Origin of the sequence: Cupriavidus sp. NPDC089707 (assembly GCF_044748965.1) — a bacterium.
Taxonomy (GTDB): domain Bacteria; phylum Pseudomonadota; class Gammaproteobacteria; order Burkholderiales; family Burkholderiaceae; genus Cupriavidus.
Map to the genome: position 1 here is coordinate 258410 of NZ_JBIVHB010000005.1, position 54048 is coordinate 312457.

Genomic DNA, 54048 nt, shown 5'->3' on the forward strand with positions numbered 1-54048 from the left:
TCGGCGGCGCGTAGCGGCGGTTCAGCTCGGTCTCGAAGATGTGTTGCCAGGTGCGCTCGGTATTGCCCAGCACCTTGCGCGTGAAGACCGTCATCTGGTCGGTGGCGGGCGGACGGCTGGCCTGCTGTTGCTGCTGCTGCTGGCCCGAGCCTTGCAGCACCGATGCGCCCTGCATGATCAGCATCGGGTCGATGCCGAAGAAATAAGACGCGGCCAATGCGACGATGACCGTGCCAATGCCGATGGACTTGCCGCCCAGCCCGCCGAATCCGCCACGGCGGTCTTCTACGTGCTGGCTTTCGGCTTCGTCATCGAGGCGCATGTTGCAGGCTCCTGGGGCAATGTGAGGGGGGATCCGGGACTGGCCGGGGTGGAAGTCAGTATAGCAATGGGCGCGGCGGTGGTTTTCTCCCCTCTCCCGCGCGCGGGAGAGGGGTCGGGGGAGAGGGCGGGAAGGTCAAAAGCTGACGCCCCCGTGGATTAAAACCGAAGGCCTTGCTTGATGTGGTGCCTTGCTAGCCCACCCCTCACCCCAACCCTCTCCCCATGAGGGGAGAGGGAGAACACCTTGCTTAGGCTAGTTCGGGCGGCTTGGGTGTGCCCAAAACCGCCCGCCCTTTTTGGTCCCCCTCAAAAAAACACCACCCGATCACCCTGGAGTCGGGCAACGCGGGCGGTGTGCGGCAAACATAAGAAACCGGGCTTGCGCCCGGTCCGGTCACTACCTGAACGTCCCGGGGACGGAACGCTGATGCTGGGGCTAGGCCAATGCGGCTTCCCGCGTGGACGAAGCCGTGGCCACCGCACTGGCGCCGACTTCCGCCACGCGCAGCAGGTTGGTCGTCCCGCCCTGGCCGAACGGCATGCCGGCCGCGATGGTGATCTGGTCGCCAGGCGCGGCGTAGCCTTCCGCCAGTGCCGCGCGCGTCGCGGCTTCGACCATCTCGTCGACGCTCTGCACGTCCGGGCTCACGGTGGAGTGGATGCCCCACGCGATCGCCAGCCGGCGCGCGATCTCCAGGTTCGGCGTGATGCTGACGATCGGCGCGCACGGCCGTTCGCGCGCTGCGCGCAACGCGGTGGCGCCCGACGACGTATAGGTCACCGTCGCCGCCGCGCCGATGATCTGCGTGACTTCGCGCAGCGCGGCGCAGATCGCATCCTGGCGCGTGTTCAGCGGGGTCTCGTGCTGCGCGTCGAGCAGGTTGCGGTACAGCGGGTCGCGCTCGACCTCGGTGACGATGCGGTTCATCATCGACACCGCCTGCACCGGGTAGCGGCCGTTGGCCGACTCGGCCGACAGCATCACCGCATCGGCGCCTTCATAGATCGCGCTGGCCACGTCCGACGCTTCGGCACGCGTCGGCACCGGTGAATCGATCATCGATTCGAGCATCTGCGTGGCGATCACCACCGGCTTGCCCAGCTGGCGGCACACGCGCAGGATGCGCTTCTGCACGCCGGGCACGCGCTCGGGCGGCAATTCCACGCCCAGGTCGCCGCGCGCCACCATCACCGAATCAGACACGCGCACGATCTCTTCCAGCTGCTGCAGCGCGGCCGGCTTCTCGATCTTCGACAGAATGCCGGCACGGGTGCCGACGATCTCGCGCGCTTCGACGATGTCGGACGGACGCTGCACGAACGACAGCCCGATCCAGTCGGCGCCCAGCGACAGCGCGAAGTCCAGGTCCTTGCGGTCCTTCGCCGTCAGCGCGGGAATAGGGATGACGGCGTCGGGCACGTTCACGCCCTTGCGGTCTGACAGCGTGCCGTTGTTGGCCACGCGCGTGGTGATGGTGCCGGTGGTCACCGACTCGATCGCCAGGCGCACCTTGCCGTCGTCGATCAGCAGCGACTGGCCCGGCTGCGCGGCTTCGAACAGCTCGGGGTGCGGCAGGTAGACGCGGGTGCCGTCGCCGGGCGTGGGATCGCTGTCAAGCACGAACACGTCACCCGTGCGTACCGCGACCTTGCCCGCGGCGAAGGTGCCGATGCGCAGCTTGGGGCCTTGCAGGTCAGCCAGCACCGCGATGGGGCGGCCGGTCTCGGCCTCGATCTGGCGCACCGCGTCGTAGCGCGCGCGGTGGTCGTCGTGCGTGCCGTGACTGAAGTTCAGGCGGAACACGTCCGCGCCGGCCTCGAACAGCGCGCGGATCACCGCGATGTCGGTGCTGGCGGGGCCGAGCGTGGCCACGATCTTCGCTTTGCGCTGGCGTCTCATGATGTCTCCTCTTCCATTCTCGGTAGCGGCGCGTCGGCGCCGCGAGTCAATCGGTACTACGTTGCTGGACCACTCCGTCATTCCCGCGCATACCCGGAGGGCACGTGGGCGGGAACGACGAAAAATCACGCAATCAAAATCGCGCGGAAGTCGTTCACGTTGGTGCGGGTCGGGCCAGTGACGATCAGGTCGTCCACGCCGGCAAAGAAGCCGTAGCCGTCGTTGTTCTCAAGGTGCGCGCGCGCATTCAGCCCACGCGCGGCGGCGCGGGTCAGCGTGTCGGGCGACAGCAGCGCGCCGGCGTTGTCTTCGGAGCCGTCGATGCCGTCGGTATCGCCGGCGATCGCATGCACGCCGGGCAGGCCGTCGAGCGCCACCGCCAGCGACAGCAGGAACTCCGCGTTGCGGCCGCCGCGGCCCTTGCCGCGCACGGTTACGGTGGTTTCGCCGCCGGACAGCAGCACGCACGGCCTGCTGAAGGGCTGGCCGCGCTGCGCAACCTGGCGCGCGATGGCGGCGTGGACTTCGGCCACTTCGCGCGCTTCGCCTTCGATGCAGTCGGACAGGATGTGCGCCTCGAAGCCCAGTTCGCGCGCACGCGCCGCGGCGGCTTCCAGCGATTGCTGCGCGGTGGCCAGCGTCACATTACGATGGCCTTCAAAGCGCGCGTCGCCCGGCTTGGGCGTTTCGCCGGCACCGCTCTCCAGGTGCGCGCGCACGTTGGCGGGTACGTCGATGCCGTACTTGGCGATCACGGCGAGCGCATCGGCGCAGGTGGTCGCATCGGGCAGCGTCGGGCCGCTGGCAATGAGGGTCGGGTCATCGCCGGGTATATCGGAAATCAGCAGCGTCTCCACGCGCGCCGGCGCGCAGTGCAGCGCCAGGCGTCCGCCCTTGAGCGCGGACAGGTGCTTGCGCACGCAGTTCATCTCGCCGATGCTTGCGCCGCTCTTGAGCAGCGCCTTGTTCACGGCTTGCTTGTCGGCCAGCGTCAGGCCCGGCGCAGGTGCGGCCAGCAGCGCGGAACCGCCGCCGGAAATCAGGCACAGCACCAGGTCGTCGGCGGTCAGGCCCTGCACCAGTTCCACCATGCGCTGCGCGGCGCGCGCGCCGGCTTCATCGGGAACGGGGTGCGCGGCTTCCACCACTTCAATGCGCTTGCAATCGGCGCCATGGCCGTAGCGCGTCACCACCAGGCCCGACAGCTCGCCTTGCCAGTTCGCTTCCACCGCCTGCGCCATCGCGGCGGCGGCCTTGCCGGCGCCGATTACCACGGTGCGGCCCTTGGGCGGCGCGGGCAGGTGCGGCGGCAGGCAGTGGCTGGCGCTGACGGAAGCGACCGCGGTATCGAACAGGTCGCGCAGCAGCGCGCGAGGATTGATCTGTCCGGAATGGGCTGCCGTGCGCTGGGGCGACAGCAGGGCGGCTTGGGGTTCGGTGGCGAGCATGAAGAATCCTGGTGCTGACGGGAAAAGCTAGTCGTCCCCGCTGGGCGGGGACGACTGGGGCACTGCTTACTTGGCGATCTGGTGGTTAGACATGATCTCGATCGCGCGGCACAGGGCCGAGTGATCTTGCTTGCCCAGGCCGTTGGCGGAGCAGGTGTTGAACAGCTCCTGCGCGGTGGCGGTGTTGGGCAGCGCCACGCCCAGCGCCTTGGCGCCCTGCAGCGCCAGGTTCAGGTCCTTCTGGTGCAGTTCGATGCGGAAGCCCGGATCGAAGGTGCGCTTGACCATGCGATCGCCATGCACCTCCAGGATGCGCGAGGCCGCAAAGCCGCCCATCAGCGCCTCGCGCACCTTGGCCGGATCGGCGCCGGCCTTCGAGGCAAACAGCAGGGCTTCGGACACGGCCTGGATGTTCAGCGCCACGATGATCTGGTTGGCCACCTTGGTGGTCTGGCCGTCGCCGTTGCCGCCCACCAGCGTGACGTTCTTGCCCATCAGCTCGAACAGCGGCTTGACCTGGTCAAAGGCTTCTTGCGGGCCGCCGACCATGATCGTCAGCGATGCGGCCTTGGCGCCGACTTCGCCACCCGACACCGGCGCGTCCAGGTACGAAGCGCCCAGCTTGTTGATGCGCGCGGCAAAGTCCTTGGTGGCGATCGGCGAGATCGAGCTCATGTCGACCACGATCTTGCTGTAGCTGGCTTCCTTGCCGGCGGCCTTCAGCGCGGCGGCAACGCCCTTGTCGGCAAACAGCACGGCCTCAACGTGCGGCGTGTCCGGCACCATGATGACGATGATGTCGGCGCGCTTGGCGACTTCCTCGGCGCTGGTGCAGACGGTCACGCCTGCATCGACCAGCGCTTGCGGGGCCGGGTTGACGTCATGCACGAACAGCGTGTGGCCGGCGGCGCGCAGGTGGCCCGCCATCGGTGCGCCCATGATGCCCAGGCCGATGAAGCCGACGTTGCGTTGGTTTGCCATATTGATGTCTCCTTGCTTGAGAGTAAGTCTGTCTTGGTTCGCGTAGGTGGTAACGGGTTACTGCGGGGTTACCGCGGGGCTTACTGCACGCCGTGCGCGGCGCGCCAGCCCAGGCCGGCTTCCGTCGTGGTCTTCGGCTTGTATTCGCAGCCGATCCAGCCGGTGTAGCCGATCTCGTCCAGGAACTTGAACAGGTACTGGTAGTTCAGCTCGCCCGTGCCCGGCTCGTTGCGGCCGGGGTTGTCGGCCAGCTGCACGTGCTTGATCTTCGGCAGGTTGGCCTTGATGGTGTTGGCGATCTCGCCTTCCATCCGCTGCATGTGATAGATGTCGTACTGCACGTACAGGTTGGGCGCGTTGACCTGGTTGATCAGGTCGACAGCCTGCTGCGTGCGCGACAGGAAGAAGCCGGGGATGTCGAAGGTGTTGATCGGCTCGACGAGCAGGTCGATATGCTCGGCGGCCAGCGCGCTGGCGGCGAAGCGCAGGTTTTCCACCAGCGTTTCCTGGGCCTGCTCGCGCTTGACGTTCTGCGGCAGGATGCCGACCAGGCAGTTCAGCTGGCGCACGCCCAGCACCTTGGCGTACTTGATGGCCTCGCCCACGCCGTCCTGGAACTCGCCGACGCGGTCCGGGTGGCAGGCAATGCCGCGCTCGCCCGCGTCCCACTTGCCGGCGGGCAGGTTGTGCAGCACCAGGTCCAGCTGGAAGCGGTTCAGTCGGTCAGCGATCTGGTCCGCGTGGAACGCATACGGGAAGAGGAATTCCACGCCGCGGAAACCCGCGCGCGCGGCGGCTTCGAAGCGGTCGAGAAAGCCCGCTTCGTTGAACAGCATGGTGAGGTTGGCCGCAAGTTTGGTCATTTGTCATCTCCTGTGACTTGGTTTTTCTTGTCGTTCCCGCACATACCCGGAGGGCACGTGGGCGGGAACCCAGTGACTTTTGAAAAGACGCTGGATCCCCGCTTTCGCGGGGATGACGGATGGTCCTGCAGGGGGCGGGAAGCGTCTTACGCCGTTTCCACTTCTTCGGTCAGGATGGCTTCGTCGGCATCCTCGATGTCCTCGATCGGCTCGAACTCGTTGATGTTGTCGATCTCGGTGCCCATCGCGATGTTGGTCACGCGCTCCAGGATCACCTCGACCACCACTGGCACCGAGAATTCGGCCATCAGGTCGCGCGCTTCGGCGAAGGCCGGGGCGATGTCTTCCGGCTTGAACACGCGGATCGCCTTGCAGCCCAGGCCTTCCACCACCTTGACGTGGTCGACGCCATAACCGTTCAGCTCGGGCGCGTTGACGTTGTCGAAGGCCAGCTGCACGCAGTAGTCCATCTCGAAGTTGCGCTGCGCCTGGCGGATCAGGCCCAGGTAGGAGTTGTTCACCACCACGTGGATGTACGGCACCTTGAACTGCGCGGCCACGGCCAGTTCTTCGATCATGAACTGGAAGTCGTAGTCGCCCGAGATTGCCACCACATCCGAATCCGGCGAGGCAGTCTTCACGCCGATCGCAGCCGGGATGGTCCAGCCCAGCGGGCCGGCCTGGCCGCAGTTGATCCAGTGACGCGGCTCATTGACCGACAGGAACTGCGCGGCGGCGATCTGCGACAGGCCGATGGTGCTGACATAACGCACGTCGCGCGGGAAGTACTGGTTCATCTCGCGGTACACCCGCTGCGGCTTGACCGGCACGTTGTCGAAGTCGCTCTTGCGCTGCATGGTGCGGCGGCGCTTCTGCACGTCTGCGACCCACGACTTGCGGCACGGCAGGCGGCCGGCCATCTTCATTTCGCGGGCGACTTCAACGAACAGCTCCAGCGCGGCCTTGGCGTCCGAGACGATGCCCAGGTCCGGGCCGAACACGCGGCCGATCTGGGTGGGCTCGATATCGACGTGCACGAACTTGCGGCCCTTGGTGTAGACATCGACGCTGCCGGTGTGGCGGTTGGCCCAGCGGTTGCCGATGCCCATCACGAAGTCCGAGGCCAGCAGCGTTGCGTTGCCATAGCGGTGCGAGGTCTGCAGGCCGACCATGCCGGCTTGCAGCGGATGGTCGTCGGCCAGCACGCCCCAGCCCATCAGGGTCGGCACCACCGGCACGTTGACCAGTTCGGCGAACTCGACCAGCAGTTCCGACGCGTCAGCGTTGATCACGCCGCCGCCGCACACGATCAGCGGGCGCTCGGCCGCGTTCAGCATCGAGATGGCCTTCTCGATCTGGGCGCGCGAGGCAGCCGGCTTGTACGGCTGCAGCGACTGGTAGGTGTCGATATCGAATTCGATTTCGGCCACCTGCACGTCGAACGGCAGGTCGACCAGCACCGGACCCGGGCGGCCCGAACGCATGATGTGGAAGGCTTGCTGGAACACCTGCGGCACCAGCGCCGGCTCGCGCACGGTCACGGCCCACTTGGTCACGGGCTTGGCGATCGATTCGATATCGACGGCCTGGAAGTCTTCCTTGTACAGGCGCGCGCGCGGGGCCTGGCCGGTAATGCAGAGAATGGGGATCGAATCCGCCCAGGCCGAGTACAGGCCGGTGATCATGTCGGTGCCGGCGGGGCCCGAGGTACCGACGCAGACGCCGATGTTGCCGGGCTCGGCACGGGTGTAGCCTTCGGCCATGTGCGAGGCGCCCTCGACGTGGCGGGCCAGCACGTGGTTGATGTTGCCCGACTTGCGCATTGCCGAGTAGAACGGGTTGATGGCCGCGCCCGGCACGCCGAACGCCGTGGTCACGCCTTCCTTCTCCAGCACGGCGATTGCCGCGTCGATTGCTCTCATCTTTGCCATGATCTTGTCTCCAATGGTGGTGGGATTCGCATTGGAGTCGATCCTATTCCCCGAACCGGGCTGGATAAACAGAAGGACGATCAGTTGATTCGATACTTTGGGTATGGAATGTGGCCTTGGAAGCCTGATGAGACGGTCCCCGCTGGCACGCCAGCGTATGCAATTGGATATATGGTGTGATGAAGCGGCCACGCTGCGCAGCGGTAGGTACGCCCCGGCACCGCTCGTCGTGCTGACTATCCGGCACGTGCCTGAGCGGCGAAAATGGCGCCATCCTGTTGCCCATGCCGACTATGTATTCCAGGCTCCCGCCCACCTACGAACTGCTTGAAGCGCTCGAAGCCCCCAGCGCGCCCGCGCCGCCATCGGAAAGCCCGCCGGCCGGTGGGCTGGCCCGCTTGCTGTGGATCGGCTTTGTCGTCGCGCTGGTGGCGACCCTGCTTGGCGGCGGGGCGCTTGCCGTGTGGCGGCTATGGCTGAAGCACCCGGTGCCGCCGTGGTCGCTGCGCGCGTTTGAGGCGTTCCTGGCCACGGCGGCCGCCTGCTATGTGGGTGCCGGGCTGGCGCGCACGCGCTCGGTGCTGGCCAGGCTGCGCAACCCGCTGCGCTGGCAAGCCCGAAAAATGGACCGCCAGCGCGCGGCCGAAGACGCGCTGCTGCGACAGTTGGCGCGCATTCCGCCGGCGCAACTGGAGGCGCGCCAGCGGCGCGTGGCCTTGCAGCTGCGGTTATGGGAAGGCGCCGCGCGTACCGTGGGCTTGCTGCTGGCGCTGGCGCCCGCCGCGGTGGTGCTGGCCAGCATGTGGCGTACCTTGCCGCGTCCGGAGCAGACGGTGCCGCTGCTGCTGTGGGGCTATGGCGCGATGCTGGTCGCCGGTGGCGCCGGCTACTTGTACCTGCACGTGCAGTGCAGCCGGCCGCTGCGGCGGCTGGCCTACGTGCTGGGCGAGGCCGCGCGGATGAATGCCGAACTGGAGGCGCGGCGCGCCCAACGCGCCGTCGCCCGGCAGGAGGCGTGAATCAAACTGGCGTACTCAAGCAAGCGTACTTAATCAGACGTGATCAGGCTGCGGCGAGATAGGCCTGCACCAGCCGCACCCAGGCCGCCGCGCCCAGCGGCAGCACGGCGTCGTTGAAGTCGTAGCCGGGATTGTGCACCATGCAGCCGCCGAACTCGCCTTCGCCATTGCCAAGGATCAGGTAACACCCCGGCACTGCGTCAAGCATCCACGCGAAGTCCTCGCTGCCGTTGAGTCCCTTCGGCGCCTGCGTGACGACGTTGTCCGCGCCGACCAGCTCGGTGCAGATGCGCTGCGCCAGCAGCGTTTCGGCTTCGGCGTTGACCATCGGCGGCGTCAGCTGGCGGTAGTCGATCTCCGCTTCCACGCCATGCGCCTGCGCCGTCAGCGCGACGATCTCGTGGATGCGCTGCTCGACCAGCGCGCGCGTCTCGGGCCGCGCGGCACGCACGTTGAGCCCCAGCGTCACGGCTTCCGGAATCACGTTGTGCGTGGCGCCGCCGCGTATAAAGCCGACCGACACCACTGCGGTATCGTCCGGCGCGACATTGCGCGCCACGACCGTCTGCAGCGCGGTGACGATGGCCGCCGCTGCCGCGATCGGGTCGCGCGCACGGTGCGGCATCGCGCCGTGGCCGCCCACGCCGCGCACGGTCACGTCCGCCACGTCCGATGACAGGCTCACCGGCCCCGGCAGCACGCGGAACGAACCCGCCGGCACGCCCGGCATGTTGTGCAGCGCGAAGATCGCATCGCACGGGAAGCGCTCGAAGAGCCCGTCCTCGATCATCGCGCGCGCGCCGCACAGGTTCTCCTCGTCGGGCTGGAAGATCAGGTTGAGCGTGCCATCGAAATCGGACTGGTCGGCAATCGCCCTGGCCGCCGCCAGCAGGATCGCGGTATGGCCGTCGTGGCCGCACGCGTGCATCTTGCCGGGCACGCGGCTGGCATAGGGCAGGCCGGTGGACTCGGTGATCGGCAGCGCGTCCATGTCGGCGCGGATGCCGAGCCGGCGCGTGCCGCTGCCGCGCTTGAGCCGGCCCACCACGCCGCTCTTGCCGATGCCGGTGTGGACCTCGTAGCCCCATTCGGCCAGCAGCGTCGCCACCAGCCTGCTGGTCGCGCCGACCTCGAAACCCAGTTCGGGCTGCGCGTGGATCTGGCGGCGGATGCCGACGAAGGTTTCGGCGTCGATGCCTATCGCCGGCAGCAGGTGCGGCAGGTACTGGAATGGCTGAAGCGTCGGTGCTCGGGTCATGGGATTGGTCTCCGAAAAATGCATAGGGTTCAGTGGGCGCGGGTTTCGCGGATGCGCAGCACGGCGAGCAGCGTGATCACGCTGCAGACCAGCATGTAGAAGGCCGGCGACATCGGGTTGCCGGTGCGGGCCAGCATCCACGTCACGATGAATTGCGACGAGCCGCCAAACACGGTCACGCCCACGCTGTAGATCACCGACAGGCCGCTGGCGCGCACGCCGGCCGGCAGCATCTCCAGCATCATCAGGAACATCGGCGTGGTGCCCAGGTTGACCAGCGCGGTCAGCAGCGCCGACACGCACAGCACCAGCGGCACGCTCGGGTAGGCATTGATCAGCCAGAACGCCGGGTATACCGCCAGCATGCTGAGCACCAGCGAGGCCACCACCAGCGGCTTGCGCGCGACCAGGCGGTCAGCGAGGCGGCCGGCGAACAGCGACACCACCGTCAGCGTCAACCCGGTGACACAGCCCGACAGGAACGACAGTGACGCCGGCATATGCAGCACACGGATCATGTAGGTCGGCATGAAGAACACCACCAGGTACATCGTCGCGGTGCCGGCCGTGGTCGCCAGGATGCCCTTGAGCACGGTGGTCCAGTGGTTGCGAAACAGCTCGCCGAGCGGGCTCGGCGCATGGGCGTCGGCCTGGTGGGTTTCGTCGAGATGCGCACGGATATACAGCCCCACCGGCGCGATCAGCAGGCCGACCAGGAACGGTATGCGCCATCCCCAGCTTTCCAGCGACGCGGTCGGCAGCACGGCGTACAGCGTGGCGCCGGTGAGCGCGCCCAGCAGCGCCGAGATGCCCTGGCTGCCGAGCTGCCAGCTGACGCGCCAGCCACGGCCCTTGACCCCGCCGGCTTCCATCAGCATCGCGGTCGAGGCACCGATCTCGCCGCCGAGCGAAAAGCCCTGGAGCAAGCGCCCCGCCACGATCATCAGCGAGCCGGCAATGCCGGCCGACACATACGGCGGCGCCAGCGCGATACATAGCGTACCCAGCACCATCAGGCCAATGGTCAGCGTCATCGCCGCCTTGCGGCCGCGCCGGTCGGCGTAGCTGCCGATCACCACGCCGCCCAGCGGGCGCATCACGAAGCCGATGCCGAAGGTGGCCACCGCCAGCAGCAACGAGCCGTAGGGACTGTCGGAGGGAAAGAACAGCTTGCCGATCAGCAGCGAGAAGAAGCTGTAGACGGTGAAATCGAACATCTCCAGCGCATTACCCAGCGAGCACGCCGCGATCAGGCGGAACTGGCTCTGGTTGCGGGGCCTGCTGGCGGTGGCGGTGGCGATGGCGGTGGCGGTGGCGGTGGCGGTGGCCGCGACGCTGGCAGGCGTTGCGAGGGTGGCGTCGTTCATGCAAGGTCTCCACGAACTGGTGGGGGGCTGCACGCACGGCGGACCGGTGTTGTAGGGGCCCGGTGCCCAGGATCGGCTCGCGCGGCAGTCAGGTTGGCAACCTGTGGCGCTGAGTATTCAGGCAAACGGACCGGGACGAAGAATCATATATTTTCATCCTGATAACCAGATCGAATCACCGTCATAACCGGTGGCTTGCGGGTATAAGGTTAACTACTGAAGCCGGCTGCAAAGGCCCTGGTGGTGAGCCTGCTGATTGAGTCCAAGCTGCGCATGTTCTCTCCCCTTGCTCTCCCATTCATGGGAGAGGGGAGCAAACCGGCGGCATGGTCGACTTGTCAGCGCGGTAAGTGAGCCTTTGGTACTAACCAAGCACAAACGATGAAGCTGCACCAACTGCGGGTCCTGCTGGCCGTGGCCGAGCACGGCAGCATCCATGAAGCGGCGCGCGCGCTGCATATCTCGCAGCCAGCGCTGTCCAAGGCGATTGCCGAGCTGGAGCGTGAGCTGGGCGTGACGCTGCTGTCGCGCTCGGTGCGCGGCGTCAGCCTGACCGCCTACGGTCTGGCGCTGGTCAAGCGCGCCAGCGTGGTCGAGCAAGAACTGCGGCACGCGCTGGAAGACATCGAGTCGATCCGCGGCCATGCAGAGGCCGAGCTCAATATCGGCTTTACCGCGGTGGCGTCTAGCGGCCCGCTTCCCGCGGCGATCGCGGCGTTCCGGCAGCGCTTTCCCAACGTGGCGCTGCGGGGCTTCGAGCTGCGCCCGCAGCAGATCCAGGAAGGGTTGCGCGAGGGGCGGCTCGACCTGGGGCTGATCTCCACCAACAGCGGCCCGGGCTCGGCGTCGCTGCAGTGGGAGCCGCTGTTCTCGGTCGGCATGAAGCTGGCGGTGCGCGCCGGCCATCCGCTGCGACGCACGCGCCGGCTGCGGCCACTGCTCGACGCCGACTGGCTGGTGCTCGATCCGGTCGACGATGCCGGCAGCCCGCTCGCCAGCCTGATGCGGCTGCACCGGATGGAGATGCCGCGCCGGGTGGTGCAGAGCGCATCGAACCTGCTCGGCCTGCAACTGGCCACCCGCACCGACCTGATCAGCATGTGGTCGGATTTCGTCTTCCACGGCACCGGCGGCCCGTTGCAGCTGGCCAGCGACCAGCTGGTGCCGCTGCCGATCCAGGATGAGCTGCCGGATTTCCGCGTGTTTCTCGTCTATCGCTCGGTCGACCTGATGACGCACGCGTGCGCCGAATTCAGCCGCGAAGTGCGGCATTGTGCCCGCCAGCGCCGCGACGCGCCGCCCGCCATGCGCCGGGCCCGATCTGCTTCATAAGCGCCGCCGGGATGCCACGGCGGCGCCGATGCCGCACAATGGCGCCCGGGAGACTGATATCTGATGGACAAACTCAAGCAAATCGAAGCCTTTATCGCCGTGGTGGAGCATGGCAGCATGGCCGCCGCGGCGCTGACGCAGAACGTCACGCCGGTGATGATCGGCCGCCGCATCAACGCATTGGAAGCGCGTATCGGCGTCAAGCTGTTGCACCGCTCCACGCGCCGCATCGCCGTGACCGAGCAGGGCGCAGTGTTCATGGAGCAATGCAAGAAGGCGCTCGCCGACCTGGACCGCGCCGAGATGCTGATCGCCGAAGGCAAGCACAAGGCCACCGGCCACCTGATCGTGTCGGCGCCGGCCGCGTTCGGCCGCAAGCATGTGGCACCGCACGCGCCGGCCTTCCTGGCCGCCAACCCGGAAGTGCAGATCTCGTTCAACCTGACCGACCGCGTGGTCGACCTGGTGCGCGAGGGCTATGACGTGGGCATCCGCATCGGCGGCGCGATCGACCCCAACTTTGTCGCGATCAAGCTGGCGTCGAACAAGCGCGTGGTGTGCGGCACGCCCGCTTACTTCGCCAAACACGGCGTGCCGCAGACGCTGGACGACCTCGAGCACCACAACTGCCTGGCGTTCAACCTGCAGGGCGGCCAGCAGCGCGGCTGGTACTTCAGCCAGAACGGCAAGACCGTGACGGTGCGCGTCAACGGCAACCTCGACTGCAACGACGGCGAACTGCTGCACCGCTGGACCGGCGAGGGACTGGGGCTGGGCTGGCGCTCAACCTGGGAGATCCTGCCGCAACTGGAGAGCGGCGAGCTGATTACCGTACTCGATGAATACGCGCTGCCCGACTACGACATCCTCGCGGTGTATCCGCAGCAGCGCCCGGTGCCGGCGAAGATCCGCTTCTTTATCGAGCACCTGAAAGCGCAGTTCGCGCGCCCCGGCTACTGGATGGCCGGCGGCAACGGCGACTGAGCGCAACGGGGCGAGATGGCGATGGCAGCCTGGCTGGCCGATCTGGTCGTCGTCGTACACGGACTGTTTATCGTGTTCGTGGTGGCCGGCGGCCTGCTGGTGCTGCGCTGGCCGCGGCTGGCCTGGGTGCACGTGCCGGCCGCCGTGTGGGGCGTTCTGATCGAGTGGGTCGGGGGGACCTGCCCGCTGACGCCGCTGGAAAACGCACTGCGCCGTGCCGCGGGGGAGGCGGGCTACAGCGGCGGATTCATCGAACGTTATTTATTGCCGCTGATCTATCCGGCGGGCCTGACGCCTGCCGTGCAGTTCTGGCTCGGCCTGGTAGTGCTGGTGGTCAACGTGGCGGTCTATGTGGTGTGGTGGCGCCGCAGGCGCCACCACCGCCACCACCGCCACCGTTGAGCGGCAGACATCAACGCGCCGGGTCAAAACGCGGCGCGCGTTTCTCCATGTTGGCCAGCACCGCCTCACGCTGGTTGGAGGAGCCGACCAGGCGGTCCTGCTCGTCCGACTCAGCCTGCAGGATGGCGGCATTGTCGCCGCGCTCGACCAGCGCCATCAGCCGCTTGGCAGCGCGGATCGCATCCGGGTTCTTCTGCGCGACCTGGCGCGCCGCTGCCAGTGCCGCTGCGCGCGGGTCGTCGGCAACGTAAGTGGCGAGCCCCAGCTCGCACGCTTCGGTGCCGCTGAGCACGCGCGCGCTGTAGATCAGCTCGCGCAGCACGTCGGGACGTACCAGACCGCGCGTCAGCACCATGCCGGCCATATCGGGCACGAGGCCCCATTTCATTTCCATCACCGACAGCTTGGTATCGGGCGCGACGTAGCGCACGTCGGCGCCCAGCGCCACCTGCAAGCCGCCGCCGAAGGCCACGCCGTGCACCGCCGCGAACACCGGCACCGGCAGTTCGCGCCACACCATGCAGGCATATTGCGGGCGGTTGGAAATGCCATTGGTGCGGTTGCCGAGCCGTCCGCCGCCAATGCTGTCGCTCTCGCTGCTGCCGCCATCGCCGGACAGCATGCCGGCCATGCGGCCCATGTCCAGGCCCGCGCAGAAGGCGCGGCCTTCGCCCGACAGCACCACGGCGCGCAGGTCCTGCGTGCGCGCCAGTTGCTCGCCGGTCTCGATCAGTGCGTCGAACATCGCCTGGTCGAGCGCATTCATCTTGTCCGGTCGGTTCAGGCGGACGTCGGCGACGCCGCCTTCGATGGTGACGATGATCCGTTCATTGCTGGCGCTCATGCGCGGGCTCCTTGGGTTGGTGTTGTCGGTGTTGTCGGTTCAGGCACTGCGGGCCGTGTCGACGGTCGGAAGCACATGGTCGCGATAGGTGTCGCGCAGTTTTACCTTGAGCAGCTTGCCGGTGGCGGTGTGCGGCAGCGCGTCGACGAAGACCACGTCGTCGGGCACCCACCAGCGCACCATCTTGCCTGCCAGGTAGTCGAGCAGCTCGGCCGCGCTGACGTCATGGCCCGGCCGTTTCACCGCGACCAGCAGCGGGCGCTCCTGCCACTTGGGATGGGGCACGCCGATCACCGCGGCCTCGGCCACGGCGGGGTGGCCCATGGTGGCATTCTCCACGTCGATCGATGAGATCCACTCGCCGCCGGACTTGATAACGTCCTTGGCGCGGTCCACCAGCTGCACGTAGCCGTCGGCGTCGATGGTGGCGACATCACCGGTATCGAACCAGCCGCCGGTATCGAGCGCGTCATGCTCCGCCTTGAAGTAGCCGGAGGCGATCCACGGCTCGCGCACCTTGAGCCGGCCAAACGCAATGCCGTCGTGCGGCAGCGCGTTGCCGGCATCGTCCTCGATGCGCAGGTCCACACCCCACAGCGCTCGGCCCTGCTTGAGCTGCACTGCGCACGGTGTCGCCCACTACCGTGCGCGAGACGATCTCCTGTCTCGGGTGGTACGCCGCGGCATATTCGATCAGCGAAGAAATCAACAACGGACGGTCTAGCATGAGGCCAAGCATGATGCGTCTCCAGGTGCTGTTTTCCTTGCCCCGGCAACGGCCGTCGCCGGGGGTGCTGCAAACGGCGAGGCAGCTGCTCAGCGGCCCTTGAATTGCGGCTTGCGCTTCTCGACAAAGGCGGCCACGCCTTCCTTGCAGTCTTCGCTGCGGCTGGCGCGCGACTGCAGCGTGGCTTCCACTTCCAGTTGCGCGGCGAGGTCGTTGCCGAAGCTTTGGTTCAGGGCTTCCTTGATCATGCCGTAGGCCAGCGTCGGCATGGTGGCGAGGTGGTGCGCGAGCTTGCCGGCTTCGTCCTGCAGCGTGGCATCGTCATGGACCTTCCACACCAGGCCGATGCGGTGCGCTTCTTCGGCGTCAATCTTCTCGGCCAGGATGGCCAGCGCGCGGGCGCGCATCTCGCCGGCGTAGCGCGGCAGGAAGTAGGTGCTGCCGGCATCGGGGATCAGGCCGATCTTGGAGAACGCCTGCAGGAAGCTGGCCGAGCGGCCCGCCAGCACCACGTCGCCGGCCAGCGCCAGGCTCATGCCCGCACCGGCCGCAACGCCGTTGACCGCGGTGATGACCGGCTTGGGCATCTGGCGCAGCGCAAGGATGATCGGGTGATAGCGCTCGCGCAGCATCTGGCCGGAATCCTGCAGGCCGTTGCCACCGGACTGGCGCGCGGCCAGGTCGGCGCCGGCGCAGAAGCCGCGGCCAGCGCCGGTGATCAGCACGGCACGCACGTCGGCGTCGGCCGCGGCGCGGTCCACGCCTTCGCGCAGATCGCGCATCAGGTCAGCGTTCATCGCGTTGAGCACGTCCGGGCGGTTCAGGGTCAGCGTCGCCACGCCTGCGCTGGCTTGGTAGAGCACGGATGCTGTCATCGTTGGATCTCCATGTATCGTTGTGGTTGCTCTGGTGAATTTGTTGGGTCGCGTATCAGCGCATGGGCTTGAGCGCATCGGCCGATGCGTCACCCAGCTTGCTGCCGCCGTCGCAATCAAGGATGGTGCCAGTGACAAAGTGCGCGTTGTCGCTGCTCAGGTACATGGCGGCGTCCGCGATATCGTCCTTGGTGCCGTAGTCGCGCAGCGCCAGGCGGGCCTTGTAGCGCGCCTCCACCTCCGGCGTCGGCGCCAGCCGCGCCATGCCTTCGGTATCGGCGATCGGTCCGGGCGAGATACCGTTGACGCGCACGCCGGCCGGGCCCCATTCCATTGCCAGGCACTTGATCAGCATATTGATGCCGGCCTTGGCTGCGCAGGCGTGGGCCTGGAACATCATGGCGTTGACGCCCTGCGGCGCGGTGATGGCAATCAGCGACGCCCCCGGCTTGCTCAGATAGTCAAAGCTGGCGCGGAACACATTGAAGGTGCCGAGCAGGTCGATGTCGACCACGGTCTTGAACGCATTGGCCGACATGCCGACCACCGGCGCGAGGAAGTTGCCGGCGGCGCCGGAGATCACCACGTCGATCGGCCCGAGTTCCTGGTGCGTGCGCGCCAGTGCAGCCTCCACCGCTGCATAGTCGCGCACGTCGGCCGCCATGCCGATCGCCGTGCCGCCCGCGGCAGCGATGCCGTCGGCGGCGGCCTGGATGCGGTCCTCGGTACGGCTGATCAGCGCCAGCTTCGCGCCAGCGCGGGCGAAGCCGTGCGCGATGCCGAGGTTGATGCCGGAAGAAGCGCCGGCGATGAATACGGTCTTGCCGGCAAAGGCGTCTGCGCGGAAGGCACTGGGCATGGTTGGTCCTCTTGATCGATGGTCAGGCAATGCGAGGGGCGGCAGCGCTCGCCAGGGGCGGGGCGCTCAGGAAACGAAAATCGGGAGCGGGTGCGAACACAGGCTGAACGGCCGCGCGGGCGCGGTGCGATCACGCATGATGGGTCTCCATGACGGTTGTTCTGGTGCGCGTCCGCGGCGATGCCGCGGCGCAGGCCTCTGTGTTGGGCCCTCGCGATCCTAACCCGAAGCTCGCGTTCGGTTATGGCCGCTTTATTCAGCGCTGGGAGCTGGGCGGCGCGGCAATGTGCGCGACCCCGCACGGCCTTGCTGCTGCCGGCGCTTGCACAAGTGATTGGCCGGAAAGGGGAAATGCCGCGCTGCGGCATCGTTCGGCAGGAGCCGCGGGCCAATGATGCTCAGCGCTGCGAAAGCCAGCCCTCAGAAAAAAGAAAGCCCGCACACCGTTGCAGCGTGCGGGCGGCCTTCCGGCGATATGCGCGGAAGGCGGAGTGCTCATGAAGTGCGCCCCCGCGTCTTCATGGCGAGGACAAGTGTGCCCGGGCGCGGCCCAGGCCGCTTTGACTCACGTCAAGCGCTGGTCAACGGCCAGCCCTGGTCCTACGCCAGCAGCGCCGCGACCAGGTCCTTGCCTCGTGCCGCCGGCGCGGTTTCCTCGAAATGCAGCGCGCTTTCGACATGGCTGAGGTGGTCCACCATCAGCGTGACGGCGCGCTCGACATCGCCCGCGCGCGCAGCCTCGATGAACTCGCGATGCTCGTCCGACGAGCACGCCGCATCGCGCCGAGACTGGTACAGCATGGTGATGACCGCGCTGCGCGTCGACAGTTCGCGCATCATCTCGGTCAGCACGCCGTTGCCGACCACCTCGGCCAGCACGATATGGAAATCGCCCAGCAGCCGGGTGCGTACCTGCGCGTCGTTGCCGCCCAGCGACTTGCGCTCGGCGGCGAGGTGTTTGTCAATGCGCTTGTAGTCGGCCGCGGTCGCCTTGGCGACGAACTCGCGCGCCAGCGCCGCTTCCAGGATGCGGCGCACGGCGAAGACTTCGCGCGCCTCTTCCGCGCTGGGCTTGGCGACGAACGCGCCCTTGTCCGGCACGATCTGGATGACCTTGTCCTTGGACAGCATCAGCAGCGCCGCGCGCACCTTGGTGCGGCTGACGCGGTAGACGCTGGCCAGCGCCTCCTCGCGCAGCTTGGTGCCGGGCGGCAGGCGGTGCGAGACGATCGCCGCGACGATGTCGTCGGCGATCGCTTCAGCGGTCATGTCGGGATCGATATGCTCGGGCATGGCAGCGCACTTGCGCAGGGGCTGCGCGTTGGGGAAATGCCGTGATTCTAGCGCCCCGCGACAGTCCCCGGCACGGCGGCGGGCGAACCGGCCACGGCGTTGTCATCCGCCATGGCGGCAAGGCCGGCATCCAGGTCGGTCGCCTCGATCGTGCCGTTGAGCACGCCACGCGCCCGTTCGCGGTCGATATCCTTCTCCCACGCCGCCACCACAACGGTCGCCACGCAGTTGCCGATCAGGTTGCCGAGCGCGCGCGCGATGCCGATGAACCAGTCCACCGACAGCACCAGCACCAGGCCGATCGCCGGGATTGCCGGGTGCGCCGACAGCGTCGCCGCCAGGATCACGATAGCCGAGCCCGGGATGCCGTGCGCGCCCTTGGAGGTGACCAGCGCCACCGCCAGGATGCCGAGCAGGTCTGCCATCGCCAGCGGCGTGTTGGTGGCCTGGGCGATGAACACCGCCGCCAGGGTCAGGTAGATCGAGAACGCATCCAGGTTGAACGAGTAGCCGGTCGGGATCACCAGTCCCACCACCGACTTCTTGATACCCATGAACTCCAGCTTCTTCATCACCTGCGGCAGCACGCTGTCAGACGAGGCCGTGCCCAGCACCACCAGCAGCTCGGCGCGCAGGTAGCGGATCAGCTTGATCACCGAGAAACCGCACACGCGCATGATGGTGCCCAGCACCACCAGCACGAACACGATCACCGCGCCGTAGAACAGGAACACCAGGAAGCCCAGCTGCTTGAGCGAGCCGATGCCGTACTTGCCAACGGTAAAGGCCACCGCGCCCAGCACGCCCAGCGGCGCCAGCTTGATGATGAAGCCCATCATCTTGAACAGCGTGTGCGAGAACGTGTCGATCAGCTTGACCAGCGGCCGGCCCGGCTCACCCACCAGCGACAGCGCGCAGCCGAACAGGATCGACACCAGCAGCACCTGCAGCACGTCGCCATTGGCAAAGGCGCCGAACACGGTATTGGGGATCAGCTTGAGCAGGAAGTCGACCGTGCCCTGGTCTTTCACCTTGGTGGCGTTGTCGATAAAGCCGGCGATGGCCGAGGCATCCAGCGAGCGCGGATCCACGTTCATGCCGACGCCAGGCTGGAACACATATGCCAGGACGATGCCCAGCGCCAGCGCGATGGTGGTGACGATCTCGAAATACACCACCGCCTTGATGCCGACACGGCCGACCTTCTTCAGCTCGCCGGCGCCGCAGATGCCGGCCACCACCACGCAGAACACGATCGGGCCGATCAGCATCTTGATCAGCTTGATAAAGGCATCGCCGAGCGGCTTGAGCTTGGCGGCAAATTCGGGGAAGGCGAGGCCGAGTGCCGTGCCAATCACCAGGGCGATCAGCACCTGGCCGAATAGTGAGCGGGTAAAGCGGGTGTGCAGGCGTGGTGTGCCCGGGCGGGGCTGCGAGGGAACTGCATGCTGCATGGTTGTCTCCGTGCCGGGCCGGTCCTGTGCATGTGCGCTGGCTGGCCCATTCGATCCAGGAATCACCGGCGGCCCCGTACTGCTCTGATGGCTGGGTGGGCTGCCGGCCTTACGTTCTCGGGCAGCACTCCGGGTCGGGAGCGCGCCACCGCGTGGACAGCCCCCCTGTTGGGGCGGAATCCACGCAATCCATTGTTCGGACCCGATTGTCCGCAGAGGATTGTCTGAACGTGGAAGCGAATATAGTGCATATCATTTTTGTATGCAAATTTTGAATTCACTGTGCTACCATGAATCGCACAGAATAGAGCTTCGGCCATGGGCGTCCCCGCCCGCACTGGCACCCGCCAGCCACGCCGCCGCGGCTTTCACGCACTTCCAGCAGGAGACACGCATGGCAGCAAATCCGTCGTCGGCCAGCATGCCGGCAGCCGCAGAGGTAGGCACACGCATCATGGCCTGGGCCGACGCCCTGGCCGTCCACACCGAGCAGCCCGGCATGCTCACCCGTACCTACCTGACCGAGGCCCACCACGGCGCCGCGGCCCAGCTGACCGAATGGATGCAGCAGGCCGGCATGACGGTGCGGCGCGATGCCGCTGGCAACGTGATCGGCCGCTACGAGGGCACCACGCCCGACGCGCCGGCGCTGCTGACGGGCTCGCATTTCGACACCGTGCGCGATGCCGGCCGCTATGACGGCAACCTCGGCGTGATCCTGCCGATCGCCTGCGTGGCCGAGTGGAACCGCCAGGGCAAGCGCTTCCCGTTCGCACTCGAGGTGGTGGGCTTTGCCGAGGAAGAGGGCGTACGGTTCAAGGCCACGCTGCTTGGCAGCCGTGCCATCGCCGGCACGTTCGACAACAAGGTGCTGGACAACGTCGACGACAGCGGCAAGACCATGCGCGAAGTGATGCGCGAAGCTGGCTTCGACGCCGCCGCCCTGCCTGCCGCCAAGCATGACCGCAGCAAGGTCGCCGCCTTCATCGAGGTGCATATCGAGCAGGGTCCGGTGCTGCTGAACGAGGGCCTGCCGGTAGGCGTGGTCACGGCGATCTCCGGCGCCACGCGCTTTATCGTCGAGCTGGAAGGCCTGGCCGGCCACGCCGGCACGGTGCCGATGGACATGCGCCGCGATGCCGCCATGGCCGGCGCCGAAATCGGCCTGTACATCGAGAAACGCTGCGGCGGCAAGCCGGGCCTGGTCGGCACCGTCGGCCAGTTCAACGTGCCCAATGGCGCCACCAATGTGGTGCCGGGCCACGCGGTGTTTTCCATCGACATTCGCTCGGGCATCGACGCCGAACGCGAAGCCGCCGTCAACGACGTGCTGGCCGAGATCGAACGCGTGTGCGCGCGCCGCAACGTGCGCGTGCAGGTGCGCAAGACCCACGAGGCGAACAGCGTGCCGTGCGCCCCGTGGCTGCAAGAGCAATGGGCCGCCGCCATCGCCCGCCAGGGCGTGCCGGTGCGCCATCTGCCGTCAGGTGCAGGCCATGACTCCATGGCCATCGCCGCCATCGCCGATGTCGCCATGCTGTTTGTGCGCTGCGGCAACGGCGGCATCAGCCACCATCCCACCGAAACCATGACCGCCGAGGACGCAGCACTGTCCGCGCGCGTGTTCAGCGATTTCGTCGAACACTTCCGGCTGCAGCAGTAAGCCAGCGCCCGGAAGCCCACCCGAACCCTCCTGAGAAGTTACGAGAACAAGTCATGACCGCACGAGACAATATGAACCCCACGGAAACCACGCTGACGCAATTCATCGACCAGCACCGCCCGCAGCAGGAAGCCTTCCTGGCCGAGCTGGTCAAGGTGCCCTCGGACAACCCGGCCGGCGATTGCGATGCCCACGGCAAGCGCGCCAAGGAACTGCTGGAGGGCCTGGGCTTTACGGTTGAGGCGCACAAGGTGCCCGACGCGCAGGTGAAGGCCGCCGGCATGATCAGCGCCACCAACCTGATCGTGCGCAAGCAGTTCGGCACGGGCGGCCCGACCATCGCCATGAACGCCCACGGCGACGTGGTGCCCCCGGGCCTGGGCTGGACCAAGGACCCGTACGGCGGCGAGATTGCCGACAGCGAGCACGGCCCGGTCATGTACGGCCGCGGCGTCGCGGTGTCGAAGTCGGACTTCGCCACCTACACTTACGCCGTGCTGGCGCTGATGGAAGCCGAGAAGCAAGGCGCCAAGATCAACGGCGCGGTCGAGCTGCAGTTCACCTATGACGAGGAAACCGGCGGCGATATCGGTCCCAAGTTCCTGCTCGACAACAACCTGAGCAAGGCCGACTACGCCATCTCGGCCGGCTTCTCGTATGGCATCACCTCGTCGCACAACGGCTGCCTGCACGTGGAAGTGACGGTCAAGGGCAAGCAGGGCCATGCCGCCATGCCGCACACCGGCGTCGACGCAATCGAGGCCGCCACCCATATCCTGCAGGCCATCTACGGCCTGCGTGCCGAACTGGCCACGCGCAAGTCGAAGGTGCCTGGCATCGACACCGCCACGCTGAACGTCGGCCTCATCAAGGGCGGCATCAACACCAACGTGGTGCCCGACCTGGTGACCTTCCGTGTCGACCGCCGCATGATCCCCGAGGAAATCGGCTTCGACGCCGAAGGCGAAATCCGCGCCGTGGTCGAGAAGGTCGCCAAGGACCGTCCGGGCATCGAGGTCAGGGTCGAGCGCATCATCCTGGCCGAGCCGCTGTCGGAACTGCCGGGCGTGGAAAAGCTGATCGGCGCGCTGAAGAGCCGTGCCGAGTCGGTGTTCGGCGTGGAGATCCCGGTGCAGGGCGTGCCGCTCTACACCGACGCCCGCCACTACACCAAGCGCGGCATCCCGACCGTGCTGTACGGTGCCGGCCCGCGTACGCTGATGGAAGCGCGCGGCCATAACTCGGATGAGAACCTGCGCCTGAACGACCTGAACCGTGCGACCAAGGTGGTGGCGCTGGCGTTGTCGGACCTGATGAAGTAAGCGCGTCGCATCGGTCCTGGACGACTGTCATCGGCCGTCGTCCGCTTGACGCACGAAGCATGTAACGCCACGGCAACGTCCGTGGCGTTTTGTTTTGTCGGCGCGAGCTTCCGCCGGATGGCGGCCAGTGTCGCGACGGGTGCACCAGCGCAAGATCAGAACGGTGTCGCCCTCGACCTGACGCGGAGGCCACTTCCGCCTACTCCGGCAACGTAGTCGCCCCCGGCCCCAGCCCCCGCTGCATCAACACCGTATCGATCCATTGCCCATGCTTGAAGCCGACCGCTTCCAGCCGGCCCACGGTCCGAAAGCCCAGCCGCTCATGCACCGCCAACGAGCCGGCGCCTTCGCCGCCGGCGGTGCAGGCGATCACCGCGACCATCTGGCGCCATTGGCCGGTTTCGCAGCGCGCCACCAGTTCGGCGAGCAGCGCCTGTCCCAGGCCCTCGCCGACGCAGCGGTGGTCGATATAGATCGAGTCCTCGATGGCGAAGCGGTAGGCGCTGCGGGTGCGGTAAGCCGACGCATAGGCGTAGCCCAGCACCTCGCCATCGCGCTCGGCAACCAGGTAGGGCAGGTTCTTGCGGCGCACCTCGGCGAAACGCCACTGCATATCGTCGGCAGTCGGCGGCACTTCCTCGAACGAGGCGCGGCCGTGCAGGACATGGTGCGCGTAGATGGCGTGGATTGCCGGCACGTCGGCGACGGTGGCGTCGCGCAGGGTGAACGGCTTGCGCGCGGAGACGGGGCGTGTGGTAGCGGTAGCAGCGGATGTCATTGCGGTAGCAAGGCCAGTGGCCGGATGCATGGACTTGAGGCAACGCAGGATGCGTGCCCGACACTTGTGCCTCTGTACCCTGCGCGCAGCCCGATGTGTTGTATATAGTGCCGTTGGGTTTGCACCGCATTAGTGCCACCGCCCCAGCGTGGGGCGCACATCAACAAGAAAGGACACCTGCCATGATCACGATCTACCACAACCCCCGCTGCTCCAAGTCGCGCGAGACGCTTGCCATGGTCGAGGAAGCCGCCGGGCGCCTGGGCGAGCCGGTGGAAATCGTTGAATACCTGAAGAACCCGCCATCGGTAGCGACGCTGCGCCAGCTCAACACGATGCTGGGCGTGCCGGTGCGCGAGATGATCCGCGACAACGAGGCGCCGTACGCGGAACTGGGCCTGGCCGACCCGGGCCTCACCGATGCCGAGCTGCTGGCCGCCGTGGCCGACAACCCGATCCTGCTGCAACGCCCGGTGGTCGTGCGCAACCGCCGCGCCGTCATCGGCCGCCCGCCCGAGAACGTGGTCCCGCTGCTGGCCTGAACGCGTCCCCTTTTTCATTGCGAAACGGGTTCTAAAGGGGACACCAGAATAAAACCGGCCCCCACGAACTGTGGGGGCCGGCCGGTCTGCGAGACAAACAGCTTCAGGCGGGTCGTCTAATGAACACCCAGCCAGTGCATGGCCTCCTGACCGAAAGCAATGGCCGCGAGCACGACCAGCAGCACCACCAGCGTCACCGTACTGACGTACAGGGTGGCCTTGGCGACTTCGGCGTCTTCATCCGAGGTGTGGTGGTGGGTAATGGGCGTGGCCCCCTTCGCGTGCGACCCATGCGACCCATGCGGCCAGTGAATCCGGCCGGCCAGGTCTCTCAAGTGCAGGTCGGTAGGAAAACGCATGATCGACACCTCCTCGGCGGGCGCCGCGCGGCTCCGGGCAACATCGGTCAGGCGGATGATGGCGGGTTGCGCAAGTGCGCCGGATAGTCAGCTGGCTCGTTTCGCCCGGTGCGCCACATCCGCTTCTACTATAGGCGGGTTGGCGGCAGATGTGAGCGCGCGGTCTGCAATTGGCGTGCCGCGGCACACGCTGCGCTGCAGCAGCGCATCAAGGCGCTGGATCAGCTTGTGAGGACTCGCTTGCGCCGCTGTCCGCAGCTGGCGCCAGGCTCGCCAGCGCCACTTCCCGTTCACGCAGCGTTGCCAGCATGTTGCAGAACAGCGCGCCCTGTTCCAGGGCGTCATCCAGCGCCACATGGGTGTGAGGCAGCGGATCCTTCCATTCCGGCGGGAACGCCGCCTTCACGGTCTTGCGGTAAGGCCGGCCGGTCAGCGCAAAGCCCAGGGTCTTGATGTCCAGCGCGGCCCATCCGAACGGCGAGCGCCCGGCAAAGCGCATCATGTACCAGAACATCCAGGTGAAATCGAAGCCGGCCGGGAAGGCCACGAAGACCGGCTTGCCCGGCAGGCTCTCGACCCACTCCACATAACGCACCATCGCGTCCTCCGGGCGCTGCAGCTCGCGCCGGCAGGCGCTCCAGGCCTCGGGCTGGGTCTGCCACCACTGCATCTGCGCCGGGTGGCCGCTGGCGCCAGGCAGTGTCTCCAGGTTGGCCGAGAACGTGCCGATCACGGTCTTGTCCGCCAGCATGGCCGCGGACGCGAACGACAGCATGGAATGCGGGCCGGGAATGGGGCCGTCGGCCTCGACGTCGGTGCTGACGTAGATTTCCGGCCGGGTGTCGGGTGGCTGTCGCTTGGCCATGGCGTCAACCCACGTCGATCAGGTGGTCTGCCACGAAGGGGTTGTTACGGCGCTCCTCGCCGAAGGTCGAAACCGGGCCGTGGCCGGGAATGAAGGTCACGTCCTCGCCCAGCGGCCAGAGCCGCGTGCGGATCGAGCGGATCAGGTCGGCATGGTTGCCGCGCGGGAAATCGGTGCGGCCGATCGAGCCGGCGAACAGCACGTCACCCACCACCGCCAGCTTGTTGGCGCGCGAGAAGAACACCACGTGGCCGGGCGTGTGGCCCGGGCAATGGTAGACCTCCAGCGTTTCATTGCCGAACTGCACGGTGTCGCCGTTCTCCAGCCAGCGGTCAGGCTCGAAGCTTTCCGCATGGCCGAAACCGAAGCGCCGTGTCTGGTCGGGCAGCTGCTCGATCCAGAAGCGCTCGTCCTGCTGCGGCCCTTCGATGGGGATGCCGAATTCGCGCGCCAGCGCCGCGGCACCGGCGCAGTGGTCGACGTGGCCGTGCGTCAGGAAGATTTTCTGCAGCGTGACCCCTTGCTCCCGGACCGCTTCGCGGATGCGTTCGAGGTCACCGCCCGGGTCGCAGACGGCGGCCGTGCCGGTGCTTTCGTCGATCAGCAGTGAACAGTTTTGCTGGAAGGGGGTGACCGGGATAAGGAGGACTTTCATCGGGACATTTTTGTGATCGATGCGGCGCCTAGAAGGCGCGCCGCACGCGGCTCGACAACAGCGAAAAATAGTCGGACATTCATGCTTTGCATTGTAGCGCCGGCGGTAAATTGTTGCGGCGCATACATAAATGCGCCTTATACGCCTCTCAGTTACAAAATCGCCCGATCGCCTGCAATCCCTTGTCACGCCGTGGATCGCGGGCGAGATCGACCCCGTTCGTGCGAGATCGAACAGACTTCGTAACAAAATGAAAGAGATAGTCAGCAGTAGTCAATGCTAGACTCGCGCCCATGCTTAATTTGACCGCCCTCACCAAGCGCTGGCAACGGCTGGCCAAGCTCGGGACATGCACTGCGTGCGCCCTGGTGCTGGCCGCTTGTGCCACGCCCCCTGGGGGCGACGATGCGGACGTCGCCGATACGTCGAACGCGGTGCCCACGCGCGCCGCGAAGAACGCCGGCAAGGCTGCCCGCAACGACGCGAAGAGCGCCCGCGCATCGTCCGAAGGCGGCAGCTGGAACCTGTTCGGCTACGACCCGGACGAAGGCCGCAGCGGCAACTCGCTAGACGGCCTGCGCGCGGACATCGGCACGTTCGAGCAGCGCGGTGTCGCTTCCTGGTATGGCAGGGCCTTCCATGGCCGCAAGACCGCCAATGGCGAGCGCTTCGACATGCGCGCGATGACCGCCGCCCATCCTTCGCTGCCGCTCGACAGCTGGGTGCTGGTGCGCAACCTGCGCAACAACAAGGTCGCGGTGCTGCGTATCAACGACCGCGGTCCGTACCACGGCAACCGCGTGCTGGACGTGTCTTACGGCGCCGCGCGCCGGCTTGGCTTCGTCGAGCGCGGCGCTGTCAACGTCGAGATCCGCCGGCTGACGCGCACCGAAGTCGCGGCGCTGGGCCCGCAGTTCGATGCCGGCGGCACCGAAGCCGGCGATGGCAGTGGTGACGACGATGTCTCCGTGCCCGAACTCGCCAACTCGCTGGCGCCCGCCAAGGCGCGCAAGGCAACCAACGCCAGCGGCAAGACGGTCAAGCGCAAGCGCCGCTGAAACCGGCAGCGCCCGATGCATGCCACCGCGCGCTGACACCTCTCCGTTACTTTCCCCGCACCGCCCCGGCGTCGTCGCCCGGGCGGCCTCAGGGGCGGCTTCAGTCCGACCTTCAGTCCCCGCTATCGCCGGAACGTTGCGCCAGCGCCAGCTGGTAGAGCGCGCCGGTGCTCGCCCCGGTGATCGCGGCCGCCAGCTTGGCGGCGCGCTTGGCCGGCAGTTCTGCCAGCAACAACCCCAGTACGCGCTGCGCCTCGGCATCGGGCGCTCCGTCCGCGGCCGCGTCGCTGCAGGCGCCTTCCACCACCAGCACGAATTCGCCCTTGGCCCGGTTTGGGTCGGCCGCCAGCCACGCCGGCGCCTGCGCCGCGGTCACGACGGCGATGTCCTCGAACAGCTTGGTCAGCTCGCGCCCGACCAGCAGCCGGCGCTCGGCTGGCAGGCCGGAGGCGAGCGCGGCCAGGGTATCGGCAATACGGTGCGGCGCCTCGTAGCAGACCCAGGCGTGGTCCAGCGCGGCGAACCGTGCGATGGCTTCGCCGCGCGCCTTGGGCTTGCTCGGCAGGAAGCCGACAAAGGTGAAACGGCCTTCGCCCGTATCGAGCATTTCGCCCGCCACCGACAGCGCCGCCACCGCGGCGCTCGGGCCGGGCAGGGGCACCACCGGGTGGCCGGCGGCGCGCACCGCCTCGACCAGCCTCGCGCCCGGATCCGATATGCCCGGCGTGCCGGCGTCCGAGACATAGGCGATACGCTCGCCGGCCGCCAGCCGCGCGGCGATGCGGCCGGCAGCTTCGCGCTCGTTGTGCTCGTGCACGGCCACCAGCGGCCGCTGCAAGCCCACGCGCGACAGCAGCTGCGCCGTATTGCGGGTGTCTTCGCAGGCCACCGCGTCAGCCAGGCCGAGCACGTGCAGCGCCCGCAGCGACAGGTCCGCGACATTGCCGATGGGCGTGGCCACGACGTACAGCGTGCCGCCCGGGTACGACTGGCTGGCCGCCAGCGAGATCCAGTCACTCATTGAGAACTTCCGTCGATGCCATCATTCAAATCCACCACGCAGCCGAGCGCCGCGCAGGCGCGCGGGATGCGGGCGGAGGACCGGGCGCTGGCGCACCTGCGGCGCCAGGGCCTGCAGCCCGTGGTCCGCAATTATCGCTGCAAAGGCGGCGAGATCGATCTGGTGATGCGCGCGCCGGACGGCACGCTGGTGTTCGTGGAGGTGCGCCAGCGCAGCGGACGCGGTTTCGGCGGCGCGGCCGCCAGTGTCACGCCGGCCAAGCAGCGCCGCGTTCTGCTAGCCGCGGCTCACTACCTCGCCACGCTGGCGCAACTGCCGCCGTGCCGCTTCGACGTGGTGGCGCTGGAGCCGGGGCGTTTGGACTGGTTTCAGCACGCGTTTGACCTGGACGCCGCGGAGGCTGGTTCATAATGCGCGCTGGCGCGCGACCGAGCGCAGCAACTGCCAATGAAAGGCCACAGAGCCATGAGTATCGAGAGTATCCAGCAACAATTCCTAGACAGCGCCGAGACCAAGCGACAGGCCGCGGCGGCAATGGCCCCCCATATCGACGCCGCCGTGGAACGCATGGTGGGCGCGCTGACCAGCGGCAACAAGATCCTGGCGTGCGGCAACGGCGGCTCGGCCGCCGATGCGCAGCATTTCGCCGCCGAGCTGGTGGGGCGCTTCGAGCGCGAGCGCCCGGGCCTGGCGGCGATTGCGCTGACCACCGACAGCTCGATCCTGACCGCGATCGGCAACGACTATGACTTCAGCAAGGTGTTTTCCAAGCAAGTCGAGGCGCTGGGCGTGCCCGGCGACATCCTGCTGGCGATTTCCACCTCGGGCAACTCGGCCAATGTGATCGCCGCGGTCGAGGCGGCGCGCCAGCGCGAGATGGCCGTGATTGCGCTGACCGGCAAGGGCGGCGGCGTCATCGGCAGTCTGCTCGACGAATTCGATATCCACCTGTGCGTGCCGAGCGAGCGCACCGCACGCATCCAGGAAGTGCACCTGCTGACGCTGCATTGCCTGTGCGACGGCATCGACGAGGCATTGCTCGGGGAAGCCTGAGCCCGCACTTCCCCCTCATTTCCAACATCAGCCACAGCAAGGACCGCATGACGAACCTGCCCTCTACGCCTGAATCCCGCCCCGGCGCCGCCGGCACCGGCCGCATCCTTCGCGCCACGCTGACCGCGGCCGCGGTGCTGGTTTCCGCCACCCAGCTGGCCGGCTGCTTCCCCGTGATCGCCGGTGCCGTGGGCACCGGCGTGACCATGGCCACCGACCGCCGCCCGGCCGCCACGCAGACCGTCGACCGCGGCCTGCAGATGGAAGCCGAGAGCACCATCAACTCGCGCTACAGCGGCCAGGCCCGCGTCAACGTGACGGTGTTCAACCGCAAGGTGCTGCTCACGGGCGAGGCCAGCAACGACAGCGTCAAGCAGCAGGTCGAGCAATACGTGCGCGGCCTGCAGAATGCGCGCGTGGTGATCAACGAGCTCGAGGTGGTCAATTCGCCCGGCTTCATGACGCAGAGCCAGGACGCGTACTTGACCAGCAAGGTCAAGACGCTGCTGATGACCGCGGAGGGCGTGCCGTCGAACTCGATCAAGATCACCACCGAGAAGAGCGTGGTCTACCTGCTTGGCGTGGTGACGCGGCAGGAAGGCGACCGCGCCACCGATGTGGCCCGCAATGCCTCCGGCGTGACCAAGGTGGTCAAGGCGTTCGACTACGTCAATGACACCGAGCGCGCGCGCCTGGATGCGGCCTCGACCGCGCAGAACCCGTCTTCCGATGGCAACGTCGGCACGCCGGCGCCGGTGCAGTCGGTGCCGGGCGTGGGCGGTCCGGTCGATGCGCCTGCCAGCACGCCCAGCCAGGCGACTACCAGCCCGGTGAGTTCGCCGGGTGCCTCGCCGGTTGCCCTGCCGCCGGGCCGGAACCTGCCCTGAGCCCGCTCGCTCGCCAGCACCACGGCGCCCGCGCATGCGGGCGCCGTTTTTCCATCTGCGGTTTTCACCGCACACTGTCCGCAAACGATGTGATACGGTTGCCACGCTCGCAGGCATCTTGCCGATGCCTGCGCCCGGCACCACCCCACACGGAGCGAGACCATGACAACCATCCCCCGGCCCGCTGTGTTCGTGCGGCTGGCACTGCTGGCCTCGGCGCTTTGCGGCGCCCAGCCTGCCCTGTCGGCCGAGCCTGCGGCCTCCGCCCCCGCCGCGGCACCTGCCGCAGCACCCACCGCCCAGCACGCGCGCATCCATGCCGCCGCCTGCACCAGTTGCCACGGCCCATCCGGCCGCGCGCCCGAAGGCAGCACCATTCCGTCGCTGGCAGGGCGCCAGCAGGCTGAACTGCTGGCGCAGATGCAGGCGTTCCGTTCCGGAGCGCGGCCGGCAACGGTGATGCACCAGATCGCCAAGGGCTACACCGATGAACAGCTCGCCGCGATCGCGGCGTGGTTCGCCAACGTGCGTTGAGGGGGAAAACGCCATGCAACGACGACATTTCCTGGGCGCCGCCGGCGCCGCGGTGCTGGGATCGATGGGCGTGCGCGCGGCGAGGGCCGCAGCGCCGGCCAAGGTGGTGGTGATCGGCGGCGGTTATGGCGGCGCCAGCGCCGCGCGCTACCTGCGCGAGTGGAGCGGCAACGCCATCGAGGTCACGCTGGTCGAACCAAATCCTGTGTTCATTTCCTGCCCGCTGTCCAACCTGGTGATCGGCGGCAGCCGGCAGATGACCGACCTCACGCTGTCGTACGACCAGCTGGTGCGCCGCCACGGCGTCAAGCTGGTGCGCGACACCGCCGTCGCCATCGATCCTGGCAAGCGCACGGTGCGGCTGGCCGGCGGCAGCAGGCTGTCCTACGATCGCCTGCTGCTGTCGCCTGGCATCGACTTGATGAGCGATGCGCTGCCCGGCCTGAAGCGGCCCGGCGGCGACCAGGTGCTGCACGCCTGGAAAGCCGGCCCGCAGACCGTGGCGCTGCGCCGCCAGCTGGAGGCGATGCCCGACGGCGGCACCTACGCCATCACCATCCCCACGGCACCGTACCGCTGCCCGCCCGGCCCGTATGAGCGTGCCTGCCAGGTGGCGCACTATTTCAAGCAGCACAAGCCGCGCAGCAAGGTGCTGATCCTGGACGCCAACCCGGACATCACCTCCAAAGCCGGCTTGTTCCGCAAGGTGTGGGCCGGGCAGTACGCCGGCATGGTCGAGTACCGGCCGCAGTACAACACGGTCGATGTCGACCCGGCCACGCGCACGCTCAAGTTCGAGGTGCAGGAGGATGTGCGCGCGGACGTGATCAACGTGCTGCCGCCGCAGCGCGCGGGCGCAATCGCGGTGGCGACAGGACTGGCAACGGCCAACGCCAAGTGGTGCGAAGTCGATTTCGTCACCTTCGAGTCGCGCGCTGCGCCCAATATCCATGTGGTCGGCGACGCCATCCAGATCGCCCCGCTGATGCCCAAGTCCGGCCATATGGCCAACCAGCATGGCAAGGTGGCGGCCGCGGCGATCGTGGCGCTGCTGTCGGGCAGGACGCCGGATCCGCAGCCGCTCTACAACAATACCTGCTACAGCTTCACCTCAGACCGCGAGGCGGTGCATGTGGCGAGCGTGCACCGCTACGATGCTGCGCAGAAGACCATGCTGACCGTGCCGGGCTCGGGCGGCCTGTCGGACGCGCCCAATACGCTGGAGGGGGTGTATGCGCTGTCGTGGGCCAAGGGCATCTGGTCGGAGATGCTGGGATAAGGCACTGGCAGTTCGGGGCGCCGCCTGGCGGCCCCAAAACAAAACCGCAAGATCGTGCAATGCCGCGCGCGGGGCGGCTGGTAGGCTTGGGGGTTTGATCGCCACCCCCAATCGCCATTCCGACCGGCCATCCCGGCCGCCCCCGCCATGCAAGCCAGAGACCGTCTCCTCGCCCTCGCCATCGTCTGCGTCTGGGGCGTCAACTTCGTCGTCATCAAGGTAGGGCTGGCGGGCGTGCCACCAATGCTGCTCGGCGCGCTCCGTTTCCTGCTGGTGGCTTTCCCTGCGATCTTCTTCGTGCCGCGCCCGCGCGTGCCATGGCGCTTGCTGCTGGCGTACGGCGTGACCATCAGCCTGGGCCAGTTCGCCTTCCTGTTCTATGCGATGGCGGTCGGCATGCCGGCCGGGCTGGCTTCGCTGGTGCTCCAGTCGCAGGCGTTCTTCACGCTGGCGATCGCCGCGCTGTGGCTGGGCGAGCCGGTGCGCTGGCACAACATCGCCGGCATGGCGGTGGCCGCGGCGGGGCTGGCGCTGATTGGCTCGGGTGCGGCCGCCAGCGCCGGCGGCATGAGCGTGGCCGGCTTCGTGCTGACGTTGTGCGCGGCGTTCTGCTGGGCCAGCGGCAATATCGTCAGCAAGAAGATCGGGCCGGTCGACCTCTTGGGCCTGGTAATCTGGGGCGCGCTGGTGCCGATCGTGCCGTTCGCGCTGCTGTCCCTGTGGGTGGAGGGGCCCGCGCGCATCGTGCAGAGCGTCACGCATGTGTCGGCCACGGGCGTGTTCGCCGTGGCGTACCTGGCCTTTGCCGCCACCGTGTTCGGCTACACCATGTGGGGCCGGCTGCTGACGCGCTATCCCGCCAGCCAGGTGGCGCCGCTGACGCTGCTTGTGCCGGTGGTGGGGCTGGTGTCGGCGCATGTGCTGCTGGGCGAGGACCTGTCGCCGGCGCAATGGGCGGGCGCAGCGGTGGTGATGGCCGGCCTGCTGCTCAATGTGTTCGGACAGCGCCTGTGGGCGGGCAGGGCTCTGGTGCGCCGATAGGCCACCAGCAGGCACCAGCAGGGACGCCACCGCTGGCAAACCATGATTGGTGCCGGCCAGCCATGCCCGGCACAATCATGCTGTTCTGCATCATTGGGTAAACACTATATGCGCATTCACGCATATACGAATATATTGGACGGCATGGAAGAGCTGGATCGCGTATTCGAGAAGGTGTCGGGCTACTTCAGCCTGCTGGCGGAGCCAACGCGGCTGAAGATCCTGCACGCCTTGTGCGATGGCGAGAAGCCGGTCAGCACGGTGGTCGAGACGGTGGGATCGTCGCAGACCAACGTGTCGCGGCATCTCAACGCGATGTACCGCTCGGGCGTGCTGTCGCGCCGCAAGGAAGCCAACCTGGTCTTCTACGCGATTGCGGACGAAAGCGTGATCGAGCTGTGCCGCACGGTATGCGTGCAGGTGGCCAGCCGGCTGGAGGACAACGCCTTGCCCTCCGGCGCGGTCGACCGCTTCATGACGCAGCCCGAGGCAGCGCCCGCGCGCAGGCGCCGGGCGGCAGGCTGAGCGCGATCCGGCTCTTCCGGCCCATCGATAGCTGTTGCGCGAGGCGCGCGGCGGCACGAATAACAGGCGGCGCGGCCCCACGGACGCAAGCTGCCGGAGGAGACGGCATTGCAGGAACGGAACCGGCCCGGGCGCATCGTGCCCGCCCCCGAGCACTTCGTCAGCGGATCGCTGCAGCAGGACATTGGCCGGCACGGCCTGGACGCGCCGCGTCGCGACTTCCTGCGCAAGAGCTTCCTCGGCGCCGCGGCAGGCATCGCCGCCGCCACCGTCAGCCGGCATGCGCTGGCCGCGGACGGCGACTCCGCCATCCTGCAGCCCCAGCCCTGGGCCACTTCGCTCGGCCAGCCCGTCGCGGCCCGGCCTTATGGCCAGCCCTCGGTCCATGAGAAAAACCTGATCCGGCGCGAGTCGCCGGGCCTGACGCGCGTTTCGGCGGCATCGGTCGCGTTCGCGCCGCTGCAGGGCTTCTTCGGCATCATCACCCCCAACGGCCTGCATTTCGAGCGCCACCACCAGGGTTGGCACGATATCGACCCGGCCCGCCACCGCCTGATGATCAACGGCCTGGTGCGCGCGCCGCGGGTCTATACCATGGACGACCTGATGCGCCTGCCGACGGTATCGCGCATGCATTTCATCGAGTGCGGCGCCAATACCGGCATGGAGTGGGGCAACGTCGCCGTGCCGACGGTGCAGTACACGCACGGCATGCTGTCGTGCTGTGAGTTCACCGGCGTGCCACTGCGCGTGCTGCTGGACGACGCCGGCGCCGACCTGCGCCGCGGCCGTTACCTGCTGGCCGAGGGCGGCGACGGTTCGTCGATGACCCGCACCATCCCGATGGAGTTGGCCGACGAGATCATCGTCGCCTGGGGCATGAACGGCGAGATGCTGCGCCCCGAGAACGGCTACCCGCTGCGGCTGGTCGTGCCGGGCGTGCAGGGCGTGTCGTGGGTCAAGTGGCTGCGCCGGCTGGAACTGGGCGACCAGCCGTGGAACGCCAAGGACGAGACCATCCACTACGTAGACATGATGCCGGACGGCAAGCTGCGCCAGTACACCTCGATCCAGGAGTGCAAGTCGGTGATCACGACGCCGTCGGGCGGCCAGCAGCTGGTGGGCAAGGGCTTTTATAACATCAGCGGGCTGGCATGGTCGGGGCGCGGGCGCATTACGCGGGTCGATGTCTCGACCGACGGCGGCCGCAACTGGCGCACCGCGCGGCTGGAAGCGCCGGTGCTGTCCAAGTGCCTGACGCGCTTCAACCTCGACTGGATATGGGACGGTGGGGACGGCGGCCCCGCGATCCTGCAGAGCCGCGCCATCGACGAGACCGGTTACGTACAGCCGAAGATGGCCCAGCTGCGTGCTGTGCGCGGCACACGCTCGATCTATCACAACAACGCCATCCAGAGCTGGCAGGTGGCGGCAGGCGGCGAGGTGTCCAATGTCCATATGGGCTGAACGCTGCGCCGCCTTGCTGGCGCTGACCGCGGCCTGCGCCATGCCCTCCTGGGCCGCCGGCACGGCCGAAGCACGTGCGGCAATTGGCCGCACCGCCACCCCGGCCGAAGTGGCCGCCTGGGATATCGACGTCCGCCCGGACTTCAAGGGCCTGCCCAAGGGCAGCGGCACCGTGGCGCAAGGGCAGAGGATCTGGGACGGCAAGTGCGCCTCCTGCCACGGCGATTTCGGCGAGTCCAACGAGGTCTTCACGCCGCTCGTGGGCGGCACTACGGCCGAGGACATCCAACGCGGCCGCGTCGGCGCGATGACCGGCAACCAGCCCTACCGCACCACGCTGATGAAGGTCAGCACGGTCAGCACGCTGTGGGACTACATCCACCGCGCCATGCCGTGGAACGCGCCCAAGAGCCTGTCCGTCAAAGAGGTATACGCCGTCACCGCGTATCTGCTGCACCTTGGCGAGATCGTGCCGGCGGACTTCACGCTGTCCGACGTGAATATCGCGGCCGTGCAGCGGCGCATGCCCAATCGCGACGGCATGACCACCGACCACGGCCTGTGGCCCGGGCGCGGCCGCCCGGACACGCGCAATACCGCCTGCATGAAGGACTGCACCGTGCAGGTTTCGATTGCCTCGGCGATGCCGGACTATGCCCGTGACGCGCACGGCGACTTGGCGCAGCAGCAGCGCGGCTTCGGACCGGTGCGCGGCGTGGCGGCACGCGGCGCAGCGTCTGCGAGTGATGCATTAGCCACTCAAACGCCAGCGCCGGCAGGCGCCAGGCTGGCCAGCCAGTACCAGTGCGTGGCCTGCCATGCGATGGACCGGAAGCTGGTCGGCCCGTCGTTCGCGGACATCGCCGGCAAGTACAAGGGCCAGGATGTGCACGCCGCGCTGGCCAGGAAGGTCAAGGCAGGCGGGCAGGGCGCCTGGGGCAGCGTGCCGATGCCGCCGCAGCCGCAGATCCCCGATTCGGACGTCCATGCCATGGTGGGGTGGATTCTTGAGGCAAAATAGCGGGCTGGCCGCCGCAGTGCCCCCGAGGCGGCGGCCGGTGTATGCCGCGAAGCAGTTTGCAGTACGTGCCGAGCGGCCTTTGCCGTCCCCACGGCTTTACAGAGCTTGGAGAGCTTAACAATGAAGCAGTTTGTCATCGCAGCGCTGATGCTGGGCGCCGCCGCATCGGCCCACGCGGTCGATGCCGCCAAGGCACAGGAGATCGCCAACAAGAACGCCTGCATGGGTTGCCACCAGGTCGACAAGAAGCTGGTCGGTCCTTCCTACAAGGAAGTCGCCACCAAGTACAAGGGCGACAAGAACGCCCTGGCGAACCTGAGCAAGAAGGTCAAGAGCGGTGGCTCGGGCGTCTGGGGCCCGGTGCCGATGCCGGCCAACGCCGCCATCAGCGACGCCGACGTCAAGACCGTGGTCGAATGGGTGCTCGCAGGCGCGCCAGCCAAGTAAAGCCTGACCGCCCCCCGCGGGCAGCCCACCGATGCAACGGGCCGGACGGCGCAAGCCGGATCGACCTGGACAGATCCAGCGGCCGGCGATGTACCGGCCGCAAGCAGGACACAGGTAGAACCAGCAAGGCACAAGCCAGACACACCAACGAGTACCGCCAAAGCGGTCACGCAAACCGATTGGGACGGAGTAGCCGGAGAGCAAAGACATGAATTCCAAACGACGAGAAGTGCTGCGGGTCACCGCTGTCCTGTCGCTGATGGCCGCCACCGGCCTGATCAGCGAAGCGCAGGCGGCCGAGTGGAACAAGACCGCCTTTGACGGCAAGAGCGTTGCCGACGTGATCAAGGCCCTCGGTGGCAGCGGCACCGAGAAAAGCACCGCCATCACCTTCAACGCCCCCGACATCGCCGAGAACGGCGCCGTGGTGCCGGTGGCCGTGACCAGCACCATCCCGGATACCGAGCAGATCGCGATCCTGGTGGAAAAGAACCCCAATACCCTGGCCGCCGACTTCATCATCCCGGCCGGCACCGAGCCGTTCGTCTCCACGCGCGTGAAGATGGGCCAGACCTCGGTGGTGCACGCCGCCGTAAAGGCCGGCGGCAAGTGGTACGTGGCATCGAAGGAAATCAAGGTCACGCTGGGCGGCTGCGGCGGCTGACGCCGGCCCCACCGTTACCAAGATTTCCGCCAACTGCAACCGGAGAAACACATGGCAGACCCGATGCGCGTACGCGCCACCGAGAACGGCGGCGTGGTTGATGTAAAGATCCTGATGAAGCACGACATGGAGACCGGCCAGCGCAAGGATGCGTCCGGCAAGGTCATCCCGGCCTGGCATATCCAGACCGTGACCGCCCAGTGCAAGGGCAAGGAAGTGCTCCGCGCCCAGTTCGGCCCGGCGGTGTCCAAGGACCCGTTCCTGAACTTCAAGTTCAAGGGCGGCGCCAAGGGCGACAAGGTCACCGTGACCTGGGTCGACAACAAGGGCGACAAGCGCACCGACGAAGCGACCATCGCCTGAAGCCCGCGCGATCCCGGCCTGTGACCGACATGTTGCCGGCACGCCGCGCCGTCCTCTGCTAAGGTTCGGGGCGGAATGCCGGGACGGACCCGGCCGGAAGGAGCATTATGCGGCGAGCATTTATTCGGGCATCGGCAGCCTTGGCCGCCATCGGCCTCGCGGCCAAGGCATCGGCCCAGTCGGCGCCAGCCGGTGCGGGCAAGGGCGGGCGCGTGAAGGTGGTGTACCAGCTGTCGGAAGGCATCGACCAGGCGGTGCGCGCGATGGGCAACCTGCGCAACCACCTGAATGGCGCCCCCGGCACCAAGATCGTGGTGGTCGCGTTCGGCTACGGCATCGATTTCCTGGTCGAAGGCGCCAAGGATGCGCGCGGCAACAGTTTCGAGAGCCCGGTTGGCGCGCTGGCGGCTGAAGGCGTGGAGTTCCGCGTGTGCCGCAACACGCTGACCGCGCGCAGGATTACTGAATCGCAGCTGTTGATGGAAGCAAAAGTAGTACAGGCCGGGGTGGTCGAGATCGCCCGCCTGCAGGCCGAGGAAGGTTACGCCTATATCAAGCCCTGAGCCGGGCTGGCGCTGCCTGAAGGCAAGACAAGAGAAGAACGGCCCGTCCCGAAAGGCGCGGCCGCGAGGAGAAGCCCCATGAAACCGATCCGAAGCCTGGCCCGGCGCGCTGCGCTGGCCCTGGCCGCCACCGCGGCGGCCGCAGGCGCTGCCGCCGTGCATGCGCAGGGCAGCACCGCCGACGAAATCGCCAAGTACCGCCAGATGCTGGCGGAAGGCAATCCCGCCGAGCTGTGGGAGGCCGCCGGCGAAGAACTGTGGAAAAAGCCAGCCGGCCCGAAAAACGCCTCGCTCGAGCAATGCGACCTGGGCAAGGGCCCGGGCGTGACCAAGGGCGCCTACGCCGAGCTGCCGCGCTACTTCAAGGACGCCAACAAGGTGATGGACCTGGAGCAACGGCTGGCCTGGTGCCGCACGACGCTGCAGGGTCTGACCAGGGAAGAGGCGACGAAGAATCCGTTCTCGGCCTCGGGCAAGCCGTCCGACATCGAGCGCCTGGTCGCCTACCTGACCGGCGAATCGCGCGGCGTGAAGATGAACGTGCAGCTCAACCATCCGGAAGAGAAGCGCACCTACGCCCTCGGCCAGAAGATGTTCTTCTACCGTGGCGGCGCCTATGACTTTGCCTGCGCCACCTGCCATGCGGTCGACGGCCAGCGCATCCGCCTGCAGGACCTGCCCAACCTGCTGACCGACAAGGGCGCGCAGGCGGCCTACACCACGTGGCCGGCATACCGCGTGTCGCAAGGCGAGGTCCGCTCGATGCAGCACCGCCTGTACGACTGCCTGCGCCAGCAACGCTTTCCCGAACCCGCCTATGGCTCGGACGTGATCACCGCGCTGACCATGTTCCTGGCCAAGAACGCCAACGGCGGCACCTACGACGGCCCGGCGATGAAGCGCTGAGTACGGGAGAGACAACATGCAACGACACACCAAGGCACTGGCCGTCGCGGCCCTGGCCACCCTGCTGGCAACGGGCGCGTACGCGCAAGACAGCGCGAAGGCTCGCCCGGCCAAGGCCAAGCCCGCCGCCGTCAGCAATGCCGACATGAAGCACCTGATCGAGGATTCGTTCTCGTCCAGGGGACCGGCCACCGTGGAAGGCGTACTCAACCAGGACGCCATGCAGCAGGCCTGCAGCCAGTACCCGGACCGCAGCAAGGTGCCGGACAAGCTGGCGAAGAAGATCGAGGCCGCCGAGCTCAAGCAGGTGAAATACCCCGCAGACAGCAACTGGCTCGGCGACTGGAAGGAAGGTGAGAAGGTTGCCCAGAACGGCCGCGGCATGCAGTTCACCGACCAGGTCGGCGGCACCAACGGCGGCAACTGCTACGCCTGCCACCAGATGACCAAGGCCGAGATTTCTTTCGGCAATATCGGCCCCTCGCTGTACCAGTACGGCAAGCTGCGCGGCAACTCGCAGGAAGTGGTCAAGTACACGTGGGGCAAGATCTGGGATTCGAACGCCTATTCCGCCTGCTCCAACATGCCGCGCTTCGGCCACAAGGGCATCCTGACCGAAGCCCAGATCCGCGACGTGATGGCGCTGCTGCTCGACCCGGCCTCGCCGGTCAACCAGTAAGCCCCATGCGTGCGGGCGCGCGTGCCGTCCTGCTGCGCTGGCTGCTGGCCGCCAGCCTGACCTGCGCCGCCGGCGGCGCCGCCGCGCTGGAAGTGGGCGACACCGTGCGCCTGCCCGACGTGCAGACGCTCGACGGCCGCACGCTGCGCGCCGCCGCGCTGGCCGGCAAGCCGCTGGTGGTCGAATACTGGGCCTCGTGGTGCCCGTTCTGCGCGATGCAGAACCCGCGCCTGCAAAAGCTGTACGAGCGCACGCGCGGCACGTCGCTGCAGGTGCTGACCATCAGCATCGACAAGGATCCGCGCGAAGCCATCGACTACATGAAGAAGCGCGGCTACACCTTCCCCGCGACGATGGATTCCGCCGCGCTCCAGGCCGTATTCGGCAAGCGCAAGGGCCTGCCCGAGCTGTACGTGATCGACGCGCGCGGGCGCGTGGTGCAGAAGGAGGTGGGCGAGATGCTCGAAGAAGACGTGGCCGCGCTGGAGCGTTACGCAAAGCCATAGTCCGTGATGCCGGCCGATAACCGGCACAAACCGGCACAAACCGGCACACACTCTCCAAGGAAGAGACATGAACCGACGCGAGTTCCTGCAGGTGCTGGCCATTGCCGGCGCCGGCGGCATGACTTTCCCCTACCAGGACGCGCACGCCGCGCAGGCCGCCGAGTCGATGTACGACGTACCGCGCTTCGGCAACGTCCATCTGCTGCATTTCACCGACTGCCACGCGCAGTTGCGGCCGGTGTATTTCCGCGAACCCAACGTCAACCTCGGCATCGGCGACTACGCCGGCAAGCCGCCGCACCTGGTCGGCGAGGCGTTGCTGCGCCACTACGGCATCCGCCCCGGCACGCCGCAGGCGCATGCCTTGACCTACCTCGATTTCAACGAGGCTGCGCGCCGCTACGGCAAGGTCGGCGGGTTTGCGCACCTCGCCACGCTGGTCAAGCGGCTCAAGGCGGGCCGGCCGGGCGCGCTGCTGCTCGACGGCGGCGACACCTGGCAGGGCTCGGCCACGGCGCTCTGGACCAAGGGGCAGGACATGGTCGATGCGGCGCTGGCGCTCGGCGTCGACGTGATGACGCCGCACTGGGAAATGACGCTCGGCGCGGACCGCGTCAAGGAAATCGTCGACAAGGACTTCAAGGGCAAGGTCGCCTTCCTGGCGCAGAACATCAAGACCAACGACTTCGGCGACCCGGTGTTCGATCCGTACGTGATCCGCGAGATCAACGGCGTGCCGGTGGCCATCATCGGCCAGGCTTTCCCGTACACGCCGATCGCCAACCCGCGCTATTTCGTGCCGGACTGGACCTTTGGCATCCAGGAAGAAAACCTGCAGCAGGTCATTGATGAGGCGCGCGGCAAAGGCGCGCAGGCAGTGGTGCTGCTGTCGCACAACGGCATGGATGTCGACCTGAAGCTGGCCTCGCGCGTGCGCGGGCTCGACGCCATCCTCGGCGGTCACACCCATGACGGCGTGCCCAGGCCGGTGGCGGTGAAGAACGCCGGCGGCACCACGCTGGTGACCAATGCCGGCTCCAACGGCAAGTTCCTGGGCGTGCTGGATTTCGACGTGAAGGGCGGCAAGGTCGCGGATTTTCGCTACCGGCTGCTGCCGGTGTTCGCCAATTACCTGCCGGCCGACCCGGCCATGGACGCGCTCATCAAGAAGGTACGGGCGCCGTACGAACAGAAGCTGTCCGAAGTCCTCGCCGTCAACCGCGGCCTGCTGTACCGCCGCGGCAATTTCAACGGCACCTTCGATCAGCTGATCCTGGACGGCCTGATGCAGGTGCAGGGCGCGCAGATCGCTTTCTCGCCCGGCTTCCGCTGGGGGACCACGCTGCTGCCGGGCCAGGCCATCACCATGGAACACCTGATGGACCAGACCGCCATCACCTACCCGTACACGACCGTGACGGCGATGAGTGGCGAGACCATCAAGACCATCCTCGAAGACGTCGCCGACAACCTGTTCAACCCCGACCCGTACTACCAGCAGGGCGGCGACATGGTGCGCGTCGGCGGCCTGCAGTACACCATCGATCCTACCGCCGGCATGGGCAAGCGCATCACCGACATGCGCCTGGCCGGCAAGCCGCTGGAGGCGGGCAAGACCTACAAGGTGGCAGGCTGGGCGCCGGTGGCCGAGGAAACGCGCAACAACGGCGGCGCACCCATCTGGGACGTGATGGCGCAGTGGCTGCGCAGCACGAAGGAAGTCAGCGCACGGCCGCTGAACCTGCCCACCGTGCGCGGCATGGACGGCAACCCCGGCATCGCCGCCTGAGCTTGCCGGCGATGTTGCGCGGCGTCCTCATGGCGGCGGCCGAGGATTGAAGGCCGCCGACGAAGTAGGCTACAATCCTCCGCGACGGGCCGATAGCTCAGCTGGGAGAGCGCTGCGTTCGCAATGCAGAGGTCGGGAGTTCGATCCTCCTTCGGTCCACCAGGATTCCATACAAAAACAACGCACGGCATCTCACGATGCCGTGCGTTGTTTTGCTTTTGGGTCCCACACGGGACCCGGGCCAGCCGTCTTCAGTTCAGCGAGCTGGGGTCCTGCGCCGTCTTGCGCTGCTTGGCCTTGGCGACCGCGTACGAACCCACCTGCTTCTGCGTGACGTAGCCGGTCTTCTTGCGGTCGATCTTGTCGAAATTCTTCGCCACCTCGGGCATGCCGGCTTCGGCTTCCTGGCGGGTCAGCTTGCCGTTGTTGTCGGTATCGGCGGCCTTGAACTTTTCTGCAAACGCCGCCTTCATCTCCTGGGCAGTCATTGGCTTCTGTGGCTGTGCCGGTTGTGCCGGTTGTGCCGGTTGCGCCGGTTGTGCCGGTTGCGCCGGTTGTGCCTGCGGCTGTTGCTGGGCGCCGGCCTGCCCGGCGAAGAACACTGCAGCCAGCAGGGCGCCGGTCACCAGTACGCGTTTCGTCATCAGAGTCTCCTCGCTTGTGTCTTGGAATAGCCGGCCCGTGTCGATGGCCCGGCTTCTGGCCCGGGCGGCAAGGGGCACTCTAGCAGCGCGGACTGGCCGGCAGAATTCAATCTTTTCTGAAGCCGATTGAATCGTTTGATGACGGCGCGCCGCATGACGGGCGTGCGATCGGAGTGCGCCTTCGGTCGCCAATCGTCCCGAACAGAAGCAGACGCCCTCGGCGATGAAAGCCCGGCGTGCTATGCCGCCCGCGTCGGCCGCCGGGCCTTCATCGCCGAGGGCCGTACCTGTTGCAGCGCGCGCAGAGACTGCAGCGCGTCTTCCACGGCTTCGATGCCATCGCGCAGCCGCGCAGTGGCATAGCCGAGCCGGCTTTGCGCATCGGCATCGGGGGTGGACAGTTGTTCCAATGCATCGACTTCCGCCTGCATCTGGCCGACCAAGCGGCGCAGCTGCGACGTGCTGTGCGAGGCAAGTGACCGAATCGCCATCTTAAGGGCCCTCCTTGCAGTAACCGGCATACCGGTCACTGACTACGGTAAGGGCGTCGCAAGCGCTTCGCCAGCGCTGTTACGAAATCGGCACCATTGCAGGCGGCGCTGCCACGCCGTGCGGAAAAATTGCTGCAACGGCGGGCACATGCTGGACCGAAATGAGGAATAGCGTCGGTTACTCAGCAACGCTTGCAAAGCTCGGCCTGCCACAGCCGCCCATCAATCCATCGCTGCGTGGGCGCCGCCCGCGTCACTACCGGCTCGGGCCGGCCGCACCAGCAGGATCAGCGGCACCACCAATAGCGTGGCGATGAACATCAACTTGAAGTCGTTCAGATACGCGATCATCGCGGGCTGCTGGTTGATGGTCTGGTTCAGTGCCACCAGGTCCGCGGCACGGCTGGCGCCCTGCGATGCCAGCGCCTGCAGGTTAGGGTTGTACGGATTGATATGCAGGAGGCTTGCCGGTTGCCGCCCGGCGCCGCGTCGGACTGGGTTGTCTCGTCGCCTGAAATAATAAGCCTGCCTACTATAAGGACGCCGGGCTGGCCGGCAACGGCAGTGGGACGCCGGCGTATCCTGGCCGACATCGCGGCTGACTTCTTGGGCTATAGTCGCGCGATGGAATCGGAATCCGAAAAACGCTTTGGCTTCCTGGTCACCGATGTCGGGAGGCTTTGCGGCAAGCGCTTCGACGACCTGGCGAAGTCCACGCTGGACCTGAGGCGCGCGCAGTGCCGCGCGCTGGCTTACCTGGCGCACCATGGCGAGATCAACCAGGCCAGCCTGGCAGAGATCCTCGAGGTTGCGCCGATCTCGGCCGGCCGCCTGCTCGACCGCATGGAAGAGGGCGGGTGGATCGTGCGCCGTGCCAATCCTGCCGACCGTCGCGAACGCCTGGCGCGCATGACCCCCAAGGCGGGCAAGGCGCTCGACCGGGCCCGCCGCGTGGGCGACGAGATCGCCGCCGAGGCGCTGCAAGGGCTGACCCCGACCGAGCACGACCAGCTGATCGCGCTGCTGCAGCGTGCGCGCCAACCTGGCGGCCATGGTGGAGCGCTGACCCATGCAGCGTGAACCCATGCAACCCGGATCGGCCGTCCTGCCGGACGACGCCACCGCCGCGACCGCGACCGCGGCCGAAGCTGACGCGCGCCACCGCGCGGGCCGGCGCAGCACGCTGGTCAGCGTGGCGGTCAATATCGCGCTGACCGCGGCGCAGGGCGTCGCGGGCGTGGTCGCCGGCTCGCAGGCGCTGCTGGCCGACGCGGCGCACTCGCTGTCCGACCTGCTCTCCGACTTCGTGGTGCTGCTGGCCGCCTGGCAGAGCCGCAAGGATCCCGACGCCGACCACCAGTACGGCCACTTGCGCTTTGAAACCGCGGCATCGCTGGCGCTGGGCGGGCTGCTGCTGGCGGTCGGCGCGGCCATGCTGTGGGCCGCGGTGAGCAAGCTGCAGCATCCGGGCGGGGCCCAGCCGGTGCAGGCGCTGGCGCTGTGGGTATCGCTGGTGACGCTGGTGTCCAAGGAGCTGCTGTTCCGCTACATGCTGGCGGTGGCGCGGCGCGTGCGTTCCAGCATGCTGGTCGCCAATGCCTGGCATGCGCGTTCCGATGCGGCCTCGTCGCTGGTGGTGGCGCTGGGCATTGGCGGCAACCTGCTCGGCTACCACGTGCTGGACCCGGTGGCGGCGATCGTGGTCGGGCTGATGGTGGCGCGCATGGGCCTGCGCTTCGGCTGGGATGCGCTCAGCGACCTGATGGACCGCGCCGCGGACGAGGAAACCGTCGCGGCGATCGAGGCGACCCTGCTCGGCACGCCGGGCATACAGGGCCTGCATGACCTGCGCACGCGCAAGATGGGCGACCAGGTGCTGGTCGACGTGCACCTGGAGATCGACGGCACGCTGACCGTGGCGCAAGGCCATGCGATCGCGGTCGAGGCACGGCGCCGCGCGCTAGCCCATCACCACGTGCTCAACGTGATGACGCACGTCGATCCGGTATACGCCGCCAGGACGGTCGCCGCCGGCTAGGCAGCTGTGGACATCTGCGCCCGCCGCCTGGGGATAACTCGCCGGACAAGCTGTGCCCCGCCTGGGGGCGCGCTGTGGGACGTATACGAACAACCGTCATCCGCTGCCGCGCATGTATACGCAAGCGCCGGGCTGTCCACGTATACGGGGTGCGCTGGCACCGTGGTTATCTTTCTCGCAAGTCCTTGAGGGAAAAGAGGAAAGGTGACTTATCCACGGTGCGGCGACCGGTTTACCTACTACTACTATGTTTACATACGTAAACAATATAAAAACCACCACCAAGACCGTTGCAGCGATTGCAGCTGTCGGGTGCTGAACAAGGCGTCGCCCGGAAGGGTGCGTATACCGTGTGTCGTCAACGTCCGGACAAGCGTTAACGCGGCACCTTGAACCCTTTGCGCGCCCGTATCACCTCGGCCCGCGTCGCGCAGCCTTCCTGGTGGTCGTTGACCAGGCCCATTGCCTGCATCAGCGCGTACATGGTGGTCGGTCCGACAAAGCGCCAGCCGCGCTTCTTCAGGTCCTTGGACAGCGCCGTCGACTCGGGCGAGATCGCCATGGCGCGCAGCACCTCGGGCGTCAACAGCTTGGGCCGGCTGGCCTGATCGGGCTCGAAGCGCCAGAAATAGGCGGCCAGCGATGATTCGGTTTCTAGCAACTCGCGCGCCCGCTGCGCGTTGTTGATGGCGGCCTCGATCTTGCCGCGATGGCGCACGATGCCGGCATCGCCGAGCAGGCGCTGGATATCGCGCTCGCCGAAGCGCGCCACCTTGTCGATGTCGAAGTTGGCAAAGGCCTTGCGGAAGGCTTCTCGCTTGCGCAGGATGGTCAGCCAGCTCAGGCCAGCCTGGAAGCCCTCCAGGCACAGCTTCTCGAACAGGCGCCGGTCATCGGCGACCGGGAAGCCCCACTCGTGGTCGTGGTAGTGGCAATAGTCATCCAGCGTGCCGCACCAGCCGCAGCGTACTGGCGCTACCGGCGCTGTCTGCGCTTCCTTCTTGCTCGTCATGCGTAACCTTTCTCCCTTTTTGGCGGATCCGGTCGTGGATCCGGTGCGGTGGCCGCTCCACCGGCTCGCGGCGCGCCGCATTTGCTGCGATCATGCCCGCACCTGAGATATTGCGGAAGGCTGAAAATGGACATGCGATTGACGACCCTGGACGAAGACGGCTGGGAACTGGATGACGGCGAGCCCATTGCCGCCGCCCACCCCGACACTTTCTGGATCCCGTCCCCTGAGGAACGCGACGCGCTGGTCCCGGGCCAGCAGGTCAAGCTGATCTTCCGCATCCTGGTGGCGGACGAAGACTGCAGCGAGGAGGTCCATGTCGAGCGGATGTGGGTGATCGTGACCGGGCGCGAGGGCAGCCTCTATATCGGCAAACTGGACAACCAGCCGTACTGCACCGACGAGATGGCACCGGGCATGCCGCTGTGCTTCGAGGCGCGGCACGTGATCAACATTTACCGGGAAGGGGATGACGCGGAGTGAGGGCAACCCACTCCTTGGGCGTGGTCAGAAGCTGGCCGCCAGTCCCAGTGAAACCCCCGACACATTGTTGCCGAACACATAGCGCACCACCGCCCGTATCCGCGTGACGAAAACCTCATGCGCACTGGTATCCAGTTCCAGCCCGGTGCCAAGCGTGGTCAGGTAGTTGAAGCCGAGAATACCGGCCTGGCTGCCGAAATAGTGCGAATGCGACAGCTCCAGCACATAGCGCACCGGCCGGTCGAGCGCGCGCAGGCCCGTCGGCGCCCGCCAGCGCGCCCACAGGTTGGCGGTCTGCGCTGTCGCCGTACCGCTCACCGCGCTGGCGGTGCCGCCGAAGCTCTGCAGGTGGATGCTGGTGTAGCGCAGCTCGACGTCGACCTCGTAGTTCTCGCGGTAGTGCTCCCAGTCCAGCATCAACGAGCCGCCCAGGCCGTAGGCGTTCAGGCTGCCGCCATCAAGGAAGTCGATCTGGCGGTCCGTCACACGTTCCAGCGCGAACTTGCCGATCGACAGGTCGCTCGAGACATTGCCCAGCGAGAAATTAAAGATCGGCCGGATCACCAGTTCCTTGTCGGCAGTGATCGGGAAATCCCAGCCGATGCCGATGGTGCCGGAGAACGTGTTCCACCGTGTCGGGATGGAGCGCGATTCGGTGCCGTTGCTGGCAATGAAGGTGGGATCGTAGCGGCTATAGGCGATCGCGCCTTCCAGGTAGAGCGGGAACGACTTGCTGATGGTGAAGCCGCCGCCGAGCTGTGACATGACGATGCCGGGATCGTCGGTGCTGGCGTTGTTGATCGACAGCGAGCTGGAAGTCAGGTCGGGCACCACCGAATACGCCATCAGCGACAGCACCGCGTTGGCGTGCCGCTGCACGTTGGCACCGGCCAGCTGCAGTCCATTGCCGGCCTGGCCGTGCGCGGTCCCCGCGGCCAGCAAGCCGAACGCCGCCGCCGCGGCGCGCCAGCGGGCAGCGCGGCGCAGGCTGGCGCGAAGCCGGGCAGTCGGCAGGCGTACGGACATGGGTATTCCCCTGGCACACGGCTCACGCGGCGCGCCGCGAGGCCGGCAGCCGTCCGACGCATTCTAGCCACGCGGGCAGGCGAGGGGGCGGTGCGCAAAAATTTTCAGATCGGTTTGCCGACTCTTTGAAGCGGGCGCGGAAGCGGCAATGGCCAGATCAGGCCGTCGGATGGCGGCGGGGTGTCCGCTGCGCGCCCGCATCGCTCTCATCGACCGCTTCGGACCTGGCAGCCGGCGCGGGCCGGTGGCGGCCAAGCCACAGCATCAGCGCGCTGCCGGCCCAGCCGGCAACAAACACCGTATCGCCCGCCTGGTTCAGCCACTCACCGGCATCCGGCTGGCCGGCGAGCGACCACAGCCACTGCGCCGGCAGCCTGGCCGCGATCCACAGCGCGACCGCCGGCACGCTGCCGTAGACGCCAGGCTGCCACCATTGGGCGGGACGGGGGAAGCGCCGTCCGGGGCGGCGCAGCAGATTCGGTACCACGATGTCTCCGGCCACCCGGCACGCGTGGCGTGCTGGCGGCGTCATGCGTTGGCCGTAGGGCTTGCCGGGCGCGGCACTTGCCCTCGGCTGCATCATAGGGTGCGGTGCCCGGCGGCGTCCCAGCACGCCTGCGGCGGTGTGTGGCCAAGCCCACGCCGCGCGCGGCAGTTCAGTTTTTTTGCATGAAAGATGCGCAAAAGCGGGCCATGCCGGCGGCCGATCTTTGCCAAACTCAATGGCAAGTACACGGATCAATGAGCAGATCAATGAAACCCGACGCCATGCTTCCCGCACTGTTTATCTCGCACGGTTCGCCCATGCTAGCCATCGATCCCGGCCCCACCGGCGCGGCCTTCGACGCACTCGGCGAGCGGCTGCGCGCGCAGCCGCCGCGCGCGGTGCTGGTGGTGTCGGCGCACTGGATCTACAGCACGCTGGCGGTGAGCCGCCGCGAGCGCCAGGAAGCCTGGCACGACTTCGGCGGCTTCCCGCGCGAGCTGTACGCGCTGCGCTACGATGCCCCCGGCTCGCCGGAACTGGCCGCGCGGGTCAAGGCGCTGGTGGAATCCGCTGCCATTCCCGGCGCGGGGTTTGTCGGCGAGGACGATGAACGGCCGCTCGACCATGGCGCCTGGATGCCGATGCGGCACTTCTTCCCGGACGCGGATGTGCCGGTGGTGCAGCTCGCGATGAATCCCTACCTTGCCCCTACCGTCCAGATCGAGATCGGCCGCGCCCTGGCGCCGCTGCGCGAGGAAGGCGTGCTGGTGCTGGCTTCGGGCAGCTTCACGCACAACCTGCAGGAGGTGTTCGGCAGCGGTGGCCGCCGCGACCAGCACGGGCCGCAGGCCGAGCCCTATGTCGAGGCCTTCCGCGGCTGGATGCGCGACGCGCTGGACGAGGCGCTGGCCACCGGCGATACCAGCCGTATTGCCGACTACCGCGCCCAGGCCCCGTACGCCCGCCGCGCGCACCCGACCGACGAGCACCTGCTGCCGTTCTACGTGGCGCTGGGGGCGGCGCTGGGGCCGCGGGCCGCAGGCGCGGGTACGCCGGCAGCCAGCGTGGTCCGGGTGGCGGATGAGGTCACCTACGGCGTACTGGCGATGGACAGCTTCGTGTTCGAGGGGATTGGCGCCGGCACGCCGCCGCTGCGCGCGGCCGCCTGAGTGTCTTCCGCCGCGGATCAGCGGCCATCCTTGCGCGGCGGAAGGTAGCGCCGTGCCGAGCGTGCGCCGGCCAGCGCGATCCAGCCCATGGTCAGCGCCACCACCGCCAGCCCGACGCGCAGGTCGGCCAGGTGCGCCACGCCGCCGATCAGCACCGGCCCCAGCAGCAGCCCCAGGTACGCAAAGCGCGCCACGCGCGAAATCGCCTCGGCCGGCGCCACCCCGGGCAGCCGCGACGCGGCCACGAAGAAGATCGGCACCATGTTGGCCGCGCCCAGTCCCATCAGCGTGAACCCCACCAGCGCCGCCAGCGGTCGCGGGACTACCAGCGCCAGCACGATGCCGGCGAAGCCCAGCCAGGCGCTGGTGGTCAGCGTGGCGCCATCGCCCAGGCGCGCGCGCAAGCGGTCGCCGCCGAAGCGCCCGCACGCCATGCCGCCGGAGAAGGCCGCGTAGCCCAGGCTGATCCAGCCGGCCGGCGCCGCGGTCACATCGCGCATGTAGACGCTGGTCCAGTCATACATCGCGCCTTCGCCGATCAGACCCAGGAAGGCCAGCAGGCCGAGCAGCCACAGCGCGCGCACGGCGTGGTCGCGATGGTGCGCGGCGCCCGGCATTACCGGGTGGTCGGGCAGCAGGCCGGGCATGGCCGCGAGCGCAGCCAGCGCGGTCAAGCCCGCCATCATCGCCGCGTGCGCCAGCGGCGCCACGTCCAGCGCCAGCATCAGCCCGCCGAAGGCCGCGCCGGCCATGCCGCCGAGGCTGAACATGCCATGCAGGGCCGACATCACCGGGCGTGGGCGGCTGGCTTCCACTGTGGCGGCCTGTGCGTTCATGGCCACGTCGAAGCCGGCGTTGGCCATGCCAAACGCCACCAGCGCGGGCAGCAGCCACCAGAACGAAGGCATGGCGAGAATCGCCACCGTGGCCAGCGCGAACACCAGGCCGCTGGCCGTCGCCGCGCGTGCGCTGCCGACGCGGGTGACCCAGCGCCCGACCGGCCCCATTGCCAGGAGGGCGCCGCCGGCGACGGCGAGCATCGCCAGCGACAGCATCGCGTCGGACAGGCCAAAACGCGCCTTGATGGTGGGGATATGGACGCCCCAGGTGGCAAAGGTGGCGCCGTTGACGAAGAACAGCGCCATGGTGCTGCGCGTCGCGCGCGCGAGCGCGCCCGGCGTGGAAGGGGTGACGGCGAGCGGGGCGGTGCCGGGTGGCGAGTTGGAGTCGGACATTGTGATGCAGGGATGCGTCCGGCGCCGTCGGCCCGGCCGCAAAAACCCCCATTGTCGTGCATCGGCGCGACCGGGGTGTGGCAGCGCTATGGCGCGGTTCCCGCCAGGCGCAGCAGTCCACGCCGGTGCAGCGCGTAGCCGAACGCCAGCAGCGCGCCCAGCGCCAGCGCCAGCATTACCCACAGCATCAGCCAGTAGCCGCCCGCTGCCCGCCACAGCAGCGCGCCCAGCCACGGCGCGGCGGCCTGCATCAGCAGCACCGGCGTCATCATCAGGCCGTTCAGCGTGGCGTAGTGATGGCGCGAGATCAGCTCGGGCATGGCCATTGCCCGCAACATCGTATTGACGCCGTTGGCGCAGCCGTACAGCACCGCCGCCGCCATCAGCCAGGCACCGTGGCCGAGCGCGAAGCACAGCAGTCCCGCACTCATCAGCAGGTAGACCGGCAGCGACAGCCGCACCGGGTGGCGCACTGCCGCGCGCATCATCAGCATGCGGCCGACCACCTGTGCCGGGCCGATCAGCGCCGCCACCGCCAGCTGCTGCGACACCGGCAGGCCTTTCTCGGTCAGCATCGGGATCAGGTGCGCGCCCAGCAGCGAGGCCACCACCGCGGTTGCGGTGAAGGCCAGCACCACGGCCCAGAACACCGGCTGGCGCAGCGTGGTGCGCGCGATGCCGGCGCTGCCCGCGCCGGCGCCGGCCGTCGGCGTGCCGCTGTAGGTGGGATGCGTGGCGTAGCGCATGCGCGCGTGCAGCGGCGCGCAGACGAGCAGGTTCAGCAGCGCGAAGCCAACCAGCGTGGGGCGCCAGCCGGCATGCAGCACCAGCCATTGCGCCAGCGGCACGAAGATCGTGCTGGCAAAGCCGGCCATCAGCGTGACCACCATGATCGGCTTCTGGTACTGGTCGCCATAGGCCTGGCGCAGCACCACGAAGGCGGGCTCGTACAGCGTGGTGGCCATGGCCAGCCCGATCGGCACCCACATCAGCAGGAACATGGCGGGAGAGGGCGACCACGCCCACAGCAGCAGCCCCAGTCCGGCCAGCACCGAACCAGCGCCCATCACCCTGCGCGCCGGCGCGCGGTCCAGCAGCCGGCCCACCGCGAACGAGCACATCGCCCACACCAGCAGCCCCAGCGAATAGCCGCCCGCCAGGAAGGGCCTGGACCAGCCCGTGCTGCTGATCATCGGCTCGATGAACACGGTGAAGGCGAAAAACAGCGTGCCCCAGGAGATGGTCTCGGTCAGGCCGAGGATCCAGACCAGCCGGCGCGGCGGCGTGGCTGGTTGCGCGGGGCCGGCGCGTGCCGGGCTGGCTTCTGCGGAACAGTCTGCGGAACAGTCTGCGGTACTGGCGGCGTCCGGATCGGAGCTGGCTTCTAGCGTTGTCATGGCGGGTCCCGGCGGGGGAGTCGCCATGGCTGGCGGCGCGCGGGACCAGTGGCAAATTGTAGCGATCCTGCGCATACGCTGCGCGACGGTACGCGCCTTACTGTGCGGTCATCGCATCGTCGATGCCTGGTGCAGGCGGACCCTTCAGTTCGACCACGTTGCCGTCCGGGTCGCTGACGTAGAGCGATGGGCCCTTGCCTTCGGCTCCGAAGCGCTGCGCGACCTCACTGGCCTGCACGTCGTGCCGGGCCAGCCACGCGCGCAGTGCGGCCTCGTCGAACGGCTCGATGCGCAGGCAGAAATGATCGAGGTTGCGCCCTTCCGTGCCCGGACCCGCGCCGCCGGCGCGACCCAGCGGCCCGTCCAGCGACACCAGGTCGATCAGCGCGCTGCCCGCGCGCAACTGCGTCAGGCCGAAGTCAGGCTGCTCGCGCTCGACGCTGCAGCCCAGCACGTCGACATAGAAGTGTCGCAGCGTGTCCACGTTGGCGGTGCGCAGCACCAGGTGGTCGAGATCGAGGATGCGGAACATGGCGGGCGTCAGTGGTGCAGGCCGTCGTAGTCGATGACCTTCAGGCTGTCCAGGTCGACATTGTCCAGGCAGCGCACGTTCACCGCCGCCATCGGCTTGCCGTCCTTGTCCTGGCCATCGGCGTACGGCCCGCAGCCGCACACCGGGCAAAAGCGGTGTGCGATCTTCATGGTGTTGAAGCGGTACGTCGACGCGTTGCTGTCGGGCGTCTCCAGCTTGAAGGTCGCGCGCGGCACGAACCACAGCAGGTGGCCGCGACGGCGGCAGATCGAGCAATTGCAGCGGATCACGCTCGGGATGCTTGCGGCCTCCACCTCGAAGGCAATGTTGCCGCAGTGGCAGCTTCCGTGGAACGTCATGTCGTCTCCTTGATCGTCGGTCTGTTGCTGCTAGATATCCGGGATCAGCCGCTTGCCCAGGCTGACCACTTCGTCGGGCGCGTAGCCCAGCTTGTCGTAGAAATCGATCACCGCGCGGTTGCCGGTGCGCACCAGCAGGTTGATCTTGGGGCAGCCGCGTTCGATCAGCAGCTGTTCGGCCTGCGCCATCAGCATGCGGCCGTAGCCGTGGCCCTGCAGCTCGGGCTGTACGGCCAAATAGTAGACCCAGCCGCGGTGGCCGTCGAACCCCACCATCGCAGTGGCCACTGGTTTCCCGTCGGCTTCACCGACCAGGAAAAGCCCGGGCTGCTCGGCGAGCTTGCGCGCGATATCGCGACGCGGGTCGTTCCACGGACGGGTCAGGCCGCAGGCCTGCCACAAGGCAATGACGGCGGGTTCGTCTTCAGGTCGGAAGGGACGGATCAGCATGGACGGGTGGTGCGCTGCAATATGCCGGCACATTGTTAGCTTTTTGACAGTGTAGCGCCGCTACGGCTGCCACAATGCCAGCACAACATGACGCGCCGATGTTCGGTACGCGACCACAAAAGGAGACCAGCATGAGCGACACCCACGCGCCCGCGCGCGCGAGCTTCAGCCATATGGAACACGGCACCCGCGAGGACTGGGGCGCGATTTCCGCCGAGTTCATGCCGTACGCGCGGGCACTGCCGGACCGCGTGCTGGCGCACCTGCGGCTGCTGGATGGCGATTGCGGCGGCTTCCCGGTGGACCGGCTCACGCATTCGCTGCAGACGGCGACGCTGGCGCACCGGGACGGGCAGGATGAGGAATACGTGGTCTGCGCGCTGCTGCACGATATCGGCGATACGCTCGGCAGCTTCAACCATCCGGATATCGCGGCGGCGATCCTGAAGCCGTTCGTCAGTGCCGAAAATTTGTGGATGGTGGAAAAGCACGGCGTGTTCCAGGGCTACTACTTCTTCCATCACCTCGGGCTGGATCGCAACCTGCGCGAGCAGTATCGCAATCAGCCGGAGCTGTTCGAGCGCACCGCCGAGTTCTGCCGCAAGTACGATGCGGCCGCGTTCATGACGGACTACGACACGCTGCCGTTGTCGTTCTTCGAGCCGATGGTGCGGCGGGTGCTGTCGCAGCCGAAGAACTCGATGTATGTGAAGCCGGGGGAGAAGGAGCTGGCCCAGCCGTAGGACGGACCGACGGTGTTCCCCTCTCCCCTCACGGGGAGAGGGCAGGGTGAGGGGCGGTTTGGCAAGGTGTCCACATTTCGCATCGAGACAATCCCGCCCTCACCCCCGGCCCCTCTCCCGCAGGCGGGAGAGGG

At 67.5% G+C, this 54048-nt stretch carries 57 protein-coding genes, 1 tRNA gene and 3 pseudogenes (1 of these 61 running past the window's edge); 31 read left to right on the forward strand and 30 right to left on the reverse strand.

Annotated elements, in window-relative coordinates; translation table 11 throughout:
- The 6 genes from ACIP1U_RS11245 to gcl all read right to left on the reverse strand — a co-directional run.
- A protein-coding gene (locus ACIP1U_RS11245; RefSeq protein ID WP_400314713.1) for a neutral zinc metallopeptidase crosses the window boundary here: on the reverse strand, positions 1–322 show its 5' end (the start). It extends 548 nt beyond the left edge of the window; 322 of the gene's 870 nt are visible here — the first part of the coding sequence; it begins with the start codon at positions 320–322; its stop codon lies beyond the left edge, outside the window.
- Positions 323–760: 438 nt separating this feature from the next.
- Positions 761–2224 (reverse strand): pyruvate kinase, encoded by a 1464-nt coding sequence (gene pyk / locus ACIP1U_RS11250; protein WP_400314715.1) that lies wholly within the window; start codon positions 2222–2224, stop codon positions 761–763.
- Positions 2225–2349: 125 nt separating this feature from the next.
- Positions 2350–3672, reverse strand: a complete 1323-nt coding sequence (locus ACIP1U_RS11255) for a glycerate kinase (protein ID WP_400314717.1) — start codon at positions 3670–3672, stop codon at positions 2350–2352.
- A 66-nt stretch (positions 3673–3738) separates the two neighbouring features.
- Positions 3739–4653 carry a 2-hydroxy-3-oxopropionate reductase gene (locus ACIP1U_RS11260; protein ID WP_029046603.1) on the reverse strand — a complete coding sequence of 305 codons (915 nt, stop codon included), beginning with the start codon at positions 4651–4653 and terminating at the stop codon, positions 3739–3741.
- A gap of 80 nt (positions 4654–4733) precedes the next feature.
- A complete protein-coding gene (gene hyi / locus ACIP1U_RS11265; RefSeq protein WP_400314718.1) occupies positions 4734–5516 on the reverse strand; it encodes a hydroxypyruvate isomerase in 783 nt (260 codons plus the stop codon).
- Between the two features lie 146 nt (positions 5517–5662).
- The gene (gcl, locus tag ACIP1U_RS11270) at positions 5663–7447 is read right to left on the reverse strand and encodes a glyoxylate carboligase (RefSeq protein ID WP_400314720.1); all 1785 of its coding nucleotides are present in this window, start codon (positions 7445–7447) and stop codon (positions 5663–5665) included.
- Positions 7448–7740: 293 nt separating this feature from the next.
- Between gcl and ACIP1U_RS11275 the strand changes: the two genes are divergently transcribed.
- Entirely contained in the window at positions 7741–8466 is a 726-nt protein-coding gene (locus tag ACIP1U_RS11275) for a hypothetical protein (RefSeq protein ID WP_400314722.1), read from the forward strand.
- A 43-nt stretch (positions 8467–8509) separates the two neighbouring features.
- Here ACIP1U_RS11275 and ACIP1U_RS11280 read toward each other — a convergent pair whose 3' ends face one another.
- Positions 8510–9724, reverse strand: a complete 1215-nt coding sequence (locus ACIP1U_RS11280; protein ID WP_400314723.1) for a M20 aminoacylase family protein — start codon at positions 9722–9724, stop codon at positions 8510–8512.
- Positions 9725–9753: 29 nt separating this feature from the next.
- The gene (locus ACIP1U_RS11285) at positions 9754–11091 is read right to left on the reverse strand and encodes an MFS transporter (protein ID WP_400314724.1); all 1338 of its coding nucleotides are present in this window, start codon (positions 11089–11091) and stop codon (positions 9754–9756) included.
- A 381-nt stretch (positions 11092–11472) separates the two neighbouring features.
- Here ACIP1U_RS11285 and ACIP1U_RS11290 point away from each other — a divergent pair, with 381 nt between their 5' ends.
- The 3 genes from ACIP1U_RS11290 to ACIP1U_RS11300 all read left to right on the forward strand — a co-directional run bounded on the left by ACIP1U_RS11290 (position 11473) and on the right by ACIP1U_RS11300 (position 13809).
- Positions 11473–12423, forward strand: a complete 951-nt coding sequence (locus ACIP1U_RS11290) for a LysR family transcriptional regulator (protein ID WP_400314725.1) — start codon at positions 11473–11475, stop codon at positions 12421–12423.
- Between the two features lie 63 nt (positions 12424–12486).
- Positions 12487–13407, forward strand: coding sequence for a LysR family transcriptional regulator (locus tag ACIP1U_RS11295; RefSeq protein ID WP_400314726.1), 921 nt, complete (start codon positions 12487–12489; stop codon positions 13405–13407).
- A gap of 15 nt (positions 13408–13422) precedes the next feature.
- The gene (locus ACIP1U_RS11300) at positions 13423–13809 is read left to right on the forward strand and encodes a DUF2784 domain-containing protein (RefSeq protein ID WP_400314727.1); all 387 of its coding nucleotides are present in this window, start codon (positions 13423–13425) and stop codon (positions 13807–13809) included.
- A 10-nt stretch (positions 13810–13819) separates the two neighbouring features.
- Here ACIP1U_RS11300 and ACIP1U_RS11305 read toward each other — a convergent pair whose 3' ends face one another.
- The 6 genes and pseudogenes from ACIP1U_RS11305 to ACIP1U_RS11330 all read right to left on the reverse strand — a co-directional run bounded on the left by ACIP1U_RS11305 (position 13820) and on the right by ACIP1U_RS11330 (position 19861).
- A complete protein-coding gene (locus tag ACIP1U_RS11305) occupies positions 13820–14653 on the reverse strand; it encodes a crotonase/enoyl-CoA hydratase family protein (RefSeq protein WP_400314728.1) in 834 nt (277 codons plus the stop codon).
- A gap of 39 nt (positions 14654–14692) precedes the next feature.
- A pseudogene (locus tag ACIP1U_RS11310) lies at positions 14693–15274 on the reverse strand (long-chain fatty acid--CoA ligase); the annotation flags it as partial.
- 195 nt (positions 15275–15469) lie between these two features.
- The gene (locus ACIP1U_RS11315) at positions 15470–16255 is read right to left on the reverse strand and encodes an enoyl-CoA hydratase-related protein (RefSeq protein ID WP_400314730.1); all 786 of its coding nucleotides are present in this window, start codon (positions 16253–16255) and stop codon (positions 15470–15472) included.
- Positions 16256–16310: 55 nt separating this feature from the next.
- Entirely contained in the window at positions 16311–17114 is an 804-nt protein-coding gene (locus ACIP1U_RS11320; protein WP_400314732.1) for an SDR family oxidoreductase, read from the reverse strand.
- Between the two features lie 600 nt (positions 17115–17714).
- On the reverse strand, positions 17715–18407 hold the full coding sequence (locus tag ACIP1U_RS11325) for a GntR family transcriptional regulator (RefSeq protein ID WP_400314734.1): 693 nt from the start codon (positions 18405–18407) through the stop codon (positions 17715–17717).
- A 47-nt stretch (positions 18408–18454) separates the two neighbouring features.
- Positions 18455–19861: a C4-dicarboxylate transporter DctA gene (locus tag ACIP1U_RS11330; RefSeq protein WP_400314736.1), complete on the reverse strand. Its 1407-nt coding sequence runs from the start codon at positions 19859–19861 to the stop codon at positions 18455–18457.
- Between the two features lie 394 nt (positions 19862–20255).
- On the opposite strand from ACIP1U_RS11330, the gene ACIP1U_RS11335 reads away from it, so the two are divergent.
- Both ACIP1U_RS11335 and ACIP1U_RS11340 read left to right on the forward strand, forming a co-directional pair.
- On the forward strand, positions 20256–21524 hold the full coding sequence (locus ACIP1U_RS11335) for an allantoate amidohydrolase (protein WP_400314737.1): 1269 nt from the start codon (positions 20256–20258) through the stop codon (positions 21522–21524).
- 53 nt (positions 21525–21577) lie between these two features.
- Positions 21578–22846, forward strand: a complete 1269-nt coding sequence (locus tag ACIP1U_RS11340) for a M20/M25/M40 family metallo-hydrolase (protein ID WP_400314739.1) — start codon at positions 21578–21580, stop codon at positions 22844–22846.
- A gap of 199 nt (positions 22847–23045) precedes the next feature.
- Here the strand turns inward: ACIP1U_RS11340 and ACIP1U_RS11345 are convergent, their stop codons facing one another.
- A complete protein-coding gene (locus tag ACIP1U_RS11345) occupies positions 23046–23624 on the reverse strand; it encodes a GNAT family N-acetyltransferase (RefSeq protein ID WP_400314740.1) in 579 nt (192 codons plus the stop codon).
- 182 nt (positions 23625–23806) lie between these two features.
- Here ACIP1U_RS11345 and arsC point away from each other — a divergent pair, with 182 nt between their 5' ends.
- Complete coding sequence (gene arsC, locus ACIP1U_RS11350) at positions 23807–24166, forward strand: arsenate reductase (glutaredoxin) (protein WP_400314742.1); 360 nt, start codon at positions 23807–23809, stop codon at positions 24164–24166.
- Positions 24167–24282: 116 nt separating this feature from the next.
- Here the strand turns inward: arsC and ACIP1U_RS11355 are convergent, their stop codons facing one another.
- The 3 genes from ACIP1U_RS11355 to ACIP1U_RS11365 all read right to left on the reverse strand — a co-directional run bounded on the left by ACIP1U_RS11355 (position 24283) and on the right by ACIP1U_RS11365 (position 26045).
- Positions 24283–24525, reverse strand: a complete 243-nt coding sequence (locus ACIP1U_RS11355; RefSeq protein WP_400314744.1) for a hypothetical protein — start codon at positions 24523–24525, stop codon at positions 24283–24285.
- A 208-nt stretch (positions 24526–24733) separates the two neighbouring features.
- On the reverse strand, positions 24734–25390 hold the full coding sequence (locus ACIP1U_RS11360) for an exonuclease (protein WP_400314746.1): 657 nt from the start codon (positions 25388–25390) through the stop codon (positions 24734–24736).
- Between the two features lie 4 nt (positions 25391–25394).
- Positions 25395–26045 carry an MBL fold metallo-hydrolase gene (locus ACIP1U_RS11365; protein WP_400314747.1) on the reverse strand — a complete coding sequence of 217 codons (651 nt, stop codon included), beginning with the start codon at positions 26043–26045 and terminating at the stop codon, positions 25395–25397.
- Positions 26046–26338: 293 nt separating this feature from the next.
- Here ACIP1U_RS11365 and ACIP1U_RS11370 point away from each other — a divergent pair, with 293 nt between their 5' ends.
- Positions 26339–27103 carry a septal ring lytic transglycosylase RlpA family protein gene (locus ACIP1U_RS11370; RefSeq protein WP_400314748.1) on the forward strand — a complete coding sequence of 255 codons (765 nt, stop codon included), beginning with the start codon at positions 26339–26341 and terminating at the stop codon, positions 27101–27103.
- Between the two features lie 112 nt (positions 27104–27215).
- Here the strand turns inward: ACIP1U_RS11370 and rsmI are convergent, their stop codons facing one another.
- Positions 27216–28124 carry a 16S rRNA (cytidine(1402)-2'-O)-methyltransferase gene (gene rsmI / locus ACIP1U_RS11375; protein WP_400314749.1) on the reverse strand — a complete coding sequence of 303 codons (909 nt, stop codon included), beginning with the start codon at positions 28122–28124 and terminating at the stop codon, positions 27216–27218.
- A gap of 15 nt (positions 28125–28139) precedes the next feature.
- On the opposite strand from rsmI, the gene ACIP1U_RS11380 reads away from it, so the two are divergent.
- The 18 genes from ACIP1U_RS11380 to ACIP1U_RS11465 all read left to right on the forward strand — a co-directional run bounded on the left by ACIP1U_RS11380 (position 28140) and on the right by ACIP1U_RS11465 (position 42010).
- Complete coding sequence (locus tag ACIP1U_RS11380) at positions 28140–28535, forward strand: YraN family protein (protein WP_400314751.1); 396 nt, start codon at positions 28140–28142, stop codon at positions 28533–28535.
- A 54-nt stretch (positions 28536–28589) separates the two neighbouring features.
- A complete protein-coding gene (locus tag ACIP1U_RS11385; protein ID WP_400314753.1) occupies positions 28590–29177 on the forward strand; it encodes a phosphoheptose isomerase in 588 nt (195 codons plus the stop codon).
- Positions 29178–29224: 47 nt separating this feature from the next.
- Complete coding sequence (locus ACIP1U_RS11390; RefSeq protein ID WP_400314754.1) at positions 29225–30064, forward strand: BON domain-containing protein; 840 nt, start codon at positions 29225–29227, stop codon at positions 30062–30064.
- A 162-nt stretch (positions 30065–30226) separates the two neighbouring features.
- Positions 30227–30598 (forward strand): c-type cytochrome, encoded by a 372-nt coding sequence (locus ACIP1U_RS11395; protein WP_400314755.1) that lies wholly within the window; start codon positions 30227–30229, stop codon positions 30596–30598.
- 13 nt (positions 30599–30611) lie between these two features.
- The gene (locus tag ACIP1U_RS11400) at positions 30612–31877 is read left to right on the forward strand and encodes an FCSD flavin-binding domain-containing protein (RefSeq protein WP_400314757.1); all 1266 of its coding nucleotides are present in this window, start codon (positions 30612–30614) and stop codon (positions 31875–31877) included.
- Positions 31878–32024: 147 nt separating this feature from the next.
- Entirely contained in the window at positions 32025–32918 is an 894-nt protein-coding gene (locus ACIP1U_RS11405) for an EamA family transporter (RefSeq protein WP_400314758.1), read from the forward strand.
- A gap of 108 nt (positions 32919–33026) precedes the next feature.
- The gene (locus ACIP1U_RS11410) at positions 33027–33443 is read left to right on the forward strand and encodes an ArsR/SmtB family transcription factor (protein WP_400314760.1); all 417 of its coding nucleotides are present in this window, start codon (positions 33027–33029) and stop codon (positions 33441–33443) included.
- Positions 33444–33551: 108 nt separating this feature from the next.
- A complete protein-coding gene (gene soxC, locus ACIP1U_RS11415) occupies positions 33552–34910 on the forward strand; it encodes a sulfite dehydrogenase (RefSeq protein WP_400314762.1) in 1359 nt (452 codons plus the stop codon).
- Positions 34894–35931: a c-type cytochrome gene (locus tag ACIP1U_RS11420; RefSeq protein WP_400314764.1), complete on the forward strand. Its 1038-nt coding sequence runs from the start codon at positions 34894–34896 to the stop codon at positions 35929–35931. The genes soxC and ACIP1U_RS11420 overlap by 17 nt, the downstream gene beginning before the upstream one ends.
- A 120-nt stretch (positions 35932–36051) precedes the next feature.
- Positions 36052–36378: a c-type cytochrome gene (locus ACIP1U_RS11425; RefSeq protein ID WP_400314765.1), complete on the forward strand. Its 327-nt coding sequence runs from the start codon at positions 36052–36054 to the stop codon at positions 36376–36378.
- Between the two features lie 208 nt (positions 36379–36586).
- Entirely contained in the window at positions 36587–37042 is a 456-nt protein-coding gene (soxY, locus tag ACIP1U_RS11430) for a thiosulfate oxidation carrier protein SoxY (protein WP_063240926.1), read from the forward strand.
- Positions 37043–37093: 51 nt separating this feature from the next.
- Positions 37094–37405: a thiosulfate oxidation carrier complex protein SoxZ gene (gene soxZ / locus ACIP1U_RS11435; RefSeq protein ID WP_400314768.1), complete on the forward strand. Its 312-nt coding sequence runs from the start codon at positions 37094–37096 to the stop codon at positions 37403–37405.
- 107 nt (positions 37406–37512) lie between these two features.
- Positions 37513–37968 (forward strand): DsrE family protein, encoded by a 456-nt coding sequence (locus ACIP1U_RS11440; protein ID WP_400314769.1) that lies wholly within the window; start codon positions 37513–37515, stop codon positions 37966–37968.
- Positions 37969–38046: 78 nt separating this feature from the next.
- Positions 38047–38874, forward strand: a complete 828-nt coding sequence (soxA, locus tag ACIP1U_RS11445; protein WP_400314770.1) for a sulfur oxidation c-type cytochrome SoxA — start codon at positions 38047–38049, stop codon at positions 38872–38874.
- A 16-nt stretch (positions 38875–38890) separates the two neighbouring features.
- Positions 38891–39553, forward strand: a complete 663-nt coding sequence (gene soxX / locus ACIP1U_RS11450; RefSeq protein ID WP_400314771.1) for a sulfur oxidation c-type cytochrome SoxX — start codon at positions 38891–38893, stop codon at positions 39551–39553.
- 5 nt (positions 39554–39558) lie between these two features.
- A complete protein-coding gene (locus ACIP1U_RS11455) occupies positions 39559–40059 on the forward strand; it encodes a TlpA disulfide reductase family protein (protein WP_400314772.1) in 501 nt (166 codons plus the stop codon).
- 67 nt (positions 40060–40126) lie between these two features.
- Positions 40127–41848 (forward strand): thiosulfohydrolase SoxB, encoded by a 1722-nt coding sequence (gene soxB, locus ACIP1U_RS11460; protein ID WP_400314773.1) that lies wholly within the window; start codon positions 40127–40129, stop codon positions 41846–41848.
- A gap of 86 nt (positions 41849–41934) precedes the next feature.
- Positions 41935–42010, forward strand: a tRNA-Ala gene (locus tag ACIP1U_RS11465).
- Positions 42011–42099: 89 nt separating this feature from the next.
- Here ACIP1U_RS11465 and ACIP1U_RS11470 read toward each other — a convergent pair.
- The 3 genes and pseudogenes from ACIP1U_RS11470 to ACIP1U_RS11480 form a co-directional block, all read right to left on the reverse strand.
- On the reverse strand, positions 42100–42492 hold the full coding sequence (locus tag ACIP1U_RS11470; protein WP_400314774.1) for a calcium-binding protein: 393 nt from the start codon (positions 42490–42492) through the stop codon (positions 42100–42102).
- Between the two features lie 239 nt (positions 42493–42731).
- A complete protein-coding gene (locus ACIP1U_RS11475; protein ID WP_063240934.1) occupies positions 42732–42983 on the reverse strand; it encodes a hypothetical protein in 252 nt (83 codons plus the stop codon).
- A 222-nt stretch (positions 42984–43205) separates the two neighbouring features.
- A pseudogene (locus ACIP1U_RS11480) lies at positions 43206–43436 on the reverse strand (EmrB/QacA family drug resistance transporter); the annotation flags it as partial.
- 171 nt (positions 43437–43607) lie between these two features.
- Here ACIP1U_RS11480 and ACIP1U_RS11485 point away from each other — a divergent pair.
- Both ACIP1U_RS11485 and ACIP1U_RS11490 read left to right on the forward strand, forming a co-directional pair.
- Positions 43608–44049, forward strand: a pseudogene (locus ACIP1U_RS11485) (MarR family winged helix-turn-helix transcriptional regulator).
- Between the two features lie 18 nt (positions 44050–44067).
- A complete protein-coding gene (locus ACIP1U_RS11490) occupies positions 44068–45021 on the forward strand; it encodes a cation diffusion facilitator family transporter (RefSeq protein ID WP_400314776.1) in 954 nt (317 codons plus the stop codon).
- Between the two features lie 376 nt (positions 45022–45397).
- On the opposite strand, the gene ACIP1U_RS11495 is transcribed toward ACIP1U_RS11490, so the two are convergent.
- The gene (locus ACIP1U_RS11495) at positions 45398–46033 is read right to left on the reverse strand and encodes a DNA-3-methyladenine glycosylase I (RefSeq protein ID WP_400314778.1); all 636 of its coding nucleotides are present in this window, start codon (positions 46031–46033) and stop codon (positions 45398–45400) included.
- A gap of 126 nt (positions 46034–46159) precedes the next feature.
- Here ACIP1U_RS11495 and ACIP1U_RS11500 point away from each other — a divergent pair, with 126 nt between their 5' ends.
- Positions 46160–46516, forward strand: a complete 357-nt coding sequence (locus ACIP1U_RS11500; RefSeq protein WP_400314779.1) for a DUF2314 domain-containing protein — start codon at positions 46160–46162, stop codon at positions 46514–46516.
- 24 nt (positions 46517–46540) lie between these two features.
- On the opposite strand, the gene ACIP1U_RS11505 is transcribed toward ACIP1U_RS11500, so the two are convergent.
- Both ACIP1U_RS11505 and ACIP1U_RS11510 read right to left on the reverse strand, forming a co-directional pair.
- Positions 46541–47542 (reverse strand): hypothetical protein, encoded by a 1002-nt coding sequence (locus tag ACIP1U_RS11505; protein WP_400314781.1) that lies wholly within the window; start codon positions 47540–47542, stop codon positions 46541–46543.
- Positions 47543–47699: 157 nt separating this feature from the next.
- Positions 47700–48029 (reverse strand): hypothetical protein, encoded by a 330-nt coding sequence (locus ACIP1U_RS11510; RefSeq protein ID WP_400314783.1) that lies wholly within the window; start codon positions 48027–48029, stop codon positions 47700–47702.
- A 281-nt stretch (positions 48030–48310) separates the two neighbouring features.
- Between ACIP1U_RS11510 and ACIP1U_RS11515 the strand changes: the two genes are divergently transcribed.
- Positions 48311–49198, forward strand: a complete 888-nt coding sequence (locus tag ACIP1U_RS11515; protein ID WP_400314850.1) for a DODA-type extradiol aromatic ring-opening family dioxygenase — start codon at positions 48311–48313, stop codon at positions 49196–49198.
- A 17-nt stretch (positions 49199–49215) separates the two neighbouring features.
- Here the strand turns inward: ACIP1U_RS11515 and ACIP1U_RS11520 are convergent, their stop codons facing one another.
- The 5 genes from ACIP1U_RS11520 to ACIP1U_RS11540 all read right to left on the reverse strand — a co-directional run bounded on the left by ACIP1U_RS11520 (position 49216) and on the right by ACIP1U_RS11540 (position 53171).
- Positions 49216–50343, reverse strand: coding sequence for an MFS transporter (locus ACIP1U_RS11520; protein ID WP_400314852.1), 1128 nt, complete (start codon positions 50341–50343; stop codon positions 49216–49218).
- A gap of 176 nt (positions 50344–50519) precedes the next feature.
- Complete coding sequence (locus tag ACIP1U_RS11525) at positions 50520–51830, reverse strand: MFS transporter (protein ID WP_400314784.1); 1311 nt, start codon at positions 51828–51830, stop codon at positions 50520–50522.
- 97 nt (positions 51831–51927) lie between these two features.
- Positions 51928–52362: a VOC family protein gene (locus ACIP1U_RS11530; protein ID WP_400314786.1), complete on the reverse strand. Its 435-nt coding sequence runs from the start codon at positions 52360–52362 to the stop codon at positions 51928–51930.
- Positions 52363–52370: 8 nt separating this feature from the next.
- Positions 52371–52721 carry a GFA family protein gene (locus ACIP1U_RS11535; protein WP_400314788.1) on the reverse strand — a complete coding sequence of 117 codons (351 nt, stop codon included), beginning with the start codon at positions 52719–52721 and terminating at the stop codon, positions 52371–52373.
- 30 nt (positions 52722–52751) lie between these two features.
- Positions 52752–53171: a GNAT family acetyltransferase gene (locus ACIP1U_RS11540; protein WP_400314790.1), complete on the reverse strand. Its 420-nt coding sequence runs from the start codon at positions 53169–53171 to the stop codon at positions 52752–52754.
- Between the two features lie 131 nt (positions 53172–53302).
- On the opposite strand from ACIP1U_RS11540, the gene ACIP1U_RS11545 reads away from it, so the two are divergent.
- A complete protein-coding gene (locus tag ACIP1U_RS11545) occupies positions 53303–53914 on the forward strand; it encodes an HD domain-containing protein (protein WP_400314792.1) in 612 nt (203 codons plus the stop codon).
- Positions 53915–54048: the final 134 nt, after the last annotated feature.

Bases quoted from the DNA above. Each gene is read 5' to 3' on its own strand.
- ACIP1U_RS11395 (WP_400314755.1), top strand. From the start codon at position 30,227: ATGACAACCATCCCCCGGCCCGCTGTGTTCGTGCGGCTGGCACTGCTG.
- ACIP1U_RS11275 (WP_400314722.1), top strand. From the start codon at position 7,741: ATGTATTCCAGGCTCCCGCCCACCTACGAACTGCTTGAAGCGCTCGAA.
- ACIP1U_RS11260 (WP_029046603.1), bottom strand. From the start codon at position 4,653: ATGGCAAACCAACGCAACGTCGGCTTCATCGGCCTGGGCATCATGGGC.
- soxA (WP_400314770.1), top strand. From the start codon at position 38,047: ATGAAACCGATCCGAAGCCTGGCCCGGCGCGCTGCGCTGGCCCTGGCC.
- soxB (WP_400314773.1), top strand. From the start codon at position 40,127: ATGAACCGACGCGAGTTCCTGCAGGTGCTGGCCATTGCCGGCGCCGGC.
- ACIP1U_RS11320 (WP_400314732.1), bottom strand. From the start codon at position 17,114: ATGCCCAGTGCCTTCCGCGCAGACGCCTTTGCCGGCAAGACCGTATTC.
- ACIP1U_RS11530 (WP_400314786.1), bottom strand. From the start codon at position 52,362: ATGTTCCGCATCCTCGATCTCGACCACCTGGTGCTGCGCACCGCCAAC.
- ACIP1U_RS11345 (WP_400314740.1), bottom strand. From the start codon at position 23,624: ATGACATCCGCTGCTACCGCTACCACACGCCCCGTCTCCGCGCGCAAG.
- pyk (WP_400314715.1), bottom strand. From the start codon at position 2,224: ATGAGACGCCAGCGCAAAGCGAAGATCGTGGCCACGCTCGGCCCCGCC.
- ACIP1U_RS11370 (WP_400314748.1), top strand. From the start codon at position 26,339: ATGCTTAATTTGACCGCCCTCACCAAGCGCTGGCAACGGCTGGCCAAG.
- ACIP1U_RS11455 (WP_400314772.1), top strand. From the start codon at position 39,559: ATGCGTGCGGGCGCGCGTGCCGTCCTGCTGCGCTGGCTGCTGGCCGCC.
- ACIP1U_RS11365 (WP_400314747.1), bottom strand. From the start codon at position 26,045: ATGAAAGTCCTCCTTATCCCGGTCACCCCCTTCCAGCAAAACTGTTCA.
- ACIP1U_RS11400 (WP_400314757.1), top strand. From the start codon at position 30,612: ATGCAACGACGACATTTCCTGGGCGCCGCCGGCGCCGCGGTGCTGGGA.
- ACIP1U_RS11470 (WP_400314774.1), bottom strand. From the start codon at position 42,492: ATGACGAAACGCGTACTGGTGACCGGCGCCCTGCTGGCTGCAGTGTTC.
- ACIP1U_RS11335 (WP_400314737.1), top strand. From the start codon at position 20,256: ATGGCAGCAAATCCGTCGTCGGCCAGCATGCCGGCAGCCGCAGAGGTA.
- soxY (WP_063240926.1), top strand. From the start codon at position 36,587: ATGAATTCCAAACGACGAGAAGTGCTGCGGGTCACCGCTGTCCTGTCG.
- ACIP1U_RS11440 (WP_400314769.1), top strand. From the start codon at position 37,513: ATGCGGCGAGCATTTATTCGGGCATCGGCAGCCTTGGCCGCCATCGGC.
- ACIP1U_RS11500 (WP_400314779.1), top strand. From the start codon at position 46,160: ATGGACATGCGATTGACGACCCTGGACGAAGACGGCTGGGAACTGGAT.
- ACIP1U_RS11390 (WP_400314754.1), top strand. From the start codon at position 29,225: ATGACGAACCTGCCCTCTACGCCTGAATCCCGCCCCGGCGCCGCCGGC.
- ACIP1U_RS11285 (WP_400314724.1), bottom strand. From the start codon at position 11,091: ATGAACGACGCCACCCTCGCAACGCCTGCCAGCGTCGCGGCCACCGCC.
- gcl (WP_400314720.1), bottom strand. From the start codon at position 7,447: ATGGCAAAGATGAGAGCAATCGACGCGGCAATCGCCGTGCTGGAGAAG.
- rsmI (WP_400314749.1), bottom strand. From the start codon at position 28,124: ATGAGTGACTGGATCTCGCTGGCGGCCAGCCAGTCGTACCCGGGCGGC.
- ACIP1U_RS11515 (WP_400314850.1), top strand. From the start codon at position 48,311: ATGCTTCCCGCACTGTTTATCTCGCACGGTTCGCCCATGCTAGCCATC.
- ACIP1U_RS11540 (WP_400314790.1), bottom strand. From the start codon at position 53,171: ATGCTGATCCGTCCCTTCCGACCTGAAGACGAACCCGCCGTCATTGCC.
- ACIP1U_RS11290 (WP_400314725.1), top strand. From the start codon at position 11,473: ATGAAGCTGCACCAACTGCGGGTCCTGCTGGCCGTGGCCGAGCACGGC.
- ACIP1U_RS11315 (WP_400314730.1), bottom strand. From the start codon at position 16,255: ATGACAGCATCCGTGCTCTACCAAGCCAGCGCAGGCGTGGCGACGCTG.
- ACIP1U_RS11280 (WP_400314723.1), bottom strand. From the start codon at position 9,724: ATGACCCGAGCACCGACGCTTCAGCCATTCCAGTACCTGCCGCACCTG.
- ACIP1U_RS11535 (WP_400314788.1), bottom strand. From the start codon at position 52,721: ATGACGTTCCACGGAAGCTGCCACTGCGGCAACATTGCCTTCGAGGTG.
- ACIP1U_RS11425 (WP_400314765.1), top strand. From the start codon at position 36,052: ATGAAGCAGTTTGTCATCGCAGCGCTGATGCTGGGCGCCGCCGCATCG.
- ACIP1U_RS11360 (WP_400314746.1), bottom strand. From the start codon at position 25,390: ATGGCCAAGCGACAGCCACCCGACACCCGGCCGGAAATCTACGTCAGC.
- ACIP1U_RS11295 (WP_400314726.1), top strand. From the start codon at position 12,487: ATGGACAAACTCAAGCAAATCGAAGCCTTTATCGCCGTGGTGGAGCAT.
- ACIP1U_RS11385 (WP_400314753.1), top strand. From the start codon at position 28,590: ATGAGTATCGAGAGTATCCAGCAACAATTCCTAGACAGCGCCGAGACC.
- ACIP1U_RS11475 (WP_063240934.1), bottom strand. From the start codon at position 42,983: ATGGCGATTCGGTCACTTGCCTCGCACAGCACGTCGCAGCTGCGCCGC.
- hyi (WP_400314718.1), bottom strand. From the start codon at position 5,516: ATGACCAAACTTGCGGCCAACCTCACCATGCTGTTCAACGAAGCGGGC.
- ACIP1U_RS11300 (WP_400314727.1), top strand. From the start codon at position 13,423: ATGGCGATGGCAGCCTGGCTGGCCGATCTGGTCGTCGTCGTACACGGA.
- ACIP1U_RS11410 (WP_400314760.1), top strand. From the start codon at position 33,027: ATGCGCATTCACGCATATACGAATATATTGGACGGCATGGAAGAGCTG.
- ACIP1U_RS11505 (WP_400314781.1), bottom strand. From the start codon at position 47,542: ATGTCCGTACGCCTGCCGACTGCCCGGCTTCGCGCCAGCCTGCGCCGC.
- ACIP1U_RS11495 (WP_400314778.1), bottom strand. From the start codon at position 46,033: ATGACGAGCAAGAAGGAAGCGCAGACAGCGCCGGTAGCGCCAGTACGC.
- soxX (WP_400314771.1), top strand. From the start codon at position 38,891: ATGCAACGACACACCAAGGCACTGGCCGTCGCGGCCCTGGCCACCCTG.
- soxZ (WP_400314768.1), top strand. From the start codon at position 37,094: ATGGCAGACCCGATGCGCGTACGCGCCACCGAGAACGGCGGCGTGGTT.
- ACIP1U_RS11525 (WP_400314784.1), bottom strand. From the start codon at position 51,830: ATGACAACGCTAGAAGCCAGCTCCGATCCGGACGCCGCCAGTACCGCA.
- arsC (WP_400314742.1), top strand. From the start codon at position 23,807: ATGATCACGATCTACCACAACCCCCGCTGCTCCAAGTCGCGCGAGACG.
- ACIP1U_RS11305 (WP_400314728.1), bottom strand. From the start codon at position 14,653: ATGAGCGCCAGCAATGAACGGATCATCGTCACCATCGAAGGCGGCGTC.
- ACIP1U_RS11255 (WP_400314717.1), bottom strand. From the start codon at position 3,672: ATGCTCGCCACCGAACCCCAAGCCGCCCTGCTGTCGCCCCAGCGCACG.
- ACIP1U_RS11340 (WP_400314739.1), top strand. From the start codon at position 21,578: ATGACCGCACGAGACAATATGAACCCCACGGAAACCACGCTGACGCAA.
- ACIP1U_RS11520 (WP_400314852.1), bottom strand. From the start codon at position 50,343: ATGGCGCTGTTCTTCGTCAACGGCGCCACCTTTGCCACCTGGGGCGTC.
- ACIP1U_RS11545 (WP_400314792.1), top strand. From the start codon at position 53,303: ATGAGCGACACCCACGCGCCCGCGCGCGCGAGCTTCAGCCATATGGAA.
- ACIP1U_RS11420 (WP_400314764.1), top strand. From the start codon at position 34,894: ATGTCCATATGGGCTGAACGCTGCGCCGCCTTGCTGGCGCTGACCGCG.
- ACIP1U_RS11325 (WP_400314734.1), bottom strand. From the start codon at position 18,407: ATGCCCGAGCATATCGATCCCGACATGACCGCTGAAGCGATCGCCGAC.
- ACIP1U_RS11330 (WP_400314736.1), bottom strand. From the start codon at position 19,861: ATGCAGCATGCAGTTCCCTCGCAGCCCCGCCCGGGCACACCACGCCTG.
- ACIP1U_RS11490 (WP_400314776.1), top strand. From the start codon at position 44,068: ATGCAACCCGGATCGGCCGTCCTGCCGGACGACGCCACCGCCGCGACC.
- ACIP1U_RS11405 (WP_400314758.1), top strand. From the start codon at position 32,025: ATGCAAGCCAGAGACCGTCTCCTCGCCCTCGCCATCGTCTGCGTCTGG.
- ACIP1U_RS11380 (WP_400314751.1), top strand. From the start codon at position 28,140: ATGCCATCATTCAAATCCACCACGCAGCCGAGCGCCGCGCAGGCGCGC.
- ACIP1U_RS11355 (WP_400314744.1), bottom strand. From the start codon at position 24,525: ATGCGTTTTCCTACCGACCTGCACTTGAGAGACCTGGCCGGCCGGATT.